Origin of the sequence: Roseovarius indicus (assembly GCF_008728195.1) — a bacterium.
GTDB classification, from domain to species: Bacteria; Pseudomonadota; Alphaproteobacteria; order Rhodobacterales; family Rhodobacteraceae; genus Roseovarius; species Roseovarius indicus.
Window position 1 is genome coordinate 3,248,767 of the sequence record NZ_CP031598.1, and the last position, 56,709, is coordinate 3,305,475.

A 56,709-nucleotide genomic window follows, 5' to 3' on the forward strand; every position below is an offset into this window, starting at 1 on the left:
GCTCGAAACCGTCCCCGACCCGACCTGCCCCCGCGATGGCGTGGTTGTCGCCGTGCGCGCCTGTGGTGTCTGCCGCTCGGATCACCATGCCTGGAAAGGCGCCGACCCGGACGTGGCGCTGCCGCATGTCATGGGCCACGAATTCGCCGGCGACGTGCTGGAAGTCGGTTCGGATGTGCGCGCCTTCGACGTTGGCGACCGGGTCACCGCCCCCTTCATCCTCGGCTGCGGCACCTGCCCCGATTGCCGTGGCGGCGAGCCCACGATCTGCAACCACCAGGAAGTGATCGGCTTCACCGGCTGGGGCGCCTTCGCCGAGCGGGTCGTCATCCGCAACGCCGATTTCAACCTCGTCCACCTGCCCGAAAACGTCGGTTACACCGCCGCGGCCGGCATGGGCTGCCGCGTCACCACCGCCTTTAGGGCCGTGGTCGACCGGGGGCGCCTGCAACCCGGCGAATGGCTGGCGGTGCATGGCTGCGGTGGCGTGGGGTTGTCGGCGATCATGATCGGCGCGGCGCTCGGCGCGCCGGTCGTGGCGGTCGACATCAACCCCGACGCGCTGGAGATGGCCAGAAACTTCGGCGCCACGGCGACCGTCAACGCGAGTGACGGCGACACCGGCGCGGCGGTGCGCGAGATCACCGGGGGCGGCGCCCATGTCTCGATCGAGGGGCTGGGGATCACACCAACCTTCGAGACCTCCCTGCGCTCGCTGCGCAAGATGGGGCGGCACGTGCAGATCGGCATGCCGGTGGGCGCGCACGCCACCCCGCCCCTGCCCTTGCTCGAGCTGGTCTATGCCCGGCAGCTGACCCTGCACGGCACCCGCGGCATCGGCGCCACGCGCTTTGCCGCGCTCTTCGAGATGATCGCGGCGGGGCGGCTTGACCCCTCCCGCCTTGTCACGCGAACCATCCCGCTCTCCGGCGCGGCGGCGGCCCTGCGCGAGATGGACAGTTTCCAAACCAGCGGGGTCACCGTGATCGATAGGTTAGATTGTTGATAATTCAGCAACAAAGCCACGGTTCTGACACAGGTTTGCTGTGGAAAAGTCTAGAAATGAGCCGCTCTTTATGAAACCTTTGTGACGGGGGCGCCCGTTGGCGCAGGTCAACCGGCGCTCTGTAAAGAGTAGGGAGCCGACCATGGCCAAGACAGCGACACCGCCGCCGGATACGGGTAAGCCCAAGCCCCAGAACCCGACGAAAACCACACCCAATTCACCGCGCGTGACCGCGACCACCCGCGTCTTCAACGATTTCGCGGCGATCTGAGCATCGCGCGGAAAAGAAAAGGCCGCCCCCTTTGACAGGCGCGGCCAATCCGATCGGTTCTGAAACGGGCGGCGCTTAGCCGACCAGTTCGAGACCCGAGAAGAAATAGGCGATCTCGACCGCCGCGGTTTCCGGTGCATCCGAGCCGTGAACCGAGTTTTCGCCGACGGATTCAGCGAACTCTGCCCGGATCGTGCCCGGCGCCGCATCTGCGGGGTTGGTGGCGCCCATGACGTCACGGTTTTTCGCGATGGCGCCCTCGCCTTCCAGCACCTGCACGACGACCGGCGCGCTGGCCATGAATTCGCACAGCTCGTCGTAGAACGGGCGTTCCTTGTGGACGGCGTAGAACACGCCGGCCTGTGCCTTGGTCAGGTGGATACGCTTCTGCGCGACGATGCGCAGGCCCGCATCCTCGAACTTGGCATTGATCTTGCCGGTCAGGTTCCGGTTGGTGGCATCGGGTTTGATGATGCTCAGCGTGCGTTCGACAGCCATGTCAGCCTCTTTTCCTTGGGTTATGCGCGCGGGGGCAATACGCCCGCGCCGAAAGATCGCGGCTCCGATAGCATGGGGGATAGTGTTTGAAAAGCCGCGATTGACCCTCGCCCGTGGATGGGGCATGCGGGGGCCATGCTGCGGATTGACGACATATCCTATTCGGTGGCGGGCCGCCCCCTGATCGAACACGCCTCGGCGGTGATCCCCGAGGGGCACAAGGTGGGCATGGTCGGCCGCAACGGCACCGGCAAGACCACGCTCTTCCGGCTGATCCGGGGCGAGCTGGCGCTGGAGGGGGGCGAGATCACCCTGCCCAGGCGCGCCCGCATCGGCGGCGTCGACCAGGAGGTGCCGGGCAACGAGGTGTCGCTTCTCGATACCGTGTTGAAGGCCGACACGGAACGCGCTGAATTGCTTGAGGAATCCATGACGGCGACAGAGGCCGGAAGGATCGCCGAGATCCAGACGCGGTTGGCGGATATCGACGCCTGGTCAGCCGAGGCGCGGGCCTCGTCGATCCTCAAGGGCTTGGGTTTTACCGACGAGGAGCAGGCGATGCCCTGCTCGGCCTTCTCGGGCGGCTGGCGGATGCGCGTGGCGCTGGCGGCAGTGCTGTTTTCGGCGCCTGACCTGCTCCTGCTCGACGAGCCGACCAACTATCTCGACCTCGAAGGCGCCTTGTGGCTTGAGAGTTACCTCGCCCGCTATCCGCATACCGTGCTGATCATCAGCCACGATCGTGGCTTGCTGAACCGGGCGGTGGGGGCGATCCTGCATCTGGAGGACCGGAAGCTGACGCTCTACCAGGGCGGTTATGACCGGTTTTCCCAGACCCGCGCGGCCAAGCTGGCGGCGGCGGAGTCGGAGGCCAAGAAGCAGGAAGCCCGGCGGGCGCATCTGCAGTCTTACGTCGACCGGTTCCGTTACAAGGCCGACAAGGCGAAACAGGCGCAGGCGCGGATCAAGGCGCTGTCGAAGATGCAGCCGATCACAAGGCCGCAGGAGGCCGCCTTGCGGGCGTTTTCCTTCCCCGAGCCCGAGGAGCTGTCGCCGCCGATCCTGCGGCTGGAGGAGGCCGCCGTGGGATATGACGGTCGGGCAGTTCTGCGGCGGCTCGACCTGCGGATCGACCAGGATGACCGGATTGCCCTGCTGGGCCGCAATGGCGAGGGGAAATCCACGCTTTCCAAGCTGTTGGCGGGCAAACTTGAGGCGATGGAGGGGCAGATGCACGCGTCCTCCAAGCTGCGGGTGGGGTATTTCGCCCAGCACCAGCTCGAGGAGTTGCGCCCCGACGAGACCCCGCTCGACCATATCCGCCGGATGCGGCCGGGCGAGGCGCCGGGCAAGCTGCGGGCACGGCTGGGCGGCTTCGGCATCGGCGCCGAGCAGGCGGATACCGAGGCAGGCCGGCTGTCGGGCGGGCAGAAGGCGCGGTTGTCGCTGTTGCTGGCGACGCTGGATGCGCCGCATATGCTGATCCTCGACGAGCCCACCAACCACCTCGACATCGAGAGCCGCGAGGCCCTCGTGGAGGCGCTGACCGCCTATACCGGCGCCGTGATATTGGTGAGCCATGACATGCACTTGCTGAGCCTTGTGGCCGACAGGCTGTGGCTGGTGAAGGACGGGCGGGTGCGGCCGTTCGACGGGGACCTGGAGGCGTACCGGCAGATGCTTTTGGGCGGGAACGGCGAGGAGAAAACCACGTCGAGACCCAAGGCCGAGAAGCCCAAACGCCCCTCGCGGGATGCCATCCTAGCCATGCGGCAGGAGGTGAGGAAATGCGAGGAACGTGTTGAAAAGCTTCAGGGAATGCGTGATCGCATTTCCACGAAACTCGCCGATCCCGAGCTCTACGACGACGCCCGCGCCGACGACATGGCCGAGTGGCAGAAGAAATATGCCGAGGTCATGAACGGGCTCGACCGGGCCGAGGCGCTGTGGTTGTCGGCGCTGGAAAAACTGGAAAAGGCCGAGCGCTAAACCGGGCCGAAACAACCGCAAATTCAACGTCGGTATAACGTCGGTATTTTGTCGGTATTCCATCGGTGCCAGTGACCGACCCGCCTTTCCCTGGCCCCCGCCTTCTGCAATGGTGACACCATGGATACCGGGTTTCTCATCACCGCCTTCGTGACGCTTGTCGTCATCATCGACCCGGTTGGGATGACGCCCCTCTTCGTCGCGCTCACGCAAGGCATGACCAACGCGCGGCGCCGGGCCATCGCGCTGCGCGCGTGCATCACCTCGGCGCTGATCCTGGTCGTATTCGCCGCCTTCGGCGAGGCGGTGCTGGGCTTCATCGGCATTTCCATGCCCGCCTTCCGCATCGCCGGGGGCATTCTGTTGTTCCTGACCGCGCTCGACATGCTGTTCGAGCGCCGCAGCAAGCGGCGCAAGTCGCAGGCCGACGAGGCCGAGGAGGAGGATGACAGCGACGACCCCTCGATCTTTCCGCTGGCCATTCCTCTCATTGCCGGGCCGGGCGCGATTGCCTCGGTGATCCTGCTGGCCGGGCAGCGGCCGGGGCTGGAGGGGTTGGCCTGGGTGATCGGCGTGATGCTGTCGGTGTTGGTGATCGTCTTCGTGCTGTTCCTGACCGCGGGCCTTCTCGAGAAGGCGCTGGGGCGGACGGGGATCAACGTGGTGACCCGCCTGCTTGGCATGCTGCTGGCGGCGCTGGCGGTACAGTTCGTGCTTGACGGGCTGCGCGGGTTCGGGCTGGCGGCATGACCTTCCCAACCACCCTGCCCCCGCCTATATCGGACCCATGAGCGAATTCGATTATGCCCGCGTCTTCTACCTCGTGCTGCTGGGCGGCGCGGTGGTGCTGTGGTTCTTTGCCCAGAACCGCGACTCCCTCGGCAAGGTCACGCAGCAGGCCATGGTCTGGGCGCTGATCTTCGTTGGGGTGATCGCCGCGGTGGGGCTTTGGGGCGATATCCGCAACACGGTGATGCCCGGGCAGGCCGTGGTCGCCGAGGGCGGGCGGATCGAGCTGCCCCGCGCCGCGGACGGGCATTATTACCTGACGGCGGATGTGAACGGCGAGGCCATTCGGTTCGTGGTCGATACCGGGGCGAGCCAGATCGTGCTGACCAAGGCCGACGCGCGGAAGGCCGGGCTGAACACCGACGACCTGGCTTTCGTGGGCCGGGCCTATACCGCCAATGGCGAGGTGCGCACGGCGCCGGTGCGGCTGGAACGGGTCGCCGTGGGGCCGCTGGTCGACGAGGATGTGCGGGCGGTGGTCAACGAGGGCGAGCTGGATCAGTCGCTTCTGGGGATGGAATACCTGCAGCGGTATTCCAGCGTCGAGATCACCAACGGGACGCTGGTTCTCACGCGCTGAAGCGGCTTTTACCGCGTCTTAACCATGTTCGGGGCAGGCTTTGGCCCATGGACAATCGCAGTTCTCCCCTCTCGCCCGAGCTTTGGCTCAACGATCTCTTTTCCTGCAAGGCGGTGCAGCAGGGCGGCGTGATCCGCCGCAAGGCGCGGGATGTGGAGCGGTTCGCGGGGATGGAGACGTTCCTCTCCGAGGTGCGGCGGCGCGGGTTCCGCGTGGCGGCGAATGGCGGGCAGATCGTGATCTTCTGCAACCGGGAGCCGGTGAGGTGGCTCGACTGAGGGTGCGGGGGCGTTTTCTTGAAAAGAAAACGGGTCGAAATCTTTAAAAGATTTCGATGCCCGGCGCGCGAGGTATCGCGCGCAAGCCATTATTTTTCCGCCTTTTTCTCCCAACGGCCAGACTCTTCCGACCAGTATTGCGCCGAACAGCCGGCATCCGTGAGCGCCTTCCACTGGCCCCGCGCGGTTTGCAGCGCCGCCTCGTCATTGCCGTCGAAGAGCACACAGACCCGGTCGAGGCGCTGCACCTCGTCCGCCGCCACCCCGGCGCCGTCGATGGTCATGATGCAGTGCGGGTCGTTGGGGCTTTCGGTGCCGGTCGTCAGCAGGATCGGCTGGCGCGCGGCATGGGGCGCGGTGGCAAGGCCGTGGGGGAGGAAGCCCTCCTCCGGGCCGAGCCAGAGTTTCTCGTCGAGCCATTCCATCCGCGCCGGCGTCGTGCCGCGCACCGCGACCCGCCAGCCCGCCTGTTGCGCCTTGCCCAGCAGCATGGGCAGGGTCGCCTCGAGCGGGCGGCGGGTGAGATGGTAGAAATAGGCGGCCCCCATCACTTGCCTTCGTAATTGTCCGCGATCATCCGGTTGAGCGCCAGCACGCCCCAGCCCGACGAGCCCTTGGGGGCATAGGTGGTGTCCTCGCCCACGCGCGCCACGCCGGCGATGTCGAGGTGGATCCAGGGCGTGCCTTCCTGCACGAAGCGCTGGAGGAACTGCGCCGCGGTGATCGAGCCTGCCGGGCGGCCGCCCACGTTCTTCATGTCGGCGATAGAGGATTTGAGCTGCTTGTCATAGCTGTCGCCCATCGGCATGCGCCAGGCGCCCTCGCCCTCGGCCTCGGCCGCCTTGAGAAAGCTGTTGCAGAAGGCGTCGTCGTTCGAGAAGACGCCGGCCTTATCATGGCCCAGCCCGATGATGATGGCGCCGGTGAGCGTGGCGAGGTCGACGATGCCGGAGGGCTTGTAGTTCTCCTGCGCGTACCAGAGCACGTCGGCCAGCACGAGCCGGCCCTCGGCGTCGGTGTTGATGATCTCGACGGTGTCGCCCTTCATCGACTTCACCACGTCGCCGGGGCGGGTGGCGCGGTCCGACGGCATATTCTCGACGAGGCCGACGAGCCCCACCACGTTGGCCTTGGCCTTGCGGGCGGCGAGCGTGTGCATGACGCCGGTGACGACGCCGGCGCCGCCCATGTCCATGGTCATGTCCTCCATTCCGGCGGCGGGCTTGAGGCTGATGCCGCCGGTGTCGAAGACGACGCCCTTGCCGACCAGTGCGAGGGGTGCGTCCCCCTTGGCGCCGCCCATCCATTCCATGATGGCGAGCTTGGAGGGGGTGGCGCTGCCGTGGCCGACGGAGAGGAGCAGGTGCATGCCCAGCTTGCGCATCTCGTCCTCGTCGAGGATCTTGACCTTCAGCCCGGATTTCTCCAACCCCTTGATCCGGTTGGCGAATTCCTCTGTGGTGAGGTGGTTGGCGGGCTCGGAGACAAGGTCGCGGGTGAGGAAGACGCCTTCGGCCACCGAAAGGTGCGGCGCGACGGCGTCATTGAGCTCGTCGGGCTTGCCGGTCATCACGGTGATGCCCTCGGGCGCGTCGCGCTCGGCGGTCTTGTGGGCGGTGAACTCGTAGGCGCGCAGGACGAGGCCCAGCACCATCTCGTCGGCCCGGCGCAGCGGGCCCGCGAGGACCAGCAAAGCCGCGTCGCCCTTGTTACGGCCAAGCGCGACACCGGCCTTGCGGGCTTCGGCCACGTCGGCATTGCGGGGCAGGCAGACCACGTCGAGCGCCTCGGCCTTCATGCCGGTGGGCCAGGCCAGCGTCTTGACGTCGCCGGGTTTCATCTTGCCCCAGCTTTCGGCCTCGGTCATGCGCTGCACCGCGCCCTTGGTCTGGCGGTTGGCGCGCCGCGCGCCGGGGTCGAGCTTGCCGTCGGGGGTGACGAAGATGGCCACGCGCCCCTCGAATTCGGCGATCTGTTCGATATCGGTTTCGGTGATGGTCACGGCGGCGGGGGTGGTCATGATCTGCTCCTGATATCCTCTGGTTTGACCAGAGTCCTAGCGCGGGTTCGCCGGCTTGGCCAGTTAGCAGTTTTCCCCCGTGATCAATTCCGATAAGTTACCCGAAAAGACGAACCGGGGGGTTTAGAGCATGACCAGATTCGACAGGTATATGCTGTCGCAATTCATGGTGTTGTTCGGATTCTTCTCGCTGGTTCTGGTCGCGATTTTCTGGATCAACAAGGCCGTGCGGATGTTCGACCGGCTGATCGGCGACGGACAGCCAGCCTGGGTATTCCTTGAATTCACCGCCCTCACCCTGCCCGGGGTGATCGGCATGGTGCTGCCGATCGCGGCCTTCGCGGGGGCCGTCTATGTCACCAACCGGCTGTCGACGGAAAGCGAGCTGACGGTGGTGCAGGCGACGGGCTATTCGCCGTTCCGGCTCATTCGGGCGGCGGCGGTGTTCGGGGTGATCGTGGCGCTGATCATGTCGCTTCTGAGTCATTACCTGATCCCCACCAGCCTGAGCGAGCTGCGCCAGCGCGAGGCGGAGGTGCGGCAAAGCATCTCGGCCCGGTTCCTCGAGGAGGGGGAGTTCCTGCACCCTGCCCCCGGCATCACCTTCTACATTCGCGACATCAGCCCCGAGGGCGAGCTGCGCGACGTCTTCCTGTCGGACCGGCGCGACCCGGACAGCCCGGTGACCTATACCTCGACCCAGGCCTACCTGGTGCAGGATCCGGGCGGCACGAAGCTGGTGATGGTGAAAGGGCTGGCCCAGACCCTGCGGCCCGACGGCAAGCGGCTTTTCACCACGCATTTCGACGATTTCTCGTATGATATCAGCCGGCTGATCGCGCGGAACCCGACCGGCCTGAACAAGGCCGAGTTCGCCCATACCGCCGACCTGATCCTGCGGCCCGACGAGATATCCGAGCAGACCGGGGCCAGTCTCGACGAGCTGCAGTTCATCCTGCACAGCCGCTTCACGCAGGCGCTGATGTGCATCGTGGCGGCGATGATCGGCTTTGCCACCCTGCTTCTGGGCAGTTTCAGCCGGTTCGGGGTGTGGTGGCAAATCTTGATGGCCTTCGTGATCCTGGTGGTGATCAAGCTGATCGAAAGCAGCGTCACCAGCATGGCGATCAGCGATTCCACGAAATGGCCGTTCATGTACCTGCCCGCGGGGCTGGGCTTCCTGACGACACTGGGGCTCTTGAATTTCGCGGCGCGGCCCGGCCTCTTGCGACGGCTCATACCCAAGCGGCGCAACGCGGCGGGGGGCGCGGCATGACCCTCGACGCCTATTTCGCGCGCAAGTTCTTCTGGTCGGTGATGCTGGTCTTCTCGATCTTCCTGGTGCTTCTGGCGCTGATCGACCTTGTCGACGAGCTGCAGGATTTTCCCAACCTGCCCTTTGGCAGCGTGCTCGAGATCGTTCTGCTGAACGTGCCCGCGGACAATTACGAGATCCTGCCGCTGGTGATCGTGCTGGCGACGACGGGGCTTTACATCCGGCTGGCGCGGTCGTCGGAGCTGGTGGTGGTCCGGGCGACGGGGCGGTCGGCGCTGCGCAGCCTAGCCGCGCCGATCATGGTGGCGCTGATGCTCGGCATTCTCGCGGTGACGATGCTGAACCCGATCGTGGCGGCCTCGTCGAAGCGGTACAACGACCTGGTGAACAGCCATATCGGCGGCGGCGCGGCGATCCTGGTGATTGCATCCGAGGGGCTGTGGCTGCGGCAGGGCAGCCCCGAGGGGCAGACGGTGATCCATGCCGAGCGGGCCAGTTCCGACCTGACGGTGCTGTTCGACACCACCTTCATCGACTTCGACCCCGACGGCCAGCCCGCCCAGCGGATCATGGCCAATGCCGCGCGGCTGTCGAAGGGCGAATGGATGCTGTACGACGCCAAGATATGGGACCTCTCGCGGGGCGAGAACCCGGAAGCCGCCGCCGAAACTGCGGAGACGATGCGGCTTTCGTCGGCGCTGACGCAGGACCGGATCATCGACACGTTCGGCAAGCCCGAATACATCCCGATCTGGGACCTGCCCCGCTTCATCGACCAGCTTGACCAGGCGGGCTTCTCGGCGCGGCGCTACGCGATGTGGTTCCAGATGGAGCTGGCGCGGCCGCTGTTCATGGTCGCGCTGGTGATGATCTCGGCCGCCTTCACCATGCGGCACGCCCGTCTGTCGAACACGGGAATCTCGGTTCTGTCGGCCGTGCTGCTGGGATTCGGCCTGCACTACATCCGGAACTTCGCCCAGATCTTGGGGGAAAATGGCGAAATACCCATACTTCTTGCGGCTTGGGCGCCACCTGTGGCCTCAATACTATTGGCGACGGGCATCCTTTTGCATATGGAGGACGGATGAGGGGTGCTGCCGCAATATGTCTCCTGGTGCTGGTCATGGCGCTGGCCCGGCCGGGTGCGGCCACGGCCCAGGCCGGCACGGGCACGGATGCGCCGCCCCCGCCCGCCGTCCTGGTCGCCGACGATGTCTACATGGAAGGCAACGAGCGGCTGGTCGCCACCGGCAATGTCGAGGCGCTCTATGACGGCACGCGGCTGCAGGCCGAGGGGATCATCTATGACCGGGCCGAAGACAAGCTGATCCTGAGCGGGCCGATCGTCATTCATGAAGGGGGCGAGTCGGTAATCCTTGCCTCGTCGGGCGAGATGGACAAGGACCTGCGCGCGGGCATCCTGCGGGGCGCGCGGATCGTGATGGGCGATCACGTGCAGCTGGCCGCGCAGGAGCTGAACCGTTCGGCCGGGCGCTACAACCAGCTTGTGAAGGTCTCGGTCACCTCGTGCCGGGTGTGCGAAACCGGGCGGCCGCCGCTCTGGCAGATCCGGGCGCGGCGGGTGATCCACGACCAGGAGGAAAAGCAGCTCTATTTCGAGGATGCGCAGTTCCGGGTGATGGACACGCCGATCTTCTACCTCCCGCGGCTGCGCCTGCCCGACCCGTCGCTGGAACGCTCGACCGGCTTCCTGGTGCCGTCGCTTTACAACTCGTCGCTGCTGGGCACGGGCCTTCGGGTGCCGTATTTCATCCGGATCGGCGATCACAAGGACCTGACGGTGACGCCGTTCATCACCTCGAAAAGCTCGACGCTCGAGCTGCGCTACCGGCAGGCCTTCCGCAATGGCCGGATCGAGTTCGAGGGGGCGATATCGGACGACAATCTCGGCTCGCGCAGCCGGCGGGGCTATATCTTCGGCGAGGGCGAGTTCACGGTGCTGGGCGACTATACCCTGCGCTTTGACATCGAGACGGTGAACGACGACACCTACCTGCTGGATTATTCCTATTACGAGAAGGACCGGCTCGACAGCGAGCTGGAGATCGAGCGGGCCAAGCGCGACAGCTATGTGCGCGGCGCGATCACCTATTTCCACAGCCTGCGGGTGGGCGAGCAGAACAGCACCCTGCCGACGCTGGTGACCAATGCCGAGTGGGAGCGGCGGATACACCCCAACTGGGCCGGCGGCGGCGAGATCCGGCTGGGGATGCTGGCGCATTCGCATATCCGCTCGTCGGGGCTGATCAGCGACGGGCCCGATATCGACGTCTGGGCCGACGGGCGCGATGTGGGCCGCATGACCGTCAGCGCCGACTGGCTGCGCAACTGGACCCTGCCGGGCGGGGTGTTGGCGCATGTGCGCACCGGCGTGGCGATCGACCATTTCGAGATCCGGCAGGCCGGGCTGACCAGCCTGTCGGAGGCGACCGAGGTCTCGCCCACCGTCGAGCTGGAGCTGCGCTGGCCGCTTCTGAATGCCGGCAATGGCCGGGCCACCCACGTGGTCGAGCCGATCGTGCAGTTCAGCTGGGTGGGCGGCAGCAACCCGTTCATCCCCAATGACGAGAGCACGCGGATCGAGTTCGACGAGGGCAACCTTTTCTCGACCTCGCGTTTCACCGCGCCGGACCGGCGGGAGCGGGGCATGATCGCGGCCTATGGCGTCAGCTGGACCCGGTTCGACCCCACCGGGCTTCAGACCTCGCTGGCGATGGGGCAGCTGGTGCGCGACGAGATCCAGCTGGAAACCAACGGGCTCGACAGTTTCACCAGTTCCTCGGGCCTGAATGGCAAGGTGTCCGACGTGCTGGTGGCGGGACAGGTGAAAACCGGCAACGGGCTTGTGCTGACGGCGCGCGGCCTGTTCGACGACACGTTCAACACCACCAAGGCCGAGGCGCGGGCGAGCTGGCAGAACAGCCTGGCCAGCCTCAGCGCCACCTATATCTGGCTGGGCCGCGACCTGGCCGAAAGCCGGGCGACGACGATCTCGGAATGGGCGTTCGATGCGTCCTACCGGCTGTCGCGGCACTGGACCGGCAGCGCCAACTGGCGCTATGACGTGGCCAGCGACGACAGCGTGCGCGCCGGCCTCGGGGTGACCTACACGAACGAATGCGTGGAAGTCCGCCTTGCGGCCTCGCGCCGGTTCACGTCTTCAACGATCCTTGCGCCCTCGACCGATATCAGCTTGACGGTCGGGCTCAGGGGCTTCACCACAAAGACGAGCGACAAAAGCTACGTCAGATCTTGTAACAACTAACCCGAATGGACGTTTCAATGCGTATTGTTGTCTTCAAAGCGGCGGTGGCCGCGCTGGTTGGCGCCCTGTTCCTGGCCCCCGCGCCCCAAGTCGCCGCACAGGGCCTGTTCCAGCCGGTCATCAAGGTCAACGACCAGGCCATCACCCGGTTCGAAATCGAACAGCGCGCGCGCATGCTGACCCTGTTCCGCTCTCCGGGCGACCCGGTCGAGATGGCCCGGGAACAGCTGGTCGAGGATCGGCTGAAGCTGGGCGCGGCGAAGGTGAACGGGTTGCAGGTCAGCGAAGCTGCCGTCGACGAGGCGATGGAGGAATTCGCCCAGCGGGGGGACATGACCGCGGCGGAGATGACCCGGAGCCTAGCCGGGGCCGGTGTCGACGAGACGTCGTTCCGGGCCTTCGTGCGGGCCGGCGTGACCTGGCGCGAAGTGGTGCGGGCAAAATTCGCCAATTCCGTCTCGGTCAGCGAAGAGGACATGGAACGCGCCAAGCTGGCGCTGACCGGCACGTCGGGCGTGACGGTGCTGCTGTCGGAAATCGTGCTGCCCATTCCGCAGGGCAACAGCGAAGAGGTGATGGCGCGGGCCGAGGAGATTTCGCGGATCGAGAGCTTCTCGGAATTCGCCGCGGCGGCGCGGCGCTATTCGGCCTCGCCCTCGGCCGACAGCGGCGGCCAGATGGGCTGGACCGCGGTGAGCGAACTGCCCGAACCGCTGCGCCCGATCGTGCTTGGCCTGTCGCCGGGCGAGGTGTCAGCGCCGCTGCCGACCGAGCGCGCCATCGTGCTTCTGCAGCTGCGTGACATCGCCGAGACCGCGGTGCCGACGCCGCAATACTCGGCCATCGAATATGCCATGTACTACATCAATGGCGGGCGCAGCGAGGCCGCGTTGCAGCGGGCCGCCAATGTCGAGGCCGATGTCGATACCTGCGACGACCTTTACGGCATCGCCAAGGGCCAGCCGCCCGAGGTGCTTGACCGCGAGACCAAGGCGCCGAACGAGATTCCGCAGGACGTGGCGCGCGAGCTGGCCAAGCTCGACCCGGGCGAGGTGTCGACCAGCCTGACGCGCACGAACGGGCAGACGCTGGTCTTCCTGATGCTCTGCGGCCGCACGCCGGTTCTGGAAGGCGGCGAAGGCCCCAGCTCGGAGGAGCTGACCAGCTTCATCCGCAACCGGCGGCTCGATTCCCTTGCCAACGGCTATCTTGAGCAACTGCGCGCCGAGGCCCGGATCGTCGAGTTGAGATGACCGCACCGATCGCGCTGACATGTGGCGAGCCAGCCGGGATCGGCCCGGAACTGGCCGTCAGGGCGTGGGAGAAGCTTGAGGGGCGGCTGCCGTTCTTCCTGATCGGCGACCCCGACCACCTGCCCGAAGGCGCGCGCGTGGTCGAGATCGACAGCCCCGAGGGCTGTCTTTCCGCCCTGCCCCGTGGCCTGCCGGTTCTGCCGCACCGCTTCGAGGGGGAACTGACGCGCGGCACACCCAACCCGGCCCATGCGCAAGGCGTGATCGACGTGATCGCCCGCGCCGTGACGCTGGTGCAGGACGGGTATGCCGGCGCCGTCTGCACCTCGCCCATCCACAAGAAGGCGCTGCAGGATGGCGCGGGGTTCGGCTATCCGGGCCATACCGAGTACCTGGCCGCGCTGGGGGGCGTCGAGCGGGTGGTGATGATGCTGGCGAGCGATGCGCTGCGGGTGGTGCCGACGACCATTCACATTCCGCTGAAGGACGTGCCCGAGGCGCTGACGGCTGACCTTTTGCGCGACACGCTTCGGATCACCCATGCGGCGCTGGTGCGCGACTTCTCGATCCCGACGCCGCGGCTGGCGGTGGCCGGGCTCAACCCCCATGCCGGCGAAGGCGGCAAGATGGGCCGCGAGGAGATCGAGCTGATCGCGCCAGTGGTCGAGGACTTGCGCGCCGAGGGGCTGGACCTCGCCGGGCCGATGTCGGCCGACACGATGTTTCACGCGGGCGCGCGGGCTACTTATGACGCGGCCGTGGCGATGTATCACGACCAGGCGCTCATCCCGATCAAGACGCTCGATTTCGACCGGGGCGTGAACGTGACGCTGGGCCTGCCCTTCATCCGCACCTCGCCCGATCACGGCACGGCGCTGGATATCGCCGGCAAGGGCGTGGCCAACCCCAGTTCGACGATCGAGGCGCTGCGGCTGGCCGCTCGCATGGCCGTCGCCCGCAGCGCCGCATGAGCGGCGCCCGGGCCGGCCGGTGCGGCCGGCCGCTTGCGGTGCTGCTGCTCGCTTTTGTCATCCAGAATACCGAGGAGGCGGTGTTCCTGCCCTTCTGGGCAATGGCGCATCTGCCGGCGCTGGCGGGGTCGCTCGGGGACCTGACGATCAGCCAGTTCGCGCTGGCGGCGGGGCTGCTGAACCTTTTCGCGATCGCGGTCGGGGTCTTTGGCTGGCGACAGGGCGGGCCTTTGGGCGTGGCGGTGCTGGCGCTCATCGGCGGGGCGTTGCTGGCCAATACGCTGAGCCATGTGGCGGTGTCGCTGGCGACGGGCAGCGTGATGCCCGGGGCGGTGAGCGGGCTGGTGTTGCAGGGGCCCGCCGCGCTGTGGCTGCTGCTGTGCCTGCCGCTGACGCGGGCGCAGGCCGTGGGGGCCACGGCGCTGGGGCTGGCGGTGGTGCCGGCATTTTCGCTGCCGGCCCTTGCCTTGGCGCGGTTTATGCTGAATTGAGACGGGCATGAGCGCAATCGACACCCTGCCGCCCCTGCGCGAGGTCATCGCCACGCACGGGCTCTCCGCCCGCAAGGCGCTGGGGCAGAACTTCCTGCTGGATCTGAACCTGACCGCCAAGATCGCCCGTGCGGCCGGCGACCTGGCCGGGTCGGACGTGCTGGAGATCGGGCCGGGGCCCGGTGGGTTGACCCGGGGGTTGCTGGCCGAGGGCGCGCGCAAGGTGCTGGCGGTGGAGAAGGACAGCCGCTGCATCCCCGCGCTCGAGGAGATCGCCGCCGCCTGCCCGGGCCGGCTGCAGATCATCGAGGGCGACGCGCTGGAGGTGGACCCGCTGGCGCATCTGACCCCGCCCATCCGGATCGCGGCCAACCTGCCCTATAACGTCGGCACCGAGCTTCTGGTGCGCTGGCTGACGCCGAAGGACTGGCCGCCGTTCTGGGAGAGCCTGACGCTGATGTTCCAGCGCGAGGTGGCCGAGCGGATCGTGGCGCAACCGGGCGGCAAGGCCTATGGGCGGCTGGCGGTGCTGGCGCAGTGGCGCTGCGATGCGCGGATCGTGATGAGCCTGCCGCCGGGGGCGTTCTCGCCCCCGCCGAAGGTATCGAGCGCGGTGGTGCATCTGACCGCCCTGCCCGCGCCGCGTTACCCGGCCAACCCGAAGATATTGCAGGACGTGGTGGCCCGCGCCTTCAACCAGCGCCGCAAGATGCTGCGGGCGGCGCTGAAGGGGCTGGGCCCGGATATCGAGGACCGGCTGCTGGCGGCGGGGATCAAGCCCACCGACCGGGCCGAGGTGGTGTCCCTGGAGCAGTTCTGCGCGCTGGCGCGGGGGTTCGAGGGGTAGACCTGAGCGTTCGGTCTGTCACGCCGCGTGATCGCCAAGCCGGGGGTGGCGATCCGGCAGTGGTGGATGGCACGTCATGCCGGCCAGAACCGACAAACTTGCGGAGGTTACGCCGGCTTCTCGAAATCGCTAACGAATGAGCGCCAGGTACTCGTCGCGCACGTCATCATCGACAAGGACACCTCGGTTCCCTCCGTAGAGCCTGTCGTTCTGATCTTTTCGGGGCCCCGAGATCCAGTAGAAATCTCCGGTCTCGATGTCAAAATAGTTCGCCTTGAAACCGGCCCCCTTCAGGCTTTGGAAGCGAAGGCCCTTGTAATAGAGAGTCTTGCCGGACTTCGAGAAATACACGCGACCGACGACTGCCTCTCCTTCAAGCCCATCGGATTTCGACTCGATATACATGATGCGCGACCGCGACAGGCGGAACGCCTTCGGAAGCGCTGCGTCCTGATCGAGTTTTTCCCGCCAATGATCGGCATGTCTCATCTGGGATTTCCGTTCTGAACTGCCAGAAAATCCGCAGATAGCAAGAATTGCGAATGGCCGCAAAGTCCCTGTTGCTGCCCCTTTACCATGTTGACTTCTGTCGTAACAAAAAAGCGCCACCCTTCGGCAGCGCTTTTCCAGATTTCAACGTAGGGAAACAGCCTACTCCGCCGCCTCCTGCGAGTTCGGGCCCTTGTCGCCGCCGTCCCCGCCATCGCCGCCGTCATCGGTGGCCTTGGGCTTGGGCGTGCGCGGTTTGCGGGTGCGCTTGGGTTTTTCCTGCGGCTTTTCTTCCGCCTTCTCCTGCGGCTTGTCCTGCTTGCCCGATCCGCCGTCTTTCGACTTGCTTTCGGGCGTTTCGACAAGGCCGCTGTCGGGCTCGTCGCCGCTGGTTTCCAGAACGTCGGAGCGTTGCTGCTTCTTCGACTTGCCCTCGCCCTGCGACGGCTGGTCGTTCCGGTGTTGCGGCTGCTGCGGCTGGTCGTCCTCGACCATTTCGCCGCCGTTCATTTCGCGTTCCTGCCGCTTGGCGCGCTCGCGGTCGCGCTCGGCCTGGCGTTCGCGGTTCTGGCGTTCCTGCTCTTCGCGCTTGGCGTCCTGCTCCTTCTGGGCCGAGCCCAGGAGGCGCAGGTAATGCTCGGCATGCTGCTGGAAGTTCTCGGCGGCCACACGGTCGCCCGACAGCTGCGCGTCGCGCGCCAGCTGGTTGTATTTATCGATGATCTGCTGAGGGGTGCCACGCACCTTGCCCTCGGGCCCCGAGCTGTCGAAAACCCGGTTGACCACATTGCCCATCGATCTATTGCGGTTCGACTTGTTCCGCGAACGTGACTTGGATGATCTCATAGTTAAGTTGTCAGCCCTATGCTCAAAGCGTCTTCTGATCCGTCTGGCGCCCCTTGCGCCGAAAATTGACCCGGATCCGACATGTTCTGGCTTGGTGTCAAGCGGGACCGCCTGCCAGAGGCATCCACCGTCTTGACCCCTCCAGTAAACATGCCTGACCGCCCGAGACAAGGGGAAAGGCCAAAATTACATCGGATTCGGGCGATTTTTGCCGTTCGCGTGGCCCAATGTCACGGCCCCGAGAGGGTGCGGGCCGCGCTGACCACCCGGTCGCGGCCATCGAGGTCGGACAGAATGCGCAGGCTGTCAAAGCCCGCCGCCCGCAGGATTTCCGAGACGTCGGGCCCCTGCCGCCAGCCGATCTCGAGCAGCAGGCGGCCGCCGGGCCCGAGATGTGCCATCGCGCCCGCGGCGATGGCGCGGTAGGCGGTGAGCCCGTCGCCCTCATCCGTCAGCGCCCCGCGCGGCTCGTAACGCAGTTCCGGCTCCAGCGTATCCATCTCCCACGCGGCGATATAGGGCGGGTTCGAGACGATCAGGTCGAACTGCCCCTCGACGGCGGAAAACCAGTCGGATTTCAGCAGGTTGCAGCGGTCGGCCACGCCAAGGCCTTGGGCGTTTTCCCGCGCCACCGCGAGCGCCTCTTCCGAGATGTCGGTGCCCGTCCCCTCGGCCCCCGGCCGTGCCGCCAGAAGCGACAGCAGGATACAGCCCGTGCCGGTGCCCAGGTCGAGCACCCGCTCGAACGGCGCGCCCAGCCCGGCCTCGACCAGCACTTCCGTTTCCGGGCGCGGGTCGAGCACGTGGCGGGTGACGCGGAATTCGTGGCGGTAGAAGGCGCGCAGGCCGAGGATATGCGCCAGCGGCTCACGCGCGCAGCGGCGCGCGGCCATGCCCGAGAGCCGGTCTTCGGCCGCATGGGGCAACGGGTCGGTCTGCATCAGGCTGACCCGGTCAGGCGCCACGCCCAGGGCCGCGGCCATGATCCGCCGCGCCTCGCGCGCCGAGCTTTCGATGCCCGCCGCGGCCAGCTTGCCGCGCAGCTCCGACAGGCCGTCGCCCACGGTGCGGCTCACCCCTCCATCTCCGCCAGGAGAGTGGCCTGGGCGTCGGCCGTGAGCGCGTCGGTGATCTCGTCGAGGTCGCCGCCCATGATCTGGTCGAGCTTGTAGAGCGTGAGGCCGATGCGGTGGTCGGTCATCCGCCCTTGCGGGAAGTTGTAGGTGCGGATCCGCTCCGACCGGTCGCCCGAGCCCACCATCGCGGCGCGGGCCGAGGAGCGTGCGTCATGGGCCTTCTGCCGTTCCATGTCGAAGAGCCGTGTTTTCAGCACCTGCATGGCGATCTCCCGGTTCCGGTGTTGGGACTTCTCGGAGGAGGTCACCACGATGCCGGTGGGCAGGTGGGTGATGCGCACGGCGGAATCGGTGGTGTTGACGTGCTGGCCCCCGGCCCCGCTGGCGCGCATCGTGTCGATGCGCAGGGCGTTGGGGTCGATCTGGATGTCGACATCTTCCGCCTCGGGCAGCACGGCCACCGTCGCGGCGGAGGTGTGGATGCGGCCGCCGCTCTCGGTTTCGGGCACCCGCTGCACCCGGTGCACGCCGCTTTCATACTTCATCCGGGCAAAGACCCCGTCGCCCTTCACATGGGCCACCAGCTCCTTGATCCCGCCCAGCTCGGTCTGGCTCATCTCGATGATCTCGAAACTCCAGCCCTTCATCTCGGCATGGCGCTGGTACATGCGCAGCAGGTCGCTGGCGAACAGCGCCGCCTCCTCGCCGCCCGTGCCGGGACGGATCTCGAGGATGACCGAGCGGTTGTCGGCCTCGTCCTTGGGCAGCAGGGCCAGTTGCAGGTTGGCTTCCAGCTCGGGCTTGCGCGCCTCGAGCGCCTCCATCTCCTCGCGGGCCAGGTCGCGCATCTCGGGGTCGTCGAGCATCGCCTCGGCGCCCTCGAGATCGTCGAGCAACTGCCGGTAGGCGCGGATTTCCTCGACCACCGGGCGCAGCTCGGCATATTCACGGCCCAGCCGCGCGATATCGCCGCCGCCCTCGGCCATCTTCGCCTCAAGATACTCGAAGCGCTGCGTAATCTCGTTCAGTTTGTCCAAGGGCACCATGGCGCCGGTCTGTCCCATTCCTTTCATTTGGTCAAGCGCCAAGGCGGTGCTATACTGGGCCGATGAAACGGCTCGCCATCCTTCTCTCCCTTCTTGCCGCCCCGGCGATGGCCGACGGGATGTATAACGGCAAGACGGTGGATTGCTACTGCACCGACAAGTCGGGCAGCCGGGTCGAGATCGGCGAGATGACCTGTCTGCATGTCGACGGGCGCACCTTCATGGCGCAATGCCAGATGTCGCTCAACAACCCGATGTGGCGCGAGATCAGCGACGGGTGCCTGTCGTCATCCCTGTCGGAACCGGTTCAGCCACCCGTCAACGCGCTTGGCGTTCACTCCCAGATCTGACTTGCCGAAGCGCAGGCGGCCGTAGAGGCGGATCTTGCCGCCGGATTGCTGCACCGTGGTGTAATCGGGAAAGCCGAAAACCTTCGAGCGGGTGACATAGGTGATCATGCCCTCTTCGACCGAGCCTGCGAGCACCGTGGTGCGGGGCGTATCGGTGATGATTTCGTGCAGCCGGGCGAGGCCCCCCTCGCCCGCGTCGACCACCCGCATCGCGCCCCCTTCGAGGTCACGGTCGGTCACGTCGTCGGGCATCACGTGCCAGCGGTCGGGGTCAGACGGCGCCACCCGCACGTAGACGGCCAGCCCCACGGCCAGCACCAGCACCACAAGCAGAACGATGACGACTATGCGCATCCCCAGCCTTTCATCTTGCCAAAAATACTCAAATTCCTACCCTTTCCGATGGCGCCAGCCCCAGAGGCTGATGAGGTCCGTCGCCACATGCGCCCCTGCGACGGCCGTCGCGCCGGAGGTGTCATAGGGCGGCGACACTTCCACAACGTCGCCCCCCACCATGTTGATCCCTGCGAGATCACGCAGGATGATCGAGGCCTGCACCGAGGTCAGCCCGCCCCAAACCGGCGTGCCGGTGCCCGGCGCAAAGGCGGGGTCGAGCCCGTCGATGTCAAACGACACATAGGTCGGATGGTCGCCGATGATAGTCTTGATCTTCTGTGCCGTGGCGGCAGGGCCGGCCTCGTAGACCTCGCGCGCGTCGATGATGTTGACGCCCAGCGGGTCGGAATTCGACGTGCGAATGCCCACCTGGACAGAGCGTGACGGCTCGATCAGGCCCATCTTCACCGCCTTGTAGAACATGGTGCCGTGGTCGATGCGCTCCATGTCGTCATCGGGCCAGGTATCGGTATGGGCGTCGAACTGGACCAGAGAGAGGCGGCCGTATTTCTCGGCATAGGCCTTGAGGATGGGGAAGGTGATGTAGTGGTCGCCCCCCAAAACGATGCTGGGCACGTCCGCCGCGAGGATGGTGCGGATATGGTCGGTCACCGCGTCGGGGAAATCCTGGATCTTGGCGTAGTCGAAGGCCACGTCGCCATAATCGACGATGGCCAGCTCGCTCATCGCGTCATAGCCCCAGCCATAGGGCGCATCGAAGGCCTGAAGCGTGCTCGCCTCGCGGATGGCGCGGGGGCCGAGGCGGGTGCCGGGCCGGTTGGTGACCGCCTGGTCGAAGGGGATGCCGGTGACCGCCACGTCGACGCCGGTCAGGTTCTTCGTATAGGCCCGCCGCAGGAAGGAGAGCGCGCCGCCGAAGGTGTTTTCATGCGACAGCCCCTTCAGATCCTCCTGAATGAGCGCGTTGTCGACTTCCTTTTTCGCATCTTCCAGTGCCATGCCGGTGTCCCTCCCCGTTGTTGATCGGAATAATTTGATCAAATTGTGCAGGTTCGGCGCAAGGCGTCAAGCCCGCGCATCAGGCGGCGGGCTGCGCGCGCTCCACCAGCCGGGCAAAGAACGACGCCCCCACCGGCGCCACCGCGTCGTTGAAGTCGAATTTCGGGTGGTGCAGCCCCGCCGCCTCGCCTTGCCCGATGAAGAGGTAGGCCCCGGGCCGCGCGGCCAGCATGTAGGAGAAATCCTCGGCCCCCATTTCCTTGCGCCGGTCGTCGACGACCGTGCCGCCGGTGGCGACCTCGCGGGCGGTCTCGGCGGCAAAGGCCGTCTGGTCGGGGTGGTTGACCGTCGCGGGGTAGCCCACCTCGATATGCAGCTTTGCCTCGACCCCGTAGGAGGCCGCCTGCCCAGCCACGATCTCGGCCAACCGGCGGTGGACCATGTCCTGCACCTCGGGGTCGAACGTGCGGATGGTGCCGTTGATATAGGCGGTTTCGGGGATGATGTTCTCGGCGCTGCCGGTGTGGATCTGGGTGACCGACACGACCAGTTCGTTCAGGGCATAGTGGTTGCGGCTGACGATTGTCTGGATCGCCTGCACCATGCCCACGGCCGCCACGACCGGGTCGCGCGTCTCGTGCGGCATGGCGCCGTGGCCGCCCTGCCCGGTGATGTCGATATCGAAGCTGTCGACGGCGGCCATCATCGGGCCCGGGCAGGTTTCGAAACTGCCCTCCGCCGCGCCGGGCATGGTGTGGAGCGCATAGACCTCGCTAATGCCGTAACGCTCCATGATGCCCTCCTCGACCATCACCCGGCCGCCGCCCGGCCCCTCTTCCGCCGGCTGGAAGATGAGCGCGACACGGCCCGCGAAATTGCGTGTTTCGGCAAGGTAGCGCGCGGCGCCCAGCAGCATCGTGGTGTGCCCGTCATGGCCGCAGGCATGCATCCGGCCCGGGACCGCGCTGGCATAGTCGAGCCCGGTGGCCTCGTTGATCGGCAGCGCGTCCATGTCGGCGCGCAGGCCGATGGTGGGCCCCTCGCCGCGCCCCTCGATCACCGCGACGACGCCCGAGGTGGCGATGCCGGTCTCGATCTGCGTGATGCCGAATTCCCGCAGCCTTTCCACCACGAACGCCGCCGTTTCGTGGCACTCGAGCCCCAGCTCGGGATGCGTGTGCAGGTGCCGGCGCCATGCCGTCATGTCGTCGGCGAACCCCGCGATGCGGTTTATCACGGCCATGTCTGGACTCCTCGCGCCTCTGCGGTCACGCTGCATTCAACTGCAAGATTTGAGGGGGTGCAATGCCTGACGATCCGTTGATTTTCGACCCCCACGGGGGCATGCCGCGCCTGATCGAGATCATGCGGCGATTGCGTGACCCCGACTGCGGCTGCCCGTGGGATATCGAGCAGGATTTCGGCACGATAGCCCCCTACACGATCGAGGAAGCCTACGAGGTGGCCGACGCCATCGAGCGCGAGGCGTGGGGCGAGCTGAAGGACGAGCTGGGCGATCTGCTGTTGCAGGTGGTGTTTCACGCCCAGATCGCGCGGGACAAGGGGATGTTCGGCTTCGACGACGTGGCCGATGCGATCTCCGACAAGATGGTGGCGCGCCATCCGCATGTCTTCGGCGACGAAAGCCGCGACAAGTCGGCCGAACAGCAGACGCGCGACTGGGAAACCGTGAAGGCCGCCGAGCGGGCGGCCAAGGCCCAGACCGGCGTGCTGGATGGCGTGGCGCTGGGGCTGCCCGCGCTGTTGCGGGCGGTGAAGCTGCAGAAGCGGGCGGCCCGGGTCGGGTTCGACTGGCCGGATGCGTCCCACGTGCTCGACAAGATCACCGAGGAAGCCGGCGAGCTGCGCGAGGCCGCCGAGACCCTGCCCCACGAGAAGGTCGAGGAAGAATTCGGCGACCTGCTTTTCGTCATGGCCAACCTGGCGCGGCACATGGGGGTGGAACCCGAAGCCGCCCTGCGCGGAGCGAATGCCAAGTTCACGCGGCGGTTCGAGAAGATCGAGGGGTGGCTCGCCGAGGATGGCCGGGAGCCGGGCCAGTCGGACCTCGACGAGATGGACGCGCTGTGGGACCGGGCGAAGGCGGAGGAGCGGGGATAGGATCGCGCGTGACCCGGCGAGCTCGGCTCGTCACATGTAAGTTTCCGCCCAACTGTTTGGATAATATAGGATATTTCGAGAGGATTCCGCGCGCGGCTCCGGGGTGTTATTGAATATCGAGAAGGTCGGTAATAGGTTTACGTTGTGAAAACCTGGAGACCAAGGATGTTCAAGACTCTCGCCGTGATCGTTGCCCTGATGGGCGGTGTGCTGACCGCGAATACTGCAGCAGCTTGTATCCTGTGCCCGCCCGTGGCGGAACGCTAAACTCAACGCAACCCGCCGCTTCTTGACGACGGCGGGTTGCCACCTGCCTTATTCCGCGCGGGCAAGATGATCCCGGAAGCAGGATCGCATCGCCACGCCGTGCTGGCCCGTGTCCACCGCGTGAAAAGGAGGAATGAACGAGCACTGTTCCAGGTCGTTCGCTTCCCTGTAATCCTCGATCCACGTGCAGTCGGACGGCATGGCGACCCCCACAGGCAATTTCGGCCCGCACATCGATCCGTATCCGCAAACCGCGTTGGACAGTTGGGTCTGCGTCAGGCCTCGCACGTTGCGGAAATCCGCTCCGGAGATGTCGGCGCAGTCGAAACTTGCGCCCGTCACATCCGCATTGCCGAATTCCGTACCAGCCAGAGTGGCCCCCGAGAACCGCGATCGGGACAGGTTCGTATCGGGGGGAAACGACACGCGCGGCAGGCCGGAGCCCCTGAAATCGACGTCGGACAGGGTGACGCGGCCGCAATGTTCGCGGATCTTGTCGAGGCTGAGCGTACGCAAGTCGAGCGCGGCCAGGTCAAGCCCGTTCGAGTTGGGGCACCCCTCGAGCAACGCCTGCGCCGCTCGCGCATCGGCCTCGGAGTCGAGGCCCCGGCCCCGATTGTAGATCGCGGCCTCGTATTCTGAAAGCCCTTCGTGCGACCTAGCGTTGCCCGCCTCGTCGAAATACCGAGCTTCGGACAGGAGACGCGCAACGGCCCCATCCGGCCGGAAATACGCGATCGAAAATCGATGGTAAAGGCCAGTGATGTTCGAGGCGAAGACCGTCACGAGCCCGATTGCCAAGGCCAGGACACCACCGAGAACAGCCGCGCCCCATCGGCGCCGGACTGACCATTGTCGGTCCAACATACTGGCTTCGATATCCGCCAGTTTCGCCAGGAGCAGCCGGTAGGCGCGGCTGTCCTCCTCCGCCAGTTGATCCTGCGTGGCGGCCTGCCGCGTCTGCTCCAATACCTCCGACAGGCTTGCGACGGCTGCATCGAAATCTTTCGGTGTGCTGCCGGTGTATCGGTTCGCCAGCTCGATCAGTGCCCCGTCGCGGAAGCCGACTTCCCGTGCAGCTTCCGTCTCGCGGCCAACCAGAAGCGCCACCTGATCATACACATCCTGCACGACCTTGCCCGAGGGCCGCAAGGCGGAATTGGCCTCCGGCCAGCGCAGCGACGTCGGTATCTCCTCGGGCTCGATATCGAGGGCGACGGCAAGGCTTCTGACCGTAGAGCTTTTCAAGGCCTTCCGCTTGCCGAGTTCGATATCCGAAACATGGCCCTTCCGGTCGATGTTCGAAAACGCCATTCCCGCAAGGGTTTCCAGGGTCCATCCCCGGTGCTTCCTGCGTTCCCTTACCAGCTCCCCAAATCGCTGCAAGTCCGTCGGCTGTTCGGTTCCGGGAGTCATCCCAATCCCCTTAACTAACTGTTCTAAAACAAAGTTACATCCCGGCGTAACCTGAATGTAACGACCTTTATTGCCGGCATACCCATAACAGTATCACACGGCTCCGGAGTCGTCCTTTCAACCGCACGGAGGGCGACATGAAACGCCAGAAACAGAGTGTGACGGCACTCAAAAAATACATTCCCGCAGCACTGGCTGCGGTCTTCATGGCATCGGTCACGGCCTGCGCGCCGGTAGCTATTACCGGCGGCTCGCTGGACAGCCATGCCGAGGCCACGGTCGAGAAGGACACGCCCGCGGCCAGCATCGGCGTGACGCTCAAGCTCGAATTCGTCAAGGACGCTCCCGCGCCCCACAGCGAGGCCGATGGGCCGAAGGCTGGCGAGAGTATCCTGGACATGGCCCCGCTCCTCGACCTGATCGGCGAGGCAGAAGGCACGGACAGGGGCGACGGGTATGACGAGACATTGGCCTATGGGGCTTTCACCGGCGGCAACGTGAGCCTGACCAGGATGACTCTGGCGGAAATCGACAAGCTGCAAACCGCGATGCTCCAGCACCCGGGTAATCGGTGGAACTCTTCCGCGCTGGGCCGCTACCAGATCACGCGCACGACGCTGCGCGGATTGAAACGGAAACTGGCGCTTCCCGAGACCGCGCTGTTCACCCCCGCCCTGCAGGATAAACTGGCCCATGAGCTGCTCAAGAACCGCGGGCTGCTGGGATGGAAGGCCGGGGAAATCAGCAACTACCAATTCGCCGCGAACCTGGCGATGGAATGGGCGTCGCTGCCTCACCCGGCAACTGGCGCGGGCCACTACCCTGGTCAGGCTGCGGCGGTCGACAGCGCAATCCTCGGGGCGATCCTGCGACGCCTTCGCTAAACCGCGCATGCAGGCCACGAACCGCCGGAAATGCCCTCCGTAAAATTGGGGGGCGTTTTCGCGTACCGGCACCCGGCGCCCAACGGCGGAAAGGGGGCCGGCCCCCGGCACCGCCCGGCCTATGCCACCACGCGCAGCCGCGGGATTCTCAGGCGGATATGGTCATGGGAATAGCCGCGCTGCCACGTCACGCCGGTCATCTGGCAGTTGGCCCGGGTGCCGACGGCGAATTCCTCTTCCGAGACCTCGTTGAAGAAGCCCACGCCGGTCAGCAGGTAGGTGTCACCCAGCAGCACCTTGGTGACCCCGCGCACCCGCATCGGCAGGTGTGCCTTCTTGACATAGGCCTGCCAGCGCTTGCCCTTCGTCCACATGCCACAGACCGCCACCTTGCCCTGCACCTCGCGGATCGTGATCGCGTAGAGCATGCTGCCATAGGGCTTGAACGGGATCTCGATCGTGTAAGGCTCTTTCGGCATCGGCACCGAGAAGTCATTCGTCTGCGCCACAGAGGGCGCGACGCCGGAGAGGCCCATGGCAAGACAAAGCCCCAGACCGACGGCCCGGGCGGAGAACAGCAACTTACGCATAATGTACCTTTGCATTTCATCTTCTGATTGTATCGGATGATCAGAAAACGCCGCCAACACCTTGGATGTCAACGAAAAAATCCCCCAATTGCGGCTTTTCCCGAGATGCGGCCCGTGGGCACCGGCGGCCCGTGCCGGCCCCCTCCCTAGCCCTCGCAGGCCCCCGCGGGCCAAAGCCGGAAACTGTCGCCGTTCCCCGTCAACACCACGTCCCCGCCAGCAACAAGCGCCTTTCGTTCCCTCAGCCGCGCGGGCACGGCAAGCCTGCCCCGGCTGTCGAGCGTGACGAGATGGGTTTGGCATCGGTACCGTCGGGAGAGGATCCGACGCGCGTACGAGGACCTTGGAAGCGCCGTGATTTTGCTGTCGATCGCCTCCATCGCGGCCATGGTGAAACATGGCAGGAACGGATCGTCTCCGCCGTATACGAAAACGCCCGCGACGCCTTTGTCGGCCTCCGGGTCCTGCGCCGCCAGGATCGCCCGAAAGGCCCGCGGAAGGCAGAGCCGCCCATGAGCGTCGAGCCGTCTGCGATAGTCTCCGGTAAAGCCCGTCATGCTCTCGCTTTCGATAAAGTGGGACCGCACCCCGCCATGCCCGACGGTCTCAGCCAATCTCGCCCGCCTCCACCATCTGACGGTACAAATGCCACGTCCCGTGCCCCAGCAGCGGCAGCACGAAAAACAGCCCCAGGAACCCCGGGATCATCGCCACGAAGGTCAGCCCCGCCACGATCACCGCCCAGGCCAGCATCGGCCCGGGCGCGCGCAGCACGCTCTGGAACGAGGTGATCATGGCGGTGACGAAATCCACCTCGCGGTCCAGCAGCAGCGGCAGGGAAATCACCGTGATCATGTAGAGGAGCAGCGCGAAGGCCGCCCCCACCACCGTGCCGAAGCCCAGCATCGAAAGCCCCTCGCCGGTGAAGTAGATCTCGAGCGAGGTCGAGACGTTTGTCATGGTCGAGAACCCGAGGAAGAGCGCAAAGATCATGTGGGCGAGGAAGAACCAGAACAGGAACATGATGATGATCACCGCGCAGATCGACGGCAGTTGCCGCCGCCTCTGGTGGGCGATGACCCCGAAGATCTCGGACGGATCCAGCGGTTCGCCCGCGCTCAGCCGGTGGCTGACCTCGTAGAGCCCCACCGCCGCGAAGGGCCCGATCAGGGGAAAGCCCACGGCCGCGAAGATGAGCCAGTAGCTTTGCCCGGTGATCCATGTGACCCAGGCCATGATCCAGCCGATCGCCACGTAGACGCCTGCGAATATGACGGCATAGCCCGGCGCGCGGCGCATGTCGCCCCAGCCCCGGCGCAGGGCCGTGCCCAGCATGTCGAAGCGCGCCGCGCCCATCGGCGGCACCCCGAGCGGTTTTTCCTGCATGACCGTCCTCCCTCGTCCCGGCTCAGGTTAGCCAAGCGGGCGGCGGGGGCAAAGATGTAAGTTGCGCTCAGCTTAGCAGCGGCGGGCGCGCCCGGGGCCAGTCGGTCGCCCGGTGATAGGCCTCGGCCATCTCGAGCAGCATGGCATCGGTGCCGGGCGCGCCGATCAGCTGCACGCCCATGGGCAGCCCCGCCGCGCCGAACCCGGCCGGGATGGCCACGACAGGCAGGCCCAGAAGGCTGGCGGGGATCGTGACCTCCATCCAGCGGTGATAGGTATCCATCTGCGTGCCGGCGATCTCTTTCGGCCAGTCGATATCGGCCGGGAAAGGCCAGGCCTGGGCGGTGGGAAGCGCCAGCACGTCATGGGTTTCGAAGAGCGTCATCGCCTCGCGGTACCAGTCGGAGCGGATCAGGCTGGCCCGGTGCACGTCGAGCGCCGAAAGCGCCCGGCCCTGCTCGATCTCCCACAGGGCGGCGGGCTTCAGTTGCCCGGCGGTCGCCGGGTCGTCGAGGAGCGGGCCAAGATCGGCGGCGTTGCTCCACGAGCGCAGGGTGATCCAGCTTTGCCAGAGCGCATCGCGGTCGAAGGGTGCGGCCGTGGCATCCACCCCGGCCCCGGCGGCATCCAGCACGCCCAGCGCGCTTTCGCAAAGGGCGAGGATGCCCTCTTCCATCGGCCAGGCGCCGCCCCAGTCGCGCAGCCAGGCGATGCGCCGGCCCCGGGCCCGGGGCTCGGGCGTGCCGCAGGGCGCGGCATCGCGGGTCATGGGCTGCATCCGCTCGGCCCCCGACATGACGTCGAGCTGCAGCGCCAGGTCGGCCGGGCAACGCGCCATCGGCCCCAGCGTCGACAGCCGGTGCAGGTAGAGCTCGCCGCCGCCGCCCGAGGGCACGCGGCCCCAGCTGGGGCGCATGCCGTAGACGTTGTTCCAGCCCGCCGGGTTGCGCAGGCTGCCCATCATGTCGGAGCCGTCGGCCAGCGTCAGCATGCCCGCCGCCAGCGCCACCGCCGCCCCGCCCGACGAGCCGCCACAGGTGCGGTCGAGCGCATAGGGGTTGCGGGTGGTGCCATGCACCGGGTTGTAGGTGTGGCTGCCCAGCCCGAATTCCGGCGTATTGGTCTTGCCGATGAAGATCGCGCCGGCGGCGCGCAGCCGGGCCACGTGGGGGTCGTCGGCCTCGGCCACCTGCCCCGCGAAGGCGGGCGAGCCCATGCTGGTGGGCAGGCCCCGCACGTTGGCGAGGTCCTTGATGGCGATGGGCAGGCCGTGAAGCGGGCCGGCCGGCGTGGCGCAATCGGCGGCGCGGGCCTCGGCCAGCAGCTCCTCGCTCGCGCGCAGCGACACGATGGCATTCACCGCCCCGTTCACCGCGCCGATCCGGTCGAGCGTGGCTTCCATCAGCGTTTCGGCCGTCAGTCGGCCGCGGGCGATCGCCGCGGCCTGTTCGGCCGCACTCAGGGTCAGGCAGGTTTCCATGCGGTCTATCTGGACCGGGGCCCGGGCCTGGTGCAAGGCCATTTTCCCAACGCCGGCTGCATGAGCTGCACCGCCCCCCCGAAACGCGAAATTGCGCTTTGAATCAGACCCGGCTAGCCTCGCGGCAGAAGAAAACTTTCATTGACGTCGATTTCATTTTCAAAGGGGCATCCCCATGAAACACCATGTATTGCGCAGCGCGGTCGGCCTGATCGCCCTGGCCGGCACCGCCGAGGCGGACGATCTGTTCAAGGAAAACGTTGTCATCCAGGGCAATCTCTGCACCGGGCCGGCCTGCCTCGAGACCGAGACCTTCTCGGGCGCGACGCCGATCAAGATCAAGGGCGCCTCGATCGGGCTGAAACTCGAGGATACGGGCGGCTCGAGCACCAATGACTGGGACATTCTCGCCAACGCCGCCTTCGAGGACAGCTTCAACATCCGCGATGCGACGGCGAGCACGGTGCCGTTCAAGATCCTCGGCGGGGCGCAGACCAATGCCCTCGTGATCGACGACAACGGACGGATCGGGCTCAACACACAGATGCCGGAAGAAAGCCTGCATATCAGTGCCATTGCCCCGGCCCTGCGTCTGGAAGATACGCTCGGCTCGCCCGGTGTCTGGGATGTTCAGGCCAACGGTAGCAGGTTCTTCATCCGCGACGAGGTGGCCGAAACCGCACCGCTGATACTCGACGCGGCGGCGCCGACCTTTTCCTTCGTGGTTCGGGAAAGCGGGTTTGTCGGTCTTGGCACGAATGACCCCGACGCCCCGCTCGAGGTGTTCGGCGAGGACACGTTCAACTTCTTCCGCATCACCGCCGACGGGGCCGCAACCAACCAATCGGTCGATTTCGTCTTCACCGAGGGCCCGCTGGGCACGGGCGAGCTGCGCTACAACATCGTCGACAGTGACGGGCCCGAGATGCGCCTGAACGCCGATGGCGACATGGTGCTCGACGGTACGCTGACCACCGGCGGGCCCACCTGCGCGGGCGGCTGCGACGCGGTGTTCAATGCCGGGTTCGAGCGGCTCTCGGTCTCTGACCATGCCGCCCTGATGTGGGAGAAGGGCCATCTTCCGGCGGTGGGCCCCACCCTGCCCAATGCACCGATGAACGTATCGGAGAAGATGGGCGCCATGCTCAACGAGCTGGAACATGCCCATATCTACATCGAACAGCTTCATGACGAGGCCCGCGCCCGCGATGCGATCATCGCCGATCTCTTGGCCCGGCTCGAGGCGGTCGAGGCGCGCTGACGCGCCCGGCATTCAGCAAACGGAGAAAGACCCGAGGCACAGGCACACATGGCCCGAAGGCACGACCGCTACACGCGTGAAAGGCGAGTAAAGCCTTGCCATGTTACCGGTATTGGTTACGCTCTCTTCGAATAGTCCAAACATTTTCATTTTACGGAGTTCCCCATGGCCCGCATCCTTCCCGCAATCCTGATGGCCGGCCTGCTGCCCACCCCCGCGCTGACCCAGACCCTTCTCAACGGCGATCACTCGATCGCCGGCGACCTCTGCGTCGGGGGCCGATGTACGGATAACGAGAGCCTCCCTACCGGACCACTGCACCTCAAGCAGGACATGCTCAGCATACGTGCCTATGACACCTCGGACTTGATCGGCTTTGCGTCCAATGACTGGGTGCTGCGTTTCAACGAGTCCGGCCAGGGAGGCCAGTCGTTTTTCGCGGTCCATGACGAAACCGCCGGCCTCACGCCGTTCCGCGTCGATGCCGGTGCGCCCGAGAACGCCCTGCGGGTCGACGCCACGGGCAATATCGGGATCGGCACGGGTCTGCCCCTCGTCAACCTGCATATCTACGACAGCGACGGCGCGGGCATCCTTATGGAGGACAACGCCTGGCAGTGGTTTGTGACAGGGACGCAGGACGCGTTCGTGCTGTTCGAGCCGCAATCGCCCGCGATCCCGTTCCAGATCAGAAGCGGCGCCCCGGATGCCTCGATCCATGTCGCGGCGAACGGCAATGTGGGGCTTGGCACCCACGCGCCCGGCGCGCCGCTCGAAGTCGTCAACAACTCGACCTTCAGCTACTTCCGCCTCACGGCGCGGCAGGCCGCGGTGAACCGCTCGGTCGACGTCACCTTCACCGGCGGCCCGCTCGGCACGGGCGAACTGCGCTACAACATCGTCGACGGTGACGGGCCGGAGATGAAGCTCAACGCCAATGGCGACATGGAGATCGGCGGCACGCTCATCACGGGCGGGCCCACTTGCGCCAGCGGCCGCGACGCGGTGTTCAATGCCGCGTTCGAGCGCCATTCGGTGACGGATCACGCCGCGCTGATGTGGGAGAACGGCCACCTGCCGGCCGTGGGACCCACCCTGCAGGGCCAGCCCATGAACGTCTCCGAGAAGATGGGCGCGATGCTCAACGAGCTGGAGCACGCCCATATCTACATCGAAGAGTTGCATGGCGAAAACGCCGCCCTCTCGGCCGAAGTCGCCGCCGAACGGGCGCTGAACGCCGCGCAGGCCGACCAGATCGCCGCCCTCAGCGCCCGGCTCGACGCGCTGGAGGGCAACTGACTTCCACGCGCTCCCGCCGGCATGGGCCCATTTCAACCAAGGATATTGATTTCATGAAGAGACGACTGACAGCAATCGGCCTTCTTGCTCTGGCCCTGCCGGCCACGGCGCATTCCGACGAGGTCGTACCCACCGACCTGATCGTCACCGGGAATATCTGCACCGGGGGCAGCCTCTGCGTCGATGGCGAGAGTTTCGGCACCACCGACCTCCGGATCAAGGGCACGATCCCCGAGATCCAGTTTTTCGACACGACCACCGGCGACAGCACGTGGACCGTCAGCGTCGACAATCCGATGTCTGGCCTCGCCAACGGCTTCACCATCAAGAACGAGACGAACCTGAGCTATCCTTTCCGGATAGAGGAAAATGCCCCGGACTCTGCCTTCTTCATCGGAGAAACCGGCCGTATCGGGCTCGGCACCGTTATTCCGAGGGCCGACATCCACGTGGCCGGCGGGAACCTCGTCACCCTCAGGCTCGAGGATACCAGCGGCACCACGCGCGCGTGGGACTTCAACGCCTCCAGCACCGCCTTCTGGATCAGGGACCACACCTCCGACACGGTCCCGATGGCGATCGAGGCCGGCGCGCCGAACAATACGCTGTGGCTCGAGGACACCGGCAATGTCGGGATCGGCACCTTCACGCCCGGGGCCCCGCTCGAGGTCAGCAACGACGACACGTTCAGCTATTTCCGCATCTCCGCCACCCAGGCCGCGATCAACCAGTCGGTCGACGTCACCTTTACCGGCGGCCCGCTCGGCACCGGCGAGCTGCGCTACAATATCGTCGACGGCGACGGGCCCGAGATGAAGCTCAACGCCGATGGCGACATCGAGATCGGCGGCACGCTGACAACCGCGGGCTCCTGTTCGGTCGGTTGCGACGCGGTGTTCGAGGACGCTTACGACCTGCCCAGCATCGAGGATCACCACGCCCGGACGCTGGCCTTGGGCCACCTGCCCAACGTGGGCCCGACCCGGGATGGCGAGCCGTGGGACGTGACCGACAAGATGGGGCGGATGCTCAACGAGCTGGAGCACGCGCATCTCTTCATCGCCGGCCAGCAGCAACGGATCACCCGCCAGCAGGAGGAACTTGCCGCCCAGCGCGCCGAGCTTGACGAGACCCGCGCCGCCCTGGCGGCGCTCACCGCCCGGCTCGACCGTATCGACCAGACCGGCCAACCATAAGGAGTCCGCCTCGCGCCCTCCCCGCGGCCGGTTCACAGCCAGAAGGGAGAAGACACATGAAAGCCCACCACGCCGCCGCCCTCATCCTGATGCTGACGGCCCCGGCCCTTCGCGCGCAGACGGTCCTGCCCGGCGACCACAATGTGCAAGGCAATCTCTGTGTCGGAAGCCAATGCGCCGCCGAGACTTTCGGAGACGACACGCTTCGGCTCAAGGCATACAACATCCGCATCCATGTCGATGACCGGACCACCAATGCCGATTATTCGGGCCACGACTGGTCGCTGCTGTTCAACGACACCACCCAGTTCGGCGAGGATTACTTCGCCGTGCAGGATAGGACCCTCATGACCGTCCCCTTCCGGATCGACGGCTTCGCCCCTACCGACTCGTTCCGGATCGCGGGCAGCGGCAAGATCGGCATCGGCACGGGCCTGCCTCAGCAGGACCTGCACATCGTCTCGAACGGCGGTACCGCCGTGATCCGGATGGAGGAAGCGGTGGGCACGGCGTCGCGCTGGGATATCGAGGCCAACAGCGCCGCCTTCGTCATCCAGGACGCGCTGGCCGGAACCATCCCCGTCGCCATCGAAAAGGGGTCGCCCTCCTACGCGTTCCGGGTGCTGAATTCCGGCAACGTCGGGTTTGGCACCAACAGCCCGCAGGCCCCGCTGGAGCTTTTCCGGCGAGAGCCGTTCACCTTCCTCCGGCTCACCGCCGCCGGGGCAACGATCAACGACTCGGTCGATATCGTCTTTACCGAAGGGCCGCTGGGCACCGGTGAGCTGCGTTACAACATCGTCGATGGCGACGGGCCGGAAATGCGTCTGAACGCCGATGGCGATATCCGGATCGACGGCACGCTGACCACCGCGGGCTCCTGTTCGGTCGGGTGCGACGCGGTGTTCGAGGCCGATTACGACCTGCCCTCGATCGAGGAGCACCACGCCCGCACAATGGCCCTCGGCCACCTGCCCAACGTGGGCCCGACCCGCGATGGCGAGCCGTGGGACGTGACCGACAAGATGGGTCGCATGCTCAACGAACTGGAACACGCGCATCTCTATATCGCCCAGCTGGAGGCACGCGACCGGACGCGGGCCGAGGAGACGGCCCGGATGGGCGCGCGCATCGCCCGGCTCGAGGCGATGGTGGCCGAGCTGGCGGCCCATTGAGGGGCCACGACCCTGATTGAAGGAGTTTGATCGATGACCTATTCCCGTATCCCCCTTGCGCTGCTGGCTTTCCTCGCCCTTCCATACGCCGCTGCGGCCGAGGTTCTCAGCACCAGCGACCCGACGATCGAAAACAGTCTCTGCGTCGGTCGGGATTGCGGCGACCCCGCCGACTTCGTGACCACACATGACGAGATCGTACTGTCGGCCAACAACATACGATTGCGGTTCGAGGACACCTCGGACCCCGGCGGAAACAATGCCAGCGACGACTGGGCGCTGGTCCCCAACGACAACCTTCCGGGCGGGCAAAACCGGTTCATTCTGCGCAATCTGACCCATCACACCGACCCTTTCGTCGTCCACGGCGATGCCCCGACCAGCGCCGCCTATATCTCGGCCACCGGCCGCATCGGCATCGGCACCATGCTGCCGCAGGAAAGGATGCACATGGTCAGTGCCATCGGCCCCGGCCTTCGGTTCGAACAGACGGGCAACGGGCTGTTTCAGCCGCAAACCTGGACGATGCGCGGGCAGACCGCCTTCTATGTCAGCGACATCACCGCCGGCACCACGCCCTTCCGGATCAATCGGGCGGCGCCCGACAACACGCTGGTCGTCGATGACACGGGCAATGTCGGCATCGGCACCTTGACCCCCGGAGCACCGCTCGAGGTGCTGGATGACGAAACCTTCAGCTTCTTCCGCATCACCGCCGCGAGTGCCGCGATCAACCAGTCGGTCGACATCACCTTCACCCAAGGCCCGTTGGGCACGGGCGAGCTGCGCTACAACATCGTCGACGGCGACGGGCCCGAGATGCGCCTCAACGCCGATGGCGACATGGTGCTCGACGGTACCCTGACCACCGGCGGGCCTACCTGCTCAGGCGGCTGCGACGCGGTCTTCACCAAAGCTCAGATCATCCCGGAACGCGACTACGCCGCCCGGATGTGGGCCGACGGCCACCTGCCCCATGTCGGCCCGACCCCGCCCGAGGCGCCGATCAACGTCAGCGAAAAACTGGGCGGGATGTTGAACGCGCTGGAACATGCGCATGTGTTCATCGACCGGCAGAACCGGCGCATCGAAACGCTCGAGGCAGAGAGGGCGGCGCAGGATGCGCGGTTCGCCCGGCTCGAGGCGGAGAAATCCGCACAGGCCGCGCGGCTGGCCCGGCTCGAGGCGCGGCTCACCGCCATCGAAACGGGCGCGTGGGCGGACTGAACCGGCACACGGGCGGCGGAGCCGGTCAAAAAGGGGGCCCGGCGCGCCAATTTCGTTTGAGCCGACGCGGTCATACGCGTACCTTCGCCCGGAATTTTTTCAATTATCCAAAGGGAATTGCCAATGCTCCGCCTTCATTCCGCCCTCCGCCTGCTCGCCATCGCCAGCGTCTTTCCCGCCGCCACCCATGCCCAGACCCTCCTGTCCGGCGATCACAGCGTCGATGGCGCTCTCTGCGTTGGCGAAGGTTGTAGCAGCAGCGAGGACTTCGAGGACTTCGCCCTGAAGATCAAGCAGAACAACACATGGCTGAAATTCGAGGATACTTCTTCAACCTCTAGCTTTCCCACCAATGACTGGCAGATCAGGGTGAACGACTCGTTGAACGGTGGCGCCGGCCATTTCTCGATCGTCGATGACGAAACCGGCAACACGATCCTCCGCCTCGACGCGGGCGCATTGAACGCCTCCCTCCATGTCGCCAGCAGCGGCCATGTCGGCCTGGGCACGACGATACCGACTGACGAGCTGCACATCTTCGACAGTCTCGATCCGAGCATCACCTTCGAGGAGTCGTCCTGGAAATGGAAGCTGGCGGGCAATGTCGAAGGCTTCTACCTGTTGGACCCGCAGAACTCTGCCATCCCCTTCGAAATTCGCAGCGGGGCGCCGGCGCGGGCCTTCCACATCAACAGCGAGGGCCAGGTCGGCCTTGGCACCGATACGCCCGATGCGCCGCTCGAAGTCAGCGACGCGGACAGTTTCAGCTTCTTCCGCATCACCGCCCGGGGCGCGCCGGTCAACCAGTCTGTCGATGTCGTCTTCACGCAAGGCCCTCTGAACACGGGCGAGCTGCGCTACAACATCGTCGACGGCGACGGGCCCGAGATGCGGCTCAATGCCGATGGCGACCTGGTGATCCGCGGCACGCTCACCACCGGCGGGCCGACCTGCGCGGGCGGCTGCGACGCGGTCTTCACCGAGCGCCGGATCATCCCCGAAGACGATTACGCCGCCCGGATGTGGGCCGACGGTCACCTGCCTTTCGTCGGCCCGACCGCCCCGGAGGCGCCGATCAACGTCAGCGAGAAGATGGGCGGGATGCTGAACGCGCTGGAGCACGCCCACGTGTTCATCGAGCGCCAGAACGAGCGCATCGCGACGCTCGAGGCGGAAAAGGCGGCACAGGACGACCGGATGGCCCAACTCGAAGCGCGGCTGATGGCGCTGGAAACGGGCCGCGGCGCGGATTGAGGCCGGACAGGCCGGGGGCAAACGGGGCCGCGCCTCGCAGGGCGGCGCCGCTTATTCACTTTGATAAATCGACGCCAGAACGCTAGGCTTGTCGGGATTTTATCCAATCGTCACGACCCAAGGAATTGCCCATGACCCGCCTGTTTCCCGCGCTGACCGCGCCAAGCCGCCTGTCCGCCCTGCCCCTGCTTGCCACGCTGCTGGCCCAGCCGGCCGCGTCGCAGGTGCTCGAGGCATCGAGCGACGCCACCATCCGCAACCGTCTTTGCATCGGCGGAGAATGCACAGACAACCCCACGCCCGATTTCGTCGCCGACGGCTTCACCGCGTCGCTCGAGATCCGCGATTTCCGAACACGGATAGATTTCGTCGACCGTTCGGACGCAAACTTTCCGAATACGAACTGGGCGATCGAGTTGAACGAACCGAATACCTCCATCCCCAGTGGCGGCACCGAGTATTTCGCCATCCAGGACAACTCTGCCTTCACGGTCCCCTTTCTGGTCAGGGGAGGCGCGCCCACCAACGCCTTCTTTCTCGCCGAGTCAGGGGCCATCGGCCTGCAGACATCCCTGCCGCAGATGAACCTGCATATCGTCGACGCGGGCACTTTTGCCGAGGCTGGCATCCGATTGGAGGACACCACGGGAACACCGTACAGCTGGGACCTGCGGGGCAATGACGCCGGGTTCTACCTGTTCGATGTGACGGCCAACAGGCTGCCCTTCCAGGTCCGTCCCGGTGCGCCCAGCTCTTCGCTCGAGATCGCCAGCAGCGGCTTTGTGGGCATCGGCACCGAAAGCCCCGGCGCGCCCCTCGAGGTCAGCAACAACGACACGTTCAGCTACTTCCGCATCACCGCCGCGCAGGCCGCGGTCAACCAGTCGGCCGACATGACCTTCACCGGCGGGCCCCTGGGCACCGGCGAGTTCCGCTACAACATCGTCGATGGCGACGGGCCGGAAATGCGGCTCAATGCCGATGGCGACATGGTGCTCGATGGCACGCTGACCACCGGCGGCCCGACCCCCGCAGGCGGCTGCGACGCCGTCTTCGACGCGGAATTCGAGCGCCTCTCCGTCTCCGATCACGCCACGCTGATGTGGGAGAACGGCCACCTGCCCGCCGTGGGTGCGACGCTGCCGGGCGCGCCGATCAACGTGTCGGAGAAGATGGGCGGGATCCTGAACGAGCTTGAGCACGCGCATATCTACATCGAAGAGCTGCACGCCCGGCTGGCCTTCCAGGAAGAGCAGCGCCAGGCACAGGAGGCGGTCAATATCGCGCTTTCCGAACAGCTCGCGGCCCTCGCGGCCCGGCTCGAAAAGCTGGAGGTCCGTTGACGCAAGGCGGGCCCTGGCTTACAAAAATCCTTTATTAACCAATGACGTTGCCCGCGTGCAGCGCTTGAACAAAGGATTTCAGTATGAAGGTTTTTCCGCTCTGCGCCGCACTTGTCGTCGCGGCCTTTCCTGTCACGGCCGAACAGGTCTTCAACGAGAATGTCATCGTCGGCGGCGGCCTGTGCGCCGGTAATTACTGCCAGGCCGGCACCAGCTTTCCCGAGGGGCTGCTGCGGCTCAGCACCCAGTCGCCGCGCATCCATTTCAACGACGCCTCGGCCGTCAATCAGCACGAATGGCAGATCCGCGCCAACGAGGACAGCAGCAGCTATCTCAGCATGTTCTCGATCCTCGACCTGACCGCGGCCACCACGCCCTTCACCCTGTTCGGCGGTGCGCCGGACAACGCGCTCTGGGTCGACGGCCATGGGCTGGTGGGCCTCGGCACATCGCTGCCCCAGCAGGATCTGCACATCGTGGCGTCGGGCAACTACCCCGGCATAAGGCTGGAGCGTACACAGGCCCCAGCCCATTCATGGGACATCCTGGCCGATCAGACAGGGTTCGGCATCCGGGATGTGACCAGCAACAACAAGCTGCCGTTCTTCATCGCCAGCGATGCGCCCCCCTGGGCGATCTGGCTCGACAGCGCCGGCTATCTCGGGCTCGGAACGGATGACCCCGCCGCGCCGCTGGAACTGCGGCGCGAGGACAGCTTCAACTTCTTCCGCATCACCGCCGCCGGCGCGACGTTCAACGAGTCGGTGGATTTCGTATTCACCGAGGGCCCGCTCGGCACCGGAGAACTGCGCTACAACATCGTCGATACCGACGGACCCGAGATGCGGCTGAACGCCGATGGCGACATGCGGATCGAGGGCGCGCTGACCACCGGCGGCCCCGCCTGCGACAGCGGCTGCGACGCGGTGTTCGACGCCGGGTTCGAGCGCCTCTCGGTCTCCGACCATGCCGCGCTCATGTGGGAGAACGGCCACCTTCCGGCGGTCGGCCCCACCCTGCCGGGGGCACCGATGAACGTGTCGGAGAAGGTGGCCGGCATCCTGAACGAACTCGAGCATGCGCATATCTATATCGAAACCCTCCACCGACGGGCCGCAGCACAGGAAGACCAACTTGCCCGTCAGGCCGAACAGCTGGTCGCGCAGGGTGCGGCCCTTGCCCAGCAGCAGGCGCTTACCGCCCGGCTGATGGCCCGGCTGGACCAGCTTGAACAGGGCAGCTAAGCCCCGTCCGGGCAGGCGGACCTTCCGGTTTTCCTCCATGGACGGAGCATCGCGAGCCACTTAACGTATATCACATAGCCAACGGGCGACCTCGCCCGGCTTCCCCATAGTTAATAAGGTTGCCCCGAATGTCCTTCATTATCCGTACCGCCTTTCCCCTTGCCATCGCCCTCGCCGCCGCCCCCGCCTGGGCACAAGACGTCATCGGAGACGACCTGGTCCTCTCCGGCGACATCACCCAGAACGGGTTCGGACCGAATTTCTTCGATGCCGCGTATTCCTCGTTCAGCGGCAGCATGTGTCTCGGGAACAACTGCACCACCAGCGAAGCCAACGGCCTCGGCAACCCGCCCCTCAAACTCAAATGGTCCGAAGCGGCAATCCTTTTCGAGGATACCAGTAGCAGCAGCTTCGCCGACCGTGACTGGCGCATCGCGGCCACCGGCAGTGCCTCGCAGGAAACCTTCCAGATCCAGGATTGGGGCGCCGACTGGTCAACCGGCACCGCCACAGCGCCCTTCGTCATTGTCGGCGACGCGCCCGCCAACGCCCTCTGGCTCGACCACACGGGCAATATCGGCTTTGGCACCTCCCTGCCACAGGCCGACCTGCACGTTATCGGCGCCAGCTCCGCCGCCCTGCGGATGGAGGCCACCTCCGGCACGTCCCGCACCTGGCAGGCCAACGCGAGCGAGGCCAGTTTCTGGATCGCCGACGTGACCGCCAACACCACGCCCTTCGCCCTTGAGGCCAACACCCCCAACGACACGTTGTGGCTTGCCAGCACCGGCTTTGTGGGCATCGGCACCGCCAGCCCCGACGCCCCGCTCGAGGTCAGCAACGACGACACGTTCAGCTACTTCCGCATCACTGCCGAGCAGGCCGCGATCAACCAGTCGGCCGACATGACCTTCACCGGCGGGCCCTTGGGCACGGGTGAGTTCCGCTACAACATCGTCGATGGCGACGGGCCGGAAATGAAGCTCAACGCCAATGGCGACATGGAGATCGACGGCACGCTCACCACCGGCGGTCCGACCTGCGCGGGCGGCTGCGATGCGGTGTTCGACGCGGAATTCGAGCGTCTCTCGGTCACCGATCACGCGGCGCTGATGTGGGACAAGGGCCACCTTCCGGCGGTCGGCCCTACCCTGCCGGGCGAAGCGTTCAACGTCACCGAGAAGATGGGCGCCATGCTCAACGAGCTGGAGCATGCGCATATCTATATCGAGGAGCTGCACGCCGAGCTTGGCGCGCAGAAGGCCGAAAAGTCGGAAATGCAGGCCCAGATCGCCGCCCTGACCGCCCGTCTCGACGCGCTCGAGGTGGCCGAGTGACGCAAGCCGGTCCTTCCGGGGAGATTTTCCCCGGAAGGTCTGGAAAACCCGACTTTTTTCGTTAGTCTTTCGAGATTAGAAAAACCTTGTTCCGCGCAATTCCGGCGTGGCCTTGACGTTATTGCTTGATTAAAAAAGGGACCCAATCAATGAAACATGCTCTCCTGACAGTTGCGACCGGAACGGCTCTCGCCCTTGGCTCCGCGACGCTGACGACCGCACAAACCGTCCTGTCGGGGGATCACAGCGTCGATGGCAAGCTATGCGTGGGCACCCCCTGCGACGGCGCCGAGACCTTCGACCAGATCGACGCGCAGAAGATCAAAGGCTCGCTGGTGTCGCTCCGCTTCGAAGACACCTCCGGCGCCACACACCCCAACCGCGACTGGCGCCTGCGCGTCAATGATGGCGGCAGCTTCGCCGATGGCGGGCTCGACCGCTTCTCGATCGAGGATGTCGATGCCGGCACCATTCCGTTCACCATCGTCGGCGACGCCCCGACCAACTCGTTTTTCGTCAGCAACTTCGGCAATGTCGGCCTTGGCACGAGCTTGCCCGTCGGGCCCCTTCACATCGTGAACCAGGGCTACAGCCAGGTGAAGCTGGAATCGACGGGGACGCAGTCACGCACGTGGGACCTGTATTCCAACGGGAACACCTTCACTGTCCGCGACAGCACCGACTTCAAGGACATTTTCGTTATCGGCAAGTCAGCGCCCAGCCATTCGCTGACGGTCAGTCAGATCACCGGCAATGTCGGGGTCGGAACACAGTATGCCAGCGCCCCGTTCGAGGTGAGCCGGGACGAAACCTACAACTATTTCCGCATCACCGCCGCGCAGGCCCTGATCAACCAGTCCGTCGACATCACCTTCACCGGCGGGCCGCTCGGCACCGGCGAGCTGCGCTACAACATCGTCGATGACGACGGTCCCGAGATGAAGCTCAACGCCGAAGGCGACATGGAGATCGACGGCACGCTGACGACCGGCGGCCCGACCTGCGCCAGCGGCTGCGACGCGGTCTTCGATGCCGAATTCGACCGCCTGTCGGTCACCGAGCATGCCGCGCTGATGTGGGAAAACGGCCACCTTCCCGCCGTGGGCCCCACCCTGCCCGGCCAACCCATGAACGTCTCCGAGAAGATGGGCGCCGTGCTCAACGAGCTCGAGCATGCACATATCTATATCGAGGAGCTGCACGCCGAGCAGGCGGCCGCCAATGCCCGCATCGCACGGCTGGAGGCGGCCTTGCAGGCGCTGACAGAGCACTGATCCGCCAAATCTGACCGGGGAATGCCCTGCGCTGTCAGCTCATGCGGCCCGGGGCGCCCGGGCCGTGCGACCGCGGCGCCAAAGATGGGCGGCCAGGCGAATAAAGTGATCGGAAACCGGAACAGGCCAATGTTTTACTTGTGACAATCCGGGCGGCGGGTAAGCTCCATCAGAGCTTTGATCCTCTATCGCCAAAGGAATTGCCGTGCCCCGTCTTTCTCATGCCCTGACCCTGTCCACATGCCTTGCGGTGCCTCTCCCCGCCCTCGCCCAGACCGTGCTGTCGGGCAATTACAGCATCGACGGCTTTCTCTGCGTCGGCAACGCCTGCACCGGCTCCGAGACGTTTGATGCGTTTGACGACCTCAAGATCAAGGGCTCGGCCATCGGTATCCTGTTCGAGGATACCGAGGGTTCCTCGACCCATGACTGGCGGCTTCAGGCCAACGCCACGAACGAGGATTCCTTCTTCCTCCGCGATGTGACCGACGGCACGACACCGTTCAAGATCCTCGGCTTCGCACCGGACAACAGCCTGTTTGTCGACAGCGACGGTGAGATCGGCCTCGGCACCTCGGTCCCGCAAGCGCGACTGCATGTCGAGACGACCGCGAGCTCCGGCATCCGGATCAACCGGTCCAACACAAGCGCCGGTCAGCAGGCCTGGGAAACGTATATCGACCCAAACGGGAAATTCGCCATCCTGGACGCCACAAACACCACGGCGCCTATCGGGATCTCGCCGGGGACACCGTCGGGGGCGCTGCTCTTCGGGTCCACCCGCACCGTCTTCAACAATGCATCCGAGGACTTCAATTTTGAAGTCCGGGGCCAAGCCTACAGACCGCTGATCTTTGCCAATGCCGGCACCGGCCGCGTGGGCATAGGCACCGACGGCCCCGACGCCCCGCTCGAAGTCAGCAGCAACGAGACGTTCAGTTACTTCCGCATCACCGCCGAGCAGGCCGCGATCAACAAGTCGGTCGACGTCACCTTCACCGGCGGCCCCCTCGGCACCGGCGAGCTGCGCTACAACATCGTCGATGGCGACGGGCCCGAGATGAAGCTGAACGCCAATGGCGACATCGAGATCGGCGGCACGCTCACTACCGGCGGCCCCACCTGCGCCAGCGGCTGCGACGCGGTGTTCGACGCCGAATTCGAGCGCCTCTCCGTCACCGAGCATGCCGCGCTGATGTGGGACAAGGGCTATCTTCCGGCGGTCGGCCCGACCCTGCCGGGCCAGCCCATGAACGTCTCGGAAAAGATGGGCGCCGTTCTGAACGAACTGGAACACGCGCATATCTATATCGAAGAGCTGCACCGCGAGAACGCCGCCCGGGAAGCGCGCTTCGAGGCGCGGATCGCCGCCCTGACCGCCCGTCTCGATGCGCTCGAGACGGGTGACTGACGCAAACCGGCACCTCAGGAAATTTTCTCGCCGCAAAGTCTGGTAAACCCGACTTTTTTCGTTAGCCTTTTGGGCCTAGAAAGGCCCGCATTCCGCGCAATTGTGGCGCGGGGTACAGTTATTGATTGATTAAGAAGGACCCCATCGATGAAACATGCTCTCCTGACAGTTGCGACCGGAACAGTGCTGACCCTGGGTTCCGCCACGCTGACGACCGCACAGACCGTCCTGTCGGGGGATCACAGCGTCGATGGCAAACTTTGCGTCGGCTCGTCCTGCCACGGCGCCGAGACCTTCGACCAGATCGACGCGCAAAAGATCAAAGGCACGCTGGTGTCGCTCCGCTTCGAGGATACCTCGGGCTCCACCCACCCCGGCCGCGACTGGCGTCTGCGCGTCAATGACGGCGGCAGCCTCTCCACCGGCGGGCTCAATCGCTTCTCGGTCGAGGATGTGGACGCCGGCACCATCCCCTTCACCATCGTCGGCGACGCCCCCGACAACGCCCTTTTCATCGACCGCTTCGGCCGGATCGGGCTGGGCACCACGCTGCCCTTCAACGATCTGCACATCGTCAGCAGCTACAGGCCCACCATTCGCCTCGAACAGGACAACACCGCCGGCCCGGTCGCGCAGATCTTCGAACTCGAGGCCGACGATCGCGGCTTTCGGATCAACGACGCGAGCAACTACAATGATGCCATCTTCCAGATCGAGGACGGGGCCCCGGCCTATGCCCTCAGTATCGCCGGAACAGGCAATGTCGGGTTCGGAACGCTGTCCCCCTCCGCCCCGCTCGAGCTGAGCCGCGACGACACCTACAACTATTTCCGCATCACCGCCGCGCAGGCCGCGATCAACGAGTCCGTCGACATCACCTTCACCGGCGGCCCCCTCGGCACCGGCGAGCTGCGCTACAACGTCGTCGATGGCGACGGCCCCGAGATGAAGCTCAACGCCGATGGCGACATGCAGATCGACGGCACGCTGACGACCGCGGGCTCCTGTTCGGTCGGTTGCGACGCGGTGTTCGAGGCCGACTACCCCCTGCCCTCGATCGAGGACCACCTGGCCGAGACCCTCGCGCTCGGCCACCTGCCCAATGTCGGCCCCACCCGCCAAGGCGAGCCCTGGGACATGACCGACAAGATGGGCCGCGTGCTCAACGAGCTCGAGCACGCCCACCTCTATATCGGTCAGTTGCACGCCCAGAACAGCGCCCAGGCCGCCCAGATCGCCGCGCTTTCGGCCCGGCTCGATGCGATAGAGGCGGATGACTGACGCCGACCGGGCATTTTCCTGCAACGGTTGAAAAAGTCTGGCATTCCGGGGTTTCCCCGTTACCGTGACCGGTGTTGAACCCGGTGCCGCGCAATTTACCGCGCGGGCTTATGTCATTTCTTAACGTCAAAGGATAAAATCGATGAAGCGCGCATTCCTTCACGCCCTGGCCGGCGCGGTCGTGGCCGCCTGTCCGGCAACCCTGACCCTCGCACAATCCACCGTTCTGGCGGGCGATCATGCCATAGATGGCCGTGCCTGTATCGGTCCGTTCTGCGATGGGTCGACAAGCTTTCCGCCTGTCGAGGCGCTGAAGCTCAACGGCTATACCGTCGGCATCGGCTTCGAAGACGCCTCCGACGGCACCGGCTTCCCCGACCGCGACTGGCGGCTGCTGGTCAACGACGACATCTCCACGGCGACCGGCGGTATCTCCCGCTTCTCGGTCGAGGATATCGACGCCAGCACGATCCCCTTCACCATCGAGGGCGGCGCCCCCGAGAACGCATTCTACATGGCGGATGACGGGGATATCGGCCTGGGAACCTCCATGCCGCAGGCATCGCTGCACGTGGCCTCCCAGACGTTCCCGACGTTGCGGCTTGAGCGAACGAGCCCGCCCACATCGGAGTGGAACATCGCAGCGTCCCCGGGGACCCTGCGTATCCGCGATGTCGAGACCTGGACCATCCCGTTCAGCATTGTCACCGGCGCCCCGACCAACGCCCTGACCATCGCCGAGAGCGGCAATATCGGCATCGGCACCTCCGAGGCCGCAGCACCGCTGGAGGTCAGTGACGACGCCACCTTCAGCTTCTTCCGCATCACCGCGGCGCAGGCCGCGATCAACCAGTCGGTCGACATCACCTTCACCGGCGGGCCGCTCGGCACGGGCGAGCTGCGCTACAACATCGTCGACGGCGACGGCCCCGAGATGAAGCTGAACGCCGATGGCGACATGCAGATCCTGGGCACGCTGACCACCGGCGGGCCCAGCTGCACGGGCGGCTGCGACGCGGTCTTCACCGAAGAGCGGATCATCCCGGAAGCGGACTATGCCGCGCGGATGTGGGCCGATGGCTACCTGCCCCATGTCGGCCCGACCGCGCCGGAAACGCCGGTCAACGTGAGCGAGAAGCTGGGCGGCATCCTGAACGCGCTGGAACATGCGCATGTGTTCATCGACCGGCAGAACAGCCGCATCGAAACGCTCGAGGCGGAAAAAGCGGCCCAGAACGACCGGATCGCGGCCCAGGACGCCCGGATCGAGGCGCTTCTGGCTCGGATGGAGGCGATCGAAACGGGTCAGCGCGCCGACTGACCGCGCCTGCGCAAGTCACCTGCCGGGGCGCGCCACGCCCCGGTATTGCAGGCGCGCGAAAGGCAGTCAGAAAGGCTTTTGCGGAATCACTCCCCTGACGTAAGCTGCGCCGGATCTTTCAGGCATATTCTTCAAAGGAATTTCCGATGACCCGTTTCCTGCCCGTGCTGGCCGCCGCCAGCCTTCTTCCCGCCATCGCCCATGCCCAGACCGCCCTGTCGGGCGATCACAGCATCGTCGGCCGGCTCTGCACCGGGGCTGCCTGCACCAACAACGAGGCATTTGCCGCCTATGACACGATGAAGCTGAAAGATATAAACGCGCGTCTTGTTTTCCAGGATACTTCGTTGTCCACCAGCTTCCCCACCAATGACTGGCGCCTCCAGGCCAACGACGAATTCAACGGCGGGGCGGAGTATTTCGCCATCGTCGATGTCCAAACCGATAACCAGATCCTGCGCCTCGACGCGGGCGCGCCTGCGAATTCCCTTTACGTGACCGAGGACGGCACGTTGGGTGTGGGCACGATGCTGCCGCAGGCGAACCTGCACATTGTCGACACCTCAATTGGCGAGGCGCGTCTCCGGCTGGAAAATACCCAAGGCACGAATTACGCCTGGGATCTGCGGGGCAACCACGTGGGGTTCTACCTGTATGACGCGACGGCGGGCACGTTGCCCTTCAACGTACGCCCCGGCGCGCCGAACTCATCGCTCGACGTGGCCAGCAACGGCAATGTCGGCATCGGCACACCACTCCCCAATGCGCCGCTCGAAGTCAGCGACGATGCAACCTTCAGCTTCTTCCGCATCACCGCCGAGCAGGCGGCGATCAACCAGTCGGTCGACATCACCTTTACCGGCGGCCCGCTCGGCACGGGCGAGCTACGCTACAACATCGTCGACGGCGACGGCCCCGAGATGAAGCTGAACGCCGATGGCGACATGCAGATCGGCGGCACGCTGACGACCGCGGGCTCCTGTTCGGTCGGTTGCGACGCGGTATTCGACGCGGATTATCCGCTGCCTTCGATCGAGGATCACCTCGCCGAGACCCTCGCGCTCGGCCACCTGCCCAATGTCGGCCCCACCCGCCACGGCGCGCCGTGGGACATGACCGACAAGCTGGGCCGCGTGCTCAACGAGCTCGAGCACGCCCATCTCTATATCGGTCAATTGCACCAGGAACTGGGCGCCCAGAAAGCCGAGAAACAGGCGATGGAGGCGCAGATCGCCGCGCTCGCCGCCCGGCTTGACGCGCTGGAACGCGCCGACTGACGAGCCGACAGCCAACGCGCTTCCCCGAATTGTGGGGTGGCGCTATCCTCCGGCATATTGCCCGCCCGGTTCACCGGGCTTTTCGTCGTTCCGGAGCCCCTCCCATGAGACACGTCCTTTACGCCATCGCCCTAGCCCTCCCGCCCGCCGCCGCATCGGCAGACGACCTGTTCATCGACGACGTCATCGTACGAAGCAACTTGCTTTGCGTCGGGGGCGACTGTGCCGACGGCGAGGCGCATATCGCCGGCACTCACGGGCTGAAGGTCAAGTATATCAACACCGCCATCCAGTTCGACGACACCACCACCAGCACCGTGTTCCCGACCCATGACTGGCAACTGATGGCCAACGAGACCACGCAGAACGGGCGCGATGCCTTCATTCTCAGCGACCTCACCGCCGGAACCCGCCCGTTCTGGGTTCTCGGCGACGCGCCGGACAACTCGCTCTACGTCGACCATCGCGGCTATGTCGGCCTCGGCACCTCCATGCCGCAGGCCGATCTTCACATCACCAACAAGATCCTCGGACAGGCCTTCATCCGGCTGGAAGAAACCTTCGGCACGCCGCACAGCTGGGATGTGATCGGCAGCAGTTCGGGCTTCGTCGTCTCCGATGTCACCGGGGGCACCATGCCCGTCATCGTCCTGTCGGGCGCGCCGGACCAGTCGCTCTACATCGCCGCCGACGGCAACGTGGGGCTGGGCACCTCTGCGCCCAATGCCCCGCTCGAGGTCAGCAACGACGACACGTTCAGCTATTTTCGGATCACCGCCGCGCAGGCCGCCATCAACCAGTCGGCCGACGTCACCTTCACCGGCGGCCCCCTCGGGACGGGCGAGTTCCGCTACAACATCGTCGATGGCGACGGGCCCGAGATGCGGCTGAACGCCAATGGCGACATGGTGCTCGACGGCGCGCTCACCACCGGCGGCCCCACCTGCGACACGGGCTGCGACGCGGTATTCGATGCCGGTTTCTCCCGTCTGTCCGTCACCGACCATGCCGCCCTGATGTGGGAGAACGGCCACCTGCCGGCGGTCGGCCCCACCCTGCCCGGCGCGCCGATGAACGTATCGGAGAAGATGGGCGCCATGCTCAACGAGCTGGAGCATGCGCATATCTACATCGAACAACTGCACGACGAGGCCCGCGTCCGCGACGCCTTGATCGCCGACCTCGCCGCCCGTCTCGAGGCTGTCGAGGCGCGCTGACACGCCCAACAGGCTTGCCGGATCACCGGACCGTTGTAACATCCCGGCAGGCGCGGGCCTCGCCGCGCCCCTTATTTGAGTCATTGGAGATTGACGTGACCCGTTCCCTTTTGCCCGCAGCCCTTCTCGCCCTGCCCCTCGCCACCGCCGCCCCTGCCGACGAGACCGTCTTCGACGACCACATCGTCATCGGCAACCAGTGCGTCGGCCCCGACTGCGCCACCGATGACGAGTTCGGCTTCAGCACCGCGATCTTCAAGGACCCGCTGATCCGGCTCGAGTTCAACGACACGTCGGCACTCGCCCCCGCCAATGACTGGCGGTTCCTGTTCAACGATCCCTCAGGCGTCGGTGCCCAATCCTATTTCAGGCTGGAAGACTCGACCGCCGGCACCACCCCCTTCACCATCATGGCCGGCGCGCCGAGCACCGCCTTCCACATGAACGCGGCTGGCAGGGTCGGGCTTGGCACCACGCTTCCCCAGAACACGCTCCACATCGCCGACGAAGGCTCTGTCACGTTCCGGCTGGAAGAGACCACGGCACCATATTCCTACACATTCAACGCAAACGATTTCGGCTTTTGGATCCGGGATCGCACGGCCGACACCGTGCCCTTCGTCATCCAGGCGACGTCGCCGAACAATTCCCTCTGGGTGGCTGACGACGGCTATATCGGCCTCGGCACCAGCGTTCCGGCCGCACCGCTCGAGCTCTGGAGCGACGAGACCTTCAATTTCTTCCGCCTCTCCGCCTCGGGGGCCGCGATCAACCAGTCGGTCGACATCACCTTCACCGGCGGCCCCCTCGGCACGGGCGAGCTGCGCTACAACATCGTCGACGGCGACGGGCCCGAGATGAAGCTCAACGCCGATGGCGACATCGAGATCGAAGGGACGCTCACGACCGCGGGTTCCTGCTCGGTGGGCTGCGACGCGGTGTTCGAGGCCGACTACCCCCTGCCCTCGATCGAGGATCACCACGCGCAAACGCTCGCCCTCGGCCACCTGCCCAACGTGGGCCCCACTCGGCCCGGCGAGCCGTGGGACGTGACCGACAAGATGGGCCGCATCCTCAACGAGCTCGAGCACGCGCATCTCTTCATCGCCGGCCAGCAGGAAGAGATCACGCGCCAGCAGCAGGAGCTTGCCACGCAACGCGCCGAGCTGGCCGAAACCGGCGCCGCGCTGTCCGAGACCCGGGCCGCGCTGGCCGCGCTGACCGCCCGGCTGGCAGCGCTCGAAACGAGCCGGCGGGCAGACTGACCCCGCCGGCCGGCGCGCCGCCCCGTATCCCGTTTTGAGAAATCGCGGCCATTTGCTAGGCTGGCGGGCAAATTCTTCCGTCATGTTGATGAAAGGAATTGCCCATGCACCGCCTTCTTCCCGCGCTCGCCATCGCCAGCCTCCTGCCCGCCACCGCCCCTGCCCAGACCCTGCTGTCGGGAAATCACAGCATCTCGGGCGGCGTCTGCATCGGCCCCAGCTGTGGCACGGGCGAACTCTTTGCAAGCACCTTGAAACTCAAGGGCAACAGTGTCCGGCTGTTTTTCGAGGATATCTCCACATCCCCCGGCTTTCCCACAAATGACTGGGTGCTCGAAGCGAATGCGTCATCCGGCACCGGAGATTATTTCGCCCTCAGGGACGCCGATACCTTCCAGACGATCATGCGGCTCGACGCGGGCGCTCCTTGGTATTCGCTCTACGTCTCCTCGGACGGCGACGTGGGGATGGGAACCTCCCTGCCGCTGGCCAACCTGCACGTGCTCGATACCGATGGCACCGCGAGCCTTCGGCTGGAGGGGACAACGGGCACGCCCTACAGTTGGGATCTGCGCGGCAACCAGGGCGGCTTCTATGTCTACGATATCGGGGCCGGAACCCTGCCCTTGCGGATAAATGCAGGCGCGCCCAGCTCGTCCTTCGCAATCGGCTCCGACGGGAACGTGGGCATCGGCACCAACAGCCCCGACGCCCCGCTCGAGGTCAGCGACAACGAGACGTTCAGCTACTTCCGCATCACCGCCGAGAATGCTTCGGTGAACCAGTCTGTCGACATCACCTTCACCGAGGGCCCGCTGGGCACTGGTGAGATGCGCTACAACATCGTCGATGGCGACGGGCCCGAGATGCGGCTGAACGCCAACGGCGACATGGTGCTCGATGGCACGCTCACCACCGGCGGGCCTACCTGCGACACGGGCTGCGACGCGGTATTCGATGCCGGTTTCCCCCGTCTGTCCGTCACCGACCATGCCGCCCTGATGTGGGAGAACGGCCACCTGCCGGCGGTCGGCCCCACCCTGCCCGGCGCGCCGATGAACGTATCGGAGAAGATGGGCGCCATGCTCAACGAGCTGGAGCATGCGCATATCTATATCGAACAGCTGCACCAGCGCATCGCGGCGCAAGAGGCCGAGACCGCCGAACTGCGGGCGCTGGTCCGGGATATCGCCGCGCGGCGCTAGGGGGCGGCAGTTCAACCATGGGTAGGTCAACGCCGCTATTTTCTTGACAGGCGCTGCCAGGAGGTAATCTTTCTGCAGAATTCTCATCTCTCATTTCAAGGAAATGCCATGCTCCGCCTTTCGCCCCTTCCGCTCCGGCTGTCCGCCACCGCCCTGCTGGCCCTTACAGCACTTCTGCCCGCCCCGTCCTCCGCCGAGGTGCTGAGCAGCACCAACCCCACCATCATCAACAACCTCTGTGTCGGGTTCGATTGCGCCAACAACGAAAGCTTTGGGAGCAGGCTCGACCTCTCCCGCCTGCGGCTGAAAAACTTCGAAACCTCGATCGAATTCGTCGACACCTCGACCGCTTCGGGGTTTGCCACCACCGACTGGACGCTGCGCGCCAACGAGGGCGGCAACGGCGGCCTCAACGGCTTTTCGATCGTGGATGCCACCAACGGGTCGGCCCCGTTCACAATCGAAGCCAGCGCGCTCAGCAACAGCCTCTATGTGGCCTCGGAAGGCGATATCGGGCTGGGCACCTCCCTGCCGCAGGCGCCGCTGCACCTTGAAACGAGCGCGGATGCGGGGATCCGGATCAATCGCTCGGGGATGTCGCAGGCCTATGAAATGCTGATTGATGCCCTCGCGGATTTTGTCATCCTCGATGTCGACGCCGGGACCGGCCCTTTCGTGATCCGCGATGGCGGTGTTCCGAATTATTCCTTCGATCTCACCCCGACAGGGATGATCTTGAACCGCTTACAAAACTCGACGTTCAACCTGCGCTATTCCTCCGCAGACAACGTCAATGCGTTCTTTGTGGAAGGTGACAACGGCAATGTCGGCCTCGGCACCGACAGCCCCGACGCCCCGCTCGAGATCAGCGACGACAACACCTTCAGCTTCTTCCGCATCACCGCCACCGGCGCGCCCGTCAACCAGTCTGTCGACATCACCTTCACCCAGGGGCCGCTGGGAACGGGCGAGTTCCGCTACAACATCGTCGATGGCGACGGGCCCGAGATGCGGCTGAACGCCAATGGCGACATGGTGCTCGACGGCACGCTGACCACCGCCGGCTCCTGCTCGGCAGGCTGTGACGCGGTGTTCGATGCCGACTACCCCCTGCCCAGCATCGAGGATCACCAGGCCCGCACCCTCGCCCTCGGCCACCTGCCAAATGTCGGCCCCACCCGCGACGGCGAGCCGTGGGACGTGACCGACAAGATGGGCCGCATCCTCAACGAGCTCGAGCATGCGCATCTCTATATCGGCCAGCTGCATCGCGACCTGACGGCGCAACAGGCGGAAAAGACCGAGCTGAAACGCCAGGTCGATATGCAGGCCGCCCAGATCGCGGCCCTCGTCACCCGGCTCGACGTGCTTGAAACCGCCGACTGACGCCGCGTCAATCGCCGGACTATGCCGAGGGTCGGGGCCGCGCTATCCTGCGCCCAATTGCCCGCCCCCGGTCCGCCCGGCCTTTCGCATTTCGGAGCCAGTCACATGCCCAAAGCCCTTTGCACCGCCACCGCCCTTGCCCTTCTTCCCGTCCCCGCCATCGCAGACGACGTCTTCAACGACCATGTCATCGTGCGCAGTACCATGCTTTGCGTCGGCCTCTCCTGCGTCGATGGTGAACCGACCGTTACCGGCTACCAGGCGGCCGTGAAGATCAAGGATTTCACCGCCACGATCCTGTTCGACGATACCTCGACCAATGCCGACCTGCCCTTTCACGACTGGCGGCTCAACGCCAACGAGCGGAACCTGTACGGCCGGAACGCCTTCTACATCACCGACGTGACCTCCGGCACCGATCCGTTCTGGGTCGAGGGCGGCGCCCCGGACGACGCGCTTTTCGTCGCCGATGACGGGTCCGTCGGGCTTGGCACCTCCACGCCCCTGTCGGACCTCCACATCGTCGGCGACGGCGCCTTTCCGCGGATCAGGCTGGAACATGTCGACGGCGTCTCCCACGCTTGGGAGGTCGGCGCCTCCTCGACCTTCTGGTACATCCGCGACGTAACCGGGGACGGCACGCCCGTGGGCGTCGAGGCAGGCACGCCATCCAACACCTTCGTCATCCGCAACACAGGCTGGGTCGGCATCGGCACCTCGCTCCCCGACGCCCCGCTCGAAGTCAGCAGCGACGACACCTACAGCTATTTCCGCATCACTGCCGAGCAGGCCGCGATCAACCGGTCGGCCGATGTCACCTTCACCGGCGGCCCCCTCGGAACCGGCGAGCTGCGCTACAACATCGTCGACGGCGACGGGCCGGAAATGCGGCTCAATGCCGATGGCGACATGGTGCTCGACGGCACGCTGACAACCGGCGGGCCCACCTGCGACGGCGGGTGCGACGCGGTATTCACCAAACGCCGGATCATTCCCGAGGGCGAATATGCCGCCCGCATGTGGGCCGACGGCCACCTGCCCTTCGTTGGCCCGACCCGGCCGGAGGCGCCGATCAATGTCAGCGAGAAGATGGGCGGGATGCTCAACGCGCTCGAACATGCCCATGTGTTCATCGAGCGGCAGAACGGCCGCATCGCGACGCTCGAGGCGGAGATTGCCGCGCTTCGCGACGCGCAGGCGGCACAGATCGCCACCCTGACCCAGCGGCTTGCGGCGCTGGCGGGCACGACGAACGCGGAGTGACGCCGGGCGCGAAAATTTGACAGGGGGTGAATGCCCGCTGTTTACTTGAGCCTACCCGCCGTCCGGGGCGGCGGGATTTGAGACCAGTCATTGCCGCGCCAGCCCCCGCCCCCTTGCCGGCGCCCTTATCGGGAGCCTGCCCCATGCCCTTTCGTCCCCCGGCGCTTTGCGCCATCCTTGCCCTGTCCGGCCTTGCCGCGCCCGCGCTGGCGCAGGATGTGTTCACCGACGGTGTTCGGATCTCGGACGTCAATCCGACAAGCGCTGATCTTTACGTGGAGGACGATAGCGTCGTCAGGGGCCATACCTGCATTGGTGAAGTCTGCAATCTGGCCGAAAGCTTTGACGTTGGGTACATTCTGAAGTTGAACACGAGTTCGCCAAGCATCTTTTTCGACGACGACAGTGGTTTTAGCGGCTCAACACCTTCGAACGACTGGCGGATCAGGGTCAACGATCCCGAGCCGTTTACCGAGGGCGGGCTGAACCGGTTTTCCATTGAGGACATCACCGCCGCAACCATCCCCTTCACCATTGCAGCGGGCGCGCCCGAGAATGCCTTCTGGATGACCAGCGCCGGCAATATCGGTCTCGGCACCCTGCTGCCGCAGGACCGGATTCACGCGGTCGGCACCTTCGGCCCCAGCGTCCGGTTCGAGCAGACCGGCAACGGGCTTGTGCCCGCGCAGACATGGCGCCTGATCGGACAGAGCAGCTTCAACATCGCCGACACCACTGCCGGCACCACGCCGTTCCGTCTGGAACGCGCGGCGCCCACGAACGCGCTCTACATCGCCGATACCGGCAACGTGGGCTTCGGCACCGCCACGCCCGACGCGCCCTTCGAGGTCAGCGACGACGCAACCTTCAGCTACTTCCGCATCACCGCCGAGCAGGCCGCTGTGAACCAGTCGGTCGACATCACCTTCACCGGCGGCCCCCTCGGCACGGGCGAGCTGCGCTACAACGTCGTCGATGGCGACGGGCCGGAAATGAAGCTCAACGCCAATGGCGACATGGAGATCGACGGCACCCTCACCACCGGCGGCCCCACCTGCGCGGGCGGCTGCGACGCCGTGTTCGACAGTAATTTCAAGCGCCTCTCCGTAGCCGAGCATGCCGCGCTGATGTGGAAGAACGGCCACCTTCCCGCCGTCGGCACCACCCGGCCCGGCGCCCCGATGAACGTGGCCGAGAAGATCGGCGGCATTCTCAACGAACTCGAGCACGCGCATATCTACATCGCCGAACTCGAAGCCCGCGATCGGGCACGCGAGGCCGAGAACGCCAGGCTCGGCGACCGGGTCGCGCGGCTTGAGGCGATGCTGGCACAGGTCGACGGGATGCTTGACCATCCCGTGTCCCCTCCCACCGACTGAGGGCGACCCGGCCCCGGCATTTCGGATCACACGATTCAAAAGAAGGACATATCATGAAACCCTATCTTGCCTGCGTCGCCCTCGCGGCCACCGCAATTCCGGCCGCCGCCGAACAGGTCTTCAACGAGAATGTCATCGTCAACGGCAGCCTCTGCGCCGGCGGCGAATGTGCCCCGGGCGAGGTCTTTGCCGATGAATCCCTCAAGGTGAAGAAATTTGCCGCCCGCATACTTCTCGACGATGCCTCGAACACGGGCCAGCATGACTGGCAACTGCGCGCCAACGAGACCGGCAGCAATGGCGACAGCCTGTTCGCCATCGACGACATTACCGCGGGGACGACGCCGTTCACCCTGTTTGGCGGGGCGCCGGACAACTCACTCTACATCGATGAAGATGGGCAGGTCGGGTTAGGCACATCGCTACCCACAGCGAGCTTGCACCTGATCGAAGGGGACGGCGCGCCGGCCCGAATTCGGATGGAGGAAACTCTTGGTAGCCCCACCAGCTGGGACTTGGTTTCATTTAATACTATTTTTTATTTGAGAGACCAGATAGGCAATACGACCCCGGTCATGATCGAGTCGCGCGCGCCCAGTCAATCACTCAGGATAAGGGAAGACGGCAACATCGGCCTCGGCACCGGCAATCCACAGGCCCCGCTGGAGCTTTCCCGCGACGAGACGTTCAACTTCTTCCGGATCACCGCCACTCAGGCGGCGGTCAACGAGTCCGTCGACATCACCTTCACCGGCGGCCCCCTCGGCACGGGCGAGCTGCGCTACAACGTCGTCGATGGCGACGGGCCCGAGATGAAGCTGAATGCCGATGGCGACATGGAGATCGACGGCACCCTCACCACCGGCGGCCCCACCTGCGCGGGCGGCTGCGACGCAGTGTTCGACGCCGGGTTCGCCCGCCTGTCGGTCAAGGAGCATGCTGCGCTGATGTGGGAAAACGGCCACCTTCCGGCGGTCGGCCCCACGCTTCCCGGCGCGCCGATGAACCTGTCGGAGAAGATGGGCGCGATGCTGAACGAACTGGAACACGCGCATATCTACATCGAGCAATTGCACGACGATCGTGACGCCGCCCAGGTGCGGATCGCCGGGCTGGAAGCCCGGCTCGCGCGGGTCGAGGCCCTGTTGGCGGCGGCCGCCGACTGACCCCAGCCGCATCGGAGGTTTGACAACCCGCTGCCGGGCGTCATTACTCGCCCGGCGATGCGGCCGCACGAAGTGCGCCTGTGCGAAAATTATTTTTCAAAACCATGGCATTCAGCCGCAACCCGGCCAGCCATTTCCTAGGGAGACCCCATGCTATTCCGCAACCCCAAGTTTCTAATCAGTTCGGCCCTTTTCCTTCTGGCCGCCCCTGTCGCCGCGCAGGTCACCACTTTTCCCGACGACGTCGTGATCGAGGGCGACCTGACCGTCGACGCGGGCACCACCGGCAGCATGTATGTCGAGGGGGACAGCGTCATCGACGGCTCCCTCTGCCTTGGCAACACCTGCCAGCCGACCACGACCTTCGCGAATGACGAAACGCTTATCCTGAGATATACGCAGCATTCCATCGTCTTCGACGACACGTCCAGCCCGACCGCGCCCAACCGCGACTGGACATTGCGCGTCAACGATCCCAACTCCGTCGCCACGGGCGGGATAGACAAGTTCGCGGTCGAGGACGACACCGCCGGCACGACGCCCTTCACCATCGCCGGCGGCGTGCCGGACAACGCCTTCTGGCTCGACACCAGCGGGTATCTGGGCCTCGGCACCTCGCTGCCGCAGACGAGTGTGCATGTCGTGTCGCCCCTCGCCTCGGCGGTGATGCGGCTCGAGGAGACGAACGGCACGGCGGGCGGGTTCGACATCGCGGCCTCGGATGCGGCCTTCCAAGTCGCCAGCAGCGGCAACAGGACCATCCCGCTCGTGATCGAGGGCACCGCCCCCAGCAATTCTCTCTACGTCGCCGGTACGGGCTACGTAGGCTTCGGGACCGACACCCCCGCCGCACCGTTCGAGGTCAGCGACGACGACAGTTTCAGCTTTTTCCGCATCACCGCGACCGGGGCGCCCGTCAACCAGTCGGCCGACGTGGTGTTCACCCAGGGACCGCTCAATACCGGCGAGTTCCGCTACAATATCGTCGACGGCGACGGGCCCGAGATGCGGCTCAATGCCGATGGCGACGTCACGATCGCCGGCAAGCTCACCACCGCCGGCTCCT

Annotated in this window: 53 protein-coding genes (2 of these 53 cut by a window edge); 38 read left to right on the forward strand and 15 right to left on the reverse strand. The window is 65.6% G+C overall.

The window, feature by feature from the left end; all coding sequences use genetic code 11:
* Both RIdsm_RS15495 and RIdsm_RS30745 read left to right on the forward strand, forming a co-directional pair.
* Positions 1-1,006 carry the 3' portion of a zinc-dependent alcohol dehydrogenase family protein gene (locus tag RIdsm_RS15495; protein WP_057815821.1) on the forward strand. It extends 41 nt beyond the left edge of the window, so 1,006 of the gene's 1,047 nt are visible here — the last part of the coding sequence; the start codon falls outside the window, past its left edge; it ends in the stop codon at positions 1,004-1,006.
* 142 nt (positions 1,007-1,148) lie between these two features.
* Entirely contained in the window at positions 1,149-1,277 is a 129-nt protein-coding gene (locus tag RIdsm_RS30745; protein WP_268793838.1) for a hypothetical protein, read from the forward strand.
* A 75-nt stretch (positions 1,278-1,352) separates the two neighbouring features.
* Here the strand turns inward: RIdsm_RS30745 and ndk are convergent, their stop codons facing one another.
* Positions 1,353-1,775, reverse strand: a complete 423-nt coding sequence (gene ndk, locus RIdsm_RS15500) for a nucleoside-diphosphate kinase (RefSeq protein WP_057815819.1) — start codon at positions 1,773-1,775, stop codon at positions 1,353-1,355.
* A gap of 135 nt (positions 1,776-1,910) precedes the next feature.
* Between ndk and RIdsm_RS15505 the strand changes: the two genes are divergently transcribed.
* From RIdsm_RS15505 to RIdsm_RS15520, 4 genes are all read left to right on the forward strand, one after another.
* Entirely contained in the window at positions 1,911-3,764 is a 1,854-nt protein-coding gene (locus RIdsm_RS15505) for an ABC-F family ATP-binding cassette domain-containing protein (RefSeq protein ID WP_057816193.1), read from the forward strand.
* A gap of 120 nt (positions 3,765-3,884) precedes the next feature.
* Entirely contained in the window at positions 3,885-4,514 is a 630-nt protein-coding gene (locus RIdsm_RS15510) for a MarC family protein (protein WP_057815817.1), read from the forward strand.
* 37 nt (positions 4,515-4,551) lie between these two features.
* Positions 4,552-5,133, forward strand: coding sequence for a retropepsin-like aspartic protease family protein (locus RIdsm_RS15515; RefSeq protein ID WP_057816192.1), 582 nt, complete (start codon positions 4,552-4,554; stop codon positions 5,131-5,133).
* 47 nt (positions 5,134-5,180) lie between these two features.
* Positions 5,181-5,411: a hypothetical protein gene (locus tag RIdsm_RS15520; RefSeq protein WP_057815815.1), complete on the forward strand. Its 231-nt coding sequence runs from the start codon at positions 5,181-5,183 to the stop codon at positions 5,409-5,411.
* A gap of 89 nt (positions 5,412-5,500) precedes the next feature.
* On the opposite strand, the gene RIdsm_RS15525 is transcribed toward RIdsm_RS15520, so the two are convergent.
* Positions 5,501-5,959: a DNA polymerase III subunit chi gene (locus tag RIdsm_RS15525; RefSeq protein ID WP_057815814.1), complete on the reverse strand. Its 459-nt coding sequence runs from the start codon at positions 5,957-5,959 to the stop codon at positions 5,501-5,503.
* The gene (locus tag RIdsm_RS15530; protein WP_057815812.1) at positions 5,959-7,431 is read right to left on the reverse strand and encodes a leucyl aminopeptidase; all 1,473 of its coding nucleotides are present in this window, start codon (positions 7,429-7,431) and stop codon (positions 5,959-5,961) included. Before RIdsm_RS15530 ends, RIdsm_RS15525 begins: the two co-directional genes overlap by 1 nt.
* Positions 7,432-7,561: 130 nt before the next feature.
* Between RIdsm_RS15530 and lptF the strand changes: the two genes are divergently transcribed.
* The 7 genes from lptF to rsmA are packed head-to-tail and all read left to right on the forward strand — an operon-like array spanning position 7,562 to position 15,555.
* Positions 7,562-8,707, forward strand: coding sequence for an LPS export ABC transporter permease LptF (gene lptF, locus RIdsm_RS15535; RefSeq protein ID WP_057815809.1), 1,146 nt, complete (start codon positions 7,562-7,564; stop codon positions 8,705-8,707).
* A complete protein-coding gene (gene lptG, locus RIdsm_RS15540; RefSeq protein WP_057815807.1) occupies positions 8,704-9,795 on the forward strand; it encodes an LPS export ABC transporter permease LptG in 1,092 nt (363 codons plus the stop codon). The genes lptF and lptG overlap by 4 nt, the downstream gene beginning before the upstream one ends.
* Positions 9,792-11,993 (forward strand): LPS-assembly protein LptD, encoded by a 2,202-nt coding sequence (locus tag RIdsm_RS15545; protein WP_057815805.1) that lies wholly within the window; start codon positions 9,792-9,794, stop codon positions 11,991-11,993. The genes lptG and RIdsm_RS15545 overlap by 4 nt, the downstream gene beginning before the upstream one ends.
* A gap of 17 nt (positions 11,994-12,010) precedes the next feature.
* Positions 12,011-13,246 carry a peptidylprolyl isomerase gene (locus tag RIdsm_RS15550; protein ID WP_057815803.1) on the forward strand — a complete coding sequence of 412 codons (1,236 nt, stop codon included), beginning with the start codon at positions 12,011-12,013 and terminating at the stop codon, positions 13,244-13,246.
* The gene (pdxA, locus tag RIdsm_RS15555; protein WP_057815801.1) at positions 13,243-14,217 is read left to right on the forward strand and encodes a 4-hydroxythreonine-4-phosphate dehydrogenase PdxA; all 975 of its coding nucleotides are present in this window, start codon (positions 13,243-13,245) and stop codon (positions 14,215-14,217) included. Before RIdsm_RS15550 ends, pdxA begins: the two co-directional genes overlap by 4 nt.
* Positions 14,214-14,708 (forward strand): HXXEE domain-containing protein, encoded by a 495-nt coding sequence (locus RIdsm_RS15560; RefSeq protein WP_057815799.1) that lies wholly within the window; start codon positions 14,214-14,216, stop codon positions 14,706-14,708. The genes pdxA and RIdsm_RS15560 overlap by 4 nt, the downstream gene beginning before the upstream one ends.
* A gap of 7 nt (positions 14,709-14,715) precedes the next feature.
* A complete protein-coding gene (rsmA, locus tag RIdsm_RS15565) occupies positions 14,716-15,555 on the forward strand; it encodes a 16S rRNA (adenine(1518)-N(6)/adenine(1519)-N(6))-dimethyltransferase RsmA (RefSeq protein WP_057815797.1) in 840 nt (279 codons plus the stop codon).
* A 129-nt stretch (positions 15,556-15,684) separates the two neighbouring features.
* On the opposite strand, the gene RIdsm_RS15570 is transcribed toward rsmA, so the two are convergent.
* The 4 genes from RIdsm_RS15570 to prfA form a co-directional block, all read right to left on the reverse strand.
* On the reverse strand, positions 15,685-16,044 hold the full coding sequence (locus tag RIdsm_RS15570) for a 1-deoxy-D-xylulose-5-phosphate synthase (RefSeq protein WP_082647372.1): 360 nt from the start codon (positions 16,042-16,044) through the stop codon (positions 15,685-15,687).
* Positions 16,045-16,206: 162 nt separating this feature from the next.
* Entirely contained in the window at positions 16,207-16,890 is a 684-nt protein-coding gene (locus RIdsm_RS15575) for a DUF4167 domain-containing protein (RefSeq protein ID WP_057815795.1), read from the reverse strand.
* Between the two features lie 230 nt (positions 16,891-17,120).
* Positions 17,121-17,966 carry a peptide chain release factor N(5)-glutamine methyltransferase gene (gene prmC, locus RIdsm_RS15580; protein WP_057815793.1) on the reverse strand — a complete coding sequence of 282 codons (846 nt, stop codon included), beginning with the start codon at positions 17,964-17,966 and terminating at the stop codon, positions 17,121-17,123.
* Positions 17,963-19,012, reverse strand: a complete 1,050-nt coding sequence (prfA, locus tag RIdsm_RS15585) for a peptide chain release factor 1 (RefSeq protein WP_057816190.1) — start codon at positions 19,010-19,012, stop codon at positions 17,963-17,965. Before prfA ends, prmC begins: the two co-directional genes overlap by 4 nt.
* 62 nt (positions 19,013-19,074) lie before the next feature.
* Between prfA and RIdsm_RS15590 the strand changes: the two genes are divergently transcribed.
* Complete coding sequence (locus RIdsm_RS15590) at positions 19,075-19,362, forward strand: hypothetical protein (protein WP_074939702.1); 288 nt, start codon at positions 19,075-19,077, stop codon at positions 19,360-19,362.
* On the opposite strand, the gene RIdsm_RS15595 is transcribed toward RIdsm_RS15590, so the two are convergent.
* The 3 genes from RIdsm_RS15595 to RIdsm_RS15605 all read right to left on the reverse strand — a co-directional run bounded on the left by RIdsm_RS15595 (position 19,300) and on the right by RIdsm_RS15605 (position 21,961).
* Positions 19,300-19,716, reverse strand: coding sequence for a DUF1499 domain-containing protein (locus RIdsm_RS15595; RefSeq protein WP_057815791.1), 417 nt, complete (start codon positions 19,714-19,716; stop codon positions 19,300-19,302). The genes RIdsm_RS15590 and RIdsm_RS15595 overlap by 63 nt on opposite strands.
* 36 nt (positions 19,717-19,752) lie before the next feature.
* On the reverse strand, positions 19,753-20,718 hold the full coding sequence (gene speB, locus RIdsm_RS15600) for an agmatinase (RefSeq protein WP_057815789.1): 966 nt from the start codon (positions 20,716-20,718) through the stop codon (positions 19,753-19,755).
* Between the two features lie 79 nt (positions 20,719-20,797).
* Entirely contained in the window at positions 20,798-21,961 is a 1,164-nt protein-coding gene (locus RIdsm_RS15605) for a M20 aminoacylase family protein (protein ID WP_057815787.1), read from the reverse strand.
* A gap of 62 nt (positions 21,962-22,023) precedes the next feature.
* Here RIdsm_RS15605 and mazG point away from each other — a divergent pair, with 62 nt between their 5' ends.
* Complete coding sequence (gene mazG / locus RIdsm_RS15610; RefSeq protein WP_057815785.1) at positions 22,024-22,839, forward strand: nucleoside triphosphate pyrophosphohydrolase; 816 nt, start codon at positions 22,024-22,026, stop codon at positions 22,837-22,839.
* A 315-nt stretch (positions 22,840-23,154) separates the two neighbouring features.
* Here the strand turns inward: mazG and RIdsm_RS15615 are convergent, their stop codons facing one another.
* On the reverse strand, positions 23,155-24,420 hold the full coding sequence (locus RIdsm_RS15615; RefSeq protein WP_057815783.1) for a pentapeptide repeat-containing protein: 1,266 nt from the start codon (positions 24,418-24,420) through the stop codon (positions 23,155-23,157).
* A 239-nt stretch (positions 24,421-24,659) separates the two neighbouring features.
* Between RIdsm_RS15615 and RIdsm_RS15620 the strand changes: the two genes are divergently transcribed.
* Positions 24,660-25,406 carry a lysozyme family protein gene (locus tag RIdsm_RS15620; protein WP_057815781.1) on the forward strand — a complete coding sequence of 249 codons (747 nt, stop codon included), beginning with the start codon at positions 24,660-24,662 and terminating at the stop codon, positions 25,404-25,406.
* Positions 25,407-25,525: 119 nt separating this feature from the next.
* Here the strand turns inward: RIdsm_RS15620 and RIdsm_RS15625 are convergent, their stop codons facing one another.
* The 4 genes from RIdsm_RS15625 to RIdsm_RS15640 form a co-directional block, all read right to left on the reverse strand.
* Positions 25,526-25,996, reverse strand: coding sequence for a hypothetical protein (locus RIdsm_RS15625; protein WP_057815779.1), 471 nt, complete (start codon positions 25,994-25,996; stop codon positions 25,526-25,528).
* Positions 25,997-26,142: 146 nt separating this feature from the next.
* Positions 26,143-26,610: a division/cell wall cluster transcriptional repressor MraZ gene (locus RIdsm_RS15630; protein ID WP_057815777.1), complete on the reverse strand. Its 468-nt coding sequence runs from the start codon at positions 26,608-26,610 to the stop codon at positions 26,143-26,145.
* Positions 26,603-27,382 (reverse strand): DUF2189 domain-containing protein, encoded by a 780-nt coding sequence (locus RIdsm_RS15635; RefSeq protein ID WP_057815775.1) that lies wholly within the window; start codon positions 27,380-27,382, stop codon positions 26,603-26,605. The genes RIdsm_RS15630 and RIdsm_RS15635 overlap by 8 nt, the downstream gene beginning before the upstream one ends.
* A 67-nt stretch (positions 27,383-27,449) precedes the next feature.
* Positions 27,450-28,862 (reverse strand): amidase, encoded by a 1,413-nt coding sequence (locus tag RIdsm_RS15640; protein WP_057816189.1) that lies wholly within the window; start codon positions 28,860-28,862, stop codon positions 27,450-27,452.
* Positions 28,863-29,037: 175 nt separating this feature from the next.
* Here RIdsm_RS15640 and RIdsm_RS15645 point away from each other — a divergent pair, with 175 nt between their 5' ends.
* The 22 genes from RIdsm_RS15645 to RIdsm_RS15750 all read left to right on the forward strand — a co-directional run.
* Positions 29,038-30,123 carry a hypothetical protein gene (locus RIdsm_RS15645; RefSeq protein ID WP_057815773.1) on the forward strand — a complete coding sequence of 362 codons (1,086 nt, stop codon included), beginning with the start codon at positions 29,038-29,040 and terminating at the stop codon, positions 30,121-30,123.
* Positions 30,124-30,288: 165 nt separating this feature from the next.
* On the forward strand, positions 30,289-31,422 hold the full coding sequence (locus RIdsm_RS15650; RefSeq protein WP_057815771.1) for a hypothetical protein: 1,134 nt from the start codon (positions 30,289-30,291) through the stop codon (positions 31,420-31,422).
* 53 nt (positions 31,423-31,475) lie between these two features.
* Complete coding sequence (locus RIdsm_RS15655) at positions 31,476-32,618, forward strand: hypothetical protein (protein ID WP_057815769.1); 1,143 nt, start codon at positions 31,476-31,478, stop codon at positions 32,616-32,618.
* Positions 32,619-32,674: 56 nt separating this feature from the next.
* Positions 32,675-33,793, forward strand: a complete 1,119-nt coding sequence (locus RIdsm_RS15660; protein WP_057815767.1) for a hypothetical protein — start codon at positions 32,675-32,677, stop codon at positions 33,791-33,793.
* Between the two features lie 33 nt (positions 33,794-33,826).
* Positions 33,827-35,020 carry a hypothetical protein gene (locus tag RIdsm_RS15665; RefSeq protein WP_057815765.1) on the forward strand — a complete coding sequence of 398 codons (1,194 nt, stop codon included), beginning with the start codon at positions 33,827-33,829 and terminating at the stop codon, positions 35,018-35,020.
* A gap of 123 nt (positions 35,021-35,143) precedes the next feature.
* Entirely contained in the window at positions 35,144-36,274 is a 1,131-nt protein-coding gene (locus RIdsm_RS15670; RefSeq protein ID WP_057815763.1) for a hypothetical protein, read from the forward strand.
* A gap of 131 nt (positions 36,275-36,405) precedes the next feature.
* Entirely contained in the window at positions 36,406-37,617 is a 1,212-nt protein-coding gene (locus RIdsm_RS15675) for a hypothetical protein (protein ID WP_057815761.1), read from the forward strand.
* A gap of 83 nt (positions 37,618-37,700) precedes the next feature.
* The gene (locus tag RIdsm_RS15680) at positions 37,701-38,861 is read left to right on the forward strand and encodes a hypothetical protein (RefSeq protein WP_057815759.1); all 1,161 of its coding nucleotides are present in this window, start codon (positions 37,701-37,703) and stop codon (positions 38,859-38,861) included.
* 128 nt (positions 38,862-38,989) lie between these two features.
* Positions 38,990-40,198 (forward strand): hypothetical protein, encoded by a 1,209-nt coding sequence (locus RIdsm_RS15685; RefSeq protein ID WP_057815757.1) that lies wholly within the window; start codon positions 38,990-38,992, stop codon positions 40,196-40,198.
* A 149-nt stretch (positions 40,199-40,347) separates the two neighbouring features.
* Positions 40,348-41,472 (forward strand): hypothetical protein, encoded by a 1,125-nt coding sequence (locus RIdsm_RS15690; RefSeq protein ID WP_057815756.1) that lies wholly within the window; start codon positions 40,348-40,350, stop codon positions 41,470-41,472.
* Between the two features lie 205 nt (positions 41,473-41,677).
* Positions 41,678-42,883: a hypothetical protein gene (locus RIdsm_RS15695; RefSeq protein ID WP_057815754.1), complete on the forward strand. Its 1,206-nt coding sequence runs from the start codon at positions 41,678-41,680 to the stop codon at positions 42,881-42,883.
* 147 nt (positions 42,884-43,030) lie between these two features.
* The gene (locus RIdsm_RS15700; protein ID WP_143100317.1) at positions 43,031-44,164 is read left to right on the forward strand and encodes a hypothetical protein; all 1,134 of its coding nucleotides are present in this window, start codon (positions 43,031-43,033) and stop codon (positions 44,162-44,164) included.
* A 142-nt stretch (positions 44,165-44,306) separates the two neighbouring features.
* A complete protein-coding gene (locus RIdsm_RS15705; RefSeq protein WP_057815751.1) occupies positions 44,307-45,485 on the forward strand; it encodes an ABC transporter C-terminal domain-containing protein in 1,179 nt (392 codons plus the stop codon).
* Between the two features lie 146 nt (positions 45,486-45,631).
* Positions 45,632-46,762: a hypothetical protein gene (locus RIdsm_RS15710; protein ID WP_057815749.1), complete on the forward strand. Its 1,131-nt coding sequence runs from the start codon at positions 45,632-45,634 to the stop codon at positions 46,760-46,762.
* Between the two features lie 104 nt (positions 46,763-46,866).
* The gene (locus tag RIdsm_RS15715; protein ID WP_057815748.1) at positions 46,867-47,979 is read left to right on the forward strand and encodes a hypothetical protein; all 1,113 of its coding nucleotides are present in this window, start codon (positions 46,867-46,869) and stop codon (positions 47,977-47,979) included.
* A 95-nt stretch (positions 47,980-48,074) separates the two neighbouring features.
* Entirely contained in the window at positions 48,075-49,244 is a 1,170-nt protein-coding gene (locus RIdsm_RS15720; RefSeq protein WP_143100316.1) for a hypothetical protein, read from the forward strand.
* A 104-nt stretch (positions 49,245-49,348) separates the two neighbouring features.
* Complete coding sequence (locus tag RIdsm_RS15725; RefSeq protein WP_057815745.1) at positions 49,349-50,449, forward strand: hypothetical protein; 1,101 nt, start codon at positions 49,349-49,351, stop codon at positions 50,447-50,449.
* A gap of 108 nt (positions 50,450-50,557) precedes the next feature.
* The gene (locus RIdsm_RS15730; RefSeq protein ID WP_057815744.1) at positions 50,558-51,835 is read left to right on the forward strand and encodes a hypothetical protein; all 1,278 of its coding nucleotides are present in this window, start codon (positions 50,558-50,560) and stop codon (positions 51,833-51,835) included.
* A gap of 105 nt (positions 51,836-51,940) precedes the next feature.
* Entirely contained in the window at positions 51,941-53,098 is a 1,158-nt protein-coding gene (locus RIdsm_RS15735) for a hypothetical protein (RefSeq protein ID WP_057815742.1), read from the forward strand.
* A gap of 143 nt (positions 53,099-53,241) precedes the next feature.
* Entirely contained in the window at positions 53,242-54,477 is a 1,236-nt protein-coding gene (locus tag RIdsm_RS15740; RefSeq protein ID WP_057815741.1) for a hypothetical protein, read from the forward strand.
* A 53-nt stretch (positions 54,478-54,530) separates the two neighbouring features.
* Positions 54,531-55,643 carry a hypothetical protein gene (locus RIdsm_RS15745; protein WP_057815740.1) on the forward strand — a complete coding sequence of 371 codons (1,113 nt, stop codon included), beginning with the start codon at positions 54,531-54,533 and terminating at the stop codon, positions 55,641-55,643.
* A 150-nt stretch (positions 55,644-55,793) separates the two neighbouring features.
* Positions 55,794-56,709, forward strand: the 5' portion of a protein-coding gene (locus RIdsm_RS15750) for a hypothetical protein (RefSeq protein WP_057815739.1). 311 nt of this gene lie beyond the right edge of the window; only the first 916 of its 1,227 coding nucleotides appear in the window; it begins with the start codon at positions 55,794-55,796; the stop codon falls past the right edge of the window.

Bases quoted from the DNA above. Each gene is read 5' to 3' on its own strand.
- RIdsm_RS15615 (WP_057815783.1), bottom strand. From the start codon at position 24,420: ATGGCGTTTTCGAACATCGACCGGAAGGGCCATGTTTCGGATATCGAA.
- RIdsm_RS15570 (WP_082647372.1), bottom strand. From the start codon at position 16,044: ATGAGACATGCCGATCATTGGCGGGAAAAACTCGATCAGGACGCAGCG.
- RIdsm_RS15550 (WP_057815803.1), top strand. From the start codon at position 12,011: ATGCGTATTGTTGTCTTCAAAGCGGCGGTGGCCGCGCTGGTTGGCGCC.
- RIdsm_RS15715 (WP_057815748.1), top strand. From the start codon at position 46,867: ATGAGACACGTCCTTTACGCCATCGCCCTAGCCCTCCCGCCCGCCGCC.
- RIdsm_RS15625 (WP_057815779.1), bottom strand. From the start codon at position 25,996: ATGCGTAAGTTGCTGTTCTCCGCCCGGGCCGTCGGTCTGGGGCTTTGT.
- RIdsm_RS15730 (WP_057815744.1), top strand. From the start codon at position 50,558: ATGCTCCGCCTTTCGCCCCTTCCGCTCCGGCTGTCCGCCACCGCCCTG.
- RIdsm_RS15680 (WP_057815759.1), top strand. From the start codon at position 37,701: ATGAAGGTTTTTCCGCTCTGCGCCGCACTTGTCGTCGCGGCCTTTCCT.
- RIdsm_RS15560 (WP_057815799.1), top strand. From the start codon at position 14,214: ATGAGCGGCGCCCGGGCCGGCCGGTGCGGCCGGCCGCTTGCGGTGCTG.
- RIdsm_RS15510 (WP_057815817.1), top strand. From the start codon at position 3,885: ATGGATACCGGGTTTCTCATCACCGCCTTCGTGACGCTTGTCGTCATC.
- ndk (WP_057815819.1), bottom strand. From the start codon at position 1,775: ATGGCTGTCGAACGCACGCTGAGCATCATCAAACCCGATGCCACCAAC.
- RIdsm_RS15685 (WP_057815757.1), top strand. From the start codon at position 38,990: ATGTCCTTCATTATCCGTACCGCCTTTCCCCTTGCCATCGCCCTCGCC.
- RIdsm_RS15670 (WP_057815763.1), top strand. From the start codon at position 35,144: ATGCTCCGCCTTCATTCCGCCCTCCGCCTGCTCGCCATCGCCAGCGTC.
- RIdsm_RS15605 (WP_057815787.1), bottom strand. From the start codon at position 21,961: ATGGCCGTGATAAACCGCATCGCGGGGTTCGCCGACGACATGACGGCA.
- mazG (WP_057815785.1), top strand. From the start codon at position 22,024: ATGCCTGACGATCCGTTGATTTTCGACCCCCACGGGGGCATGCCGCGC.
- RIdsm_RS15710 (WP_057815749.1), top strand. From the start codon at position 45,632: ATGACCCGTTTCCTGCCCGTGCTGGCCGCCGCCAGCCTTCTTCCCGCC.
- RIdsm_RS15725 (WP_057815745.1), top strand. From the start codon at position 49,349: ATGCACCGCCTTCTTCCCGCGCTCGCCATCGCCAGCCTCCTGCCCGCC.
- rsmA (WP_057815797.1), top strand. From the start codon at position 14,716: ATGAGCGCAATCGACACCCTGCCGCCCCTGCGCGAGGTCATCGCCACG.
- RIdsm_RS15690 (WP_057815756.1), top strand. From the start codon at position 40,348: ATGAAACATGCTCTCCTGACAGTTGCGACCGGAACGGCTCTCGCCCTT.
- RIdsm_RS15650 (WP_057815771.1), top strand. From the start codon at position 30,289: ATGGCCCGCATCCTTCCCGCAATCCTGATGGCCGGCCTGCTGCCCACC.
- RIdsm_RS15735 (WP_057815742.1), top strand. From the start codon at position 51,941: ATGCCCAAAGCCCTTTGCACCGCCACCGCCCTTGCCCTTCTTCCCGTC.
- RIdsm_RS15655 (WP_057815769.1), top strand. From the start codon at position 31,476: ATGAAGAGACGACTGACAGCAATCGGCCTTCTTGCTCTGGCCCTGCCG.
- RIdsm_RS15620 (WP_057815781.1), top strand. From the start codon at position 24,660: ATGAAACGCCAGAAACAGAGTGTGACGGCACTCAAAAAATACATTCCC.
- RIdsm_RS15705 (WP_057815751.1), top strand. From the start codon at position 44,307: ATGAAGCGCGCATTCCTTCACGCCCTGGCCGGCGCGGTCGTGGCCGCC.
- RIdsm_RS15530 (WP_057815812.1), bottom strand. From the start codon at position 7,431: ATGACCACCCCCGCCGCCGTGACCATCACCGAAACCGATATCGAACAG.
- RIdsm_RS15700 (WP_143100317.1), top strand. From the start codon at position 43,031: ATGAAACATGCTCTCCTGACAGTTGCGACCGGAACAGTGCTGACCCTG.
- RIdsm_RS15590 (WP_074939702.1), top strand. From the start codon at position 19,075: ATGAAACGGCTCGCCATCCTTCTCTCCCTTCTTGCCGCCCCGGCGATG.
- RIdsm_RS15640 (WP_057816189.1), bottom strand. From the start codon at position 28,862: ATGGAAACCTGCCTGACCCTGAGTGCGGCCGAACAGGCCGCGGCGATC.
- RIdsm_RS15745 (WP_057815740.1), top strand. From the start codon at position 54,531: ATGAAACCCTATCTTGCCTGCGTCGCCCTCGCGGCCACCGCAATTCCG.
- lptG (WP_057815807.1), top strand. From the start codon at position 8,704: ATGACCCTCGACGCCTATTTCGCGCGCAAGTTCTTCTGGTCGGTGATG.
- RIdsm_RS15665 (WP_057815765.1), top strand. From the start codon at position 33,827: ATGACCTATTCCCGTATCCCCCTTGCGCTGCTGGCTTTCCTCGCCCTT.
- RIdsm_RS15595 (WP_057815791.1), bottom strand. From the start codon at position 19,716: ATGCGCATAGTCGTCATCGTTCTGCTTGTGGTGCTGGTGCTGGCCGTG.
- prfA (WP_057816190.1), bottom strand. From the start codon at position 19,012: ATGGTGCCCTTGGACAAACTGAACGAGATTACGCAGCGCTTCGAGTAT.
- RIdsm_RS15505 (WP_057816193.1), top strand. From the start codon at position 1,911: ATGCTGCGGATTGACGACATATCCTATTCGGTGGCGGGCCGCCCCCTG.
- RIdsm_RS30745 (WP_268793838.1), top strand. From the start codon at position 1,149: ATGGCCAAGACAGCGACACCGCCGCCGGATACGGGTAAGCCCAAGCCC.
- speB (WP_057815789.1), bottom strand. From the start codon at position 20,718: ATGGCACTGGAAGATGCGAAAAAGGAAGTCGACAACGCGCTCATTCAG.
- RIdsm_RS15635 (WP_057815775.1), bottom strand. From the start codon at position 27,382: ATGCAGGAAAAACCGCTCGGGGTGCCGCCGATGGGCGCGGCGCGCTTC.
- RIdsm_RS15740 (WP_057815741.1), top strand. From the start codon at position 53,242: ATGCCCTTTCGTCCCCCGGCGCTTTGCGCCATCCTTGCCCTGTCCGGC.
- RIdsm_RS15675 (WP_057815761.1), top strand. From the start codon at position 36,406: ATGACCCGCCTGTTTCCCGCGCTGACCGCGCCAAGCCGCCTGTCCGCC.
- RIdsm_RS15520 (WP_057815815.1), top strand. From the start codon at position 5,181: ATGGACAATCGCAGTTCTCCCCTCTCGCCCGAGCTTTGGCTCAACGAT.
- RIdsm_RS15545 (WP_057815805.1), top strand. From the start codon at position 9,792: ATGAGGGGTGCTGCCGCAATATGTCTCCTGGTGCTGGTCATGGCGCTG.
- RIdsm_RS15525 (WP_057815814.1), bottom strand. From the start codon at position 5,959: ATGGGGGCCGCCTATTTCTACCATCTCACCCGCCGCCCGCTCGAGGCG.
- RIdsm_RS15515 (WP_057816192.1), top strand. From the start codon at position 4,552: ATGAGCGAATTCGATTATGCCCGCGTCTTCTACCTCGTGCTGCTGGGC.
- RIdsm_RS15575 (WP_057815795.1), bottom strand. From the start codon at position 16,890: ATGAGATCATCCAAGTCACGTTCGCGGAACAAGTCGAACCGCAATAGA.
- lptF (WP_057815809.1), top strand. From the start codon at position 7,562: ATGACCAGATTCGACAGGTATATGCTGTCGCAATTCATGGTGTTGTTC.
- RIdsm_RS15645 (WP_057815773.1), top strand. From the start codon at position 29,038: ATGAAACACCATGTATTGCGCAGCGCGGTCGGCCTGATCGCCCTGGCC.
- RIdsm_RS15660 (WP_057815767.1), top strand. From the start codon at position 32,675: ATGAAAGCCCACCACGCCGCCGCCCTCATCCTGATGCTGACGGCCCCG.
- pdxA (WP_057815801.1), top strand. From the start codon at position 13,243: ATGACCGCACCGATCGCGCTGACATGTGGCGAGCCAGCCGGGATCGGC.